A 53,285-nucleotide genomic window follows, 5' to 3' on the forward strand; every position below is an offset into this window, starting at 1 on the left:
GCGCAGGGTGGAGAGCCGGTCGGATTGGGCCAGCGCCACCACCTGCCATTCCAAAGGCCCAAGCGTGGCCGTTTCGGTCGTGTCCGGCATCGCTAGGCATGCGGATAGGGGCGCTCCAGCCATGGGCTGGGCGAAATCTATAAAAGCCATGTGTTACGTCCTCCCTGGACGGCACCAGTGATGAAAAGAGCGCAGCCGATCGCGCCGACCGGACACAAAGAGCGTCCGGCAGATGAGCGACGGCCGAAACCCACGCGCAGGTGCGCGGCGCTATCGAACGAGAATATCGGTGGGGGGTGCGACGCCCTGTTGGGCTACCGCTATAAGTCGGTCAGGGACCGCCTCTGATGATGGGGCAGCGCATAATTACCTCCCTGAAGCCTGTCGGCTCAGTGGTTCATTCCATACTTATCGGTATATAATGAGATGCTGCGCCGCGTCAATCGGAATAACATACCGATCGGTAACTATTTATCGCAGGTGAATGAGATGCCCGGGTGGGCGACCTATCCCCTATCGCCCCGGCCACATGGCAAGGGTGGTCTGCACCAGTCTTTCCAGCGTTTCGCGCGATGCGCCGCCCGATGCCTGGACAGCCATGCCCTGCATCACCGTCGAGAGATAACAGGACATCGCCTCCGGCTCGATCCCGTCGGGCAGGTCGCCCTCTTCCTTCGCCTGCACGAACCGCGCGAGCAAGGCGGCGTTCGACGAGGCGCGGCGCTTCAACACTTCGTCGCGGATGCAGTCTGCCTCGGTCACGCCAGCCACGGTGCTGATGACGCCCAGGCAACCCTGCGGCTCGCTGTCGCTACATTGCATGGCAAGCGAACCGCGCAACAATCGCTCGGCCACGCCGCGCGCCGTGGGGGCTTCCAACGCCGTCTTCACATAGCAGAGCTTCTCGGTCTCATAGAGGTCGAGCGCTTGCCGAAACAGGGCTTCCTTGTTGCCGAAACAGGCATAGAGGCTGGGACGCGTGATCCCCATCGCCTCGGTCAGTTCCGAAATCGACGCGCCTTCATAGCCACGCCGCCAGAAGACCTGCAGCGCCGCGGCCAAGGCCTGTGCCGGATCAAATTCACGCGGGCGACCGCGAGACGTGGTTGCAACCTGTTCCATACCGATCGGTATATAGTATGACGATGCCCAAAGGTCCAGAGAGCGGCTCTCCCGGTGCGCCTAGGTTTGACGCATAGCCTGGCGGACGCTACCGCCGCCGACGATGATCGCCCTCCTCTCCCCCGCCAAGACGCTCGACTTTGAGCGCCCCCTTCCGCCGATCGAGGCGTCCACGCCGCATTTTGCCGAGGAAGCGCAAAGCCTCGCACGCTCCGCCGCCAATCTGTCGCAAAAGCGGTTGTCGGAGCTGATGCACATCTCCCCGCGCCTCGCCAAGCTCAACGCCGACCGGTTCCGCGACTTTGCCGACCTGCCGGAACGACCGGCGCTGTTCGCCTTTGCCGGCGACGTCTATACCGGCTTTGAGGTGGACACGCTGGATGAGGCGGGCGTTGCGTTCGCGCAGGATCATCTGCGCCTGTTGTCAGGCCTCTATGGCCTGTTGCGACCGCTCGACGCGATCCGGCCCTATCGGCTGGAAATGGGCACGCGCTGGGCACCGCGTCACAAGGCGCTGACCGACTGGTGGGGCGATCGGATCGCGCAATTGCTGCTGACCCAGCTGGCGGAGGAAGGATCGGGCGTCATCCTCAACCTCGCCAGCCAGGAATATTTCGCGGCGGTGAAGGACAAGCTGCCGGGCGTGCGGGTGATCGACGTGGATTTTCGCGAGCCTGGTCCCAATGGTCCCCGGTTCATCAGTTTCAATGCGAAGCGTGCGCGCGGGATGATGGCGCGCTGGTTGTGCGAACATCATGTGACGGACGCGGATGCGATGCGCGGCTTCGACAGCGACGGCTATCGCTTCGATGCCGATGAAAGCGCGCCTGATCGCTGGCGCTTTACCCGATCATGAGCGGGGCTGGCAAAAGCGCCGCCGTCATCATCGGTGCGTCGGGCGGCATTGGCGGCGCGCTGGAAGCCGCGCTGATCGAGGAAGGCTTGTTCGACCTCGTGCATGGCTTCGCACGCTCGCGCAGCGGTGCCTATCATCTCGACCTGCTTGATGAGGCCAGCATCGCGGCGGCGGCCGCTTATGTCGCCCATGGCCCTGCGCCGAGCCTCGTCATCGTCGCGACCGGCCTGCTGCATCGGGGCGACCAGCAGCCCGAAAAGGCGCTGTCCGATCTCGACCCGGACTGGCTGGCGCAGCTTTATGCCGTCAACGCGATCGGCCCGACGATCGTCGCCAAGCATTTCCTGCCGATCATGCCGAAAGTCGGACGCACCGTCTTTGCGGCCCTGTCGGCGCGGGTGGGATCGATCGGCGACAATCGCCTCGGCGGGTGGCATGGCTATCGCGCGTCGAAGGCCGCGCTCAACATGCTGGTGCGCAACCTTGCGATCGAAGAGCGCCGCCGCAATGATCGCGCCATCGTCGTGACCTTGCATCCCGGCACCGTCGACACCGCATTGTCGCGCCCGTTCCAGAACAATGTTCCCAAGGGTCAACTCTCCGATCCAGAGCGTGCCGCGTTGCAATTGCTGGACGTGATCGAAGGGTTGAAGGTGCCCGACAGTGGAAAGCTGTTCGACTTCCAGGGTGAGGAAGTGCCGTTCTGACGGCGAAAAGCTGGGAAGCCGCCGGAAATTTGGCGGCGCAGTGGATCAGGACTGTTGCTGAACAGTAAACCGATGTGTCGATACTATTATTTCATCGTAATTTTCGCAATTAGCGATTTGATCCGATGACGGTGCATCGCTACTTGGACCGCAAGCCACTGGCGCGGCCCGTGACCCGGCGACATCGGGTTCACTGCGCCAGGGCAGAATTATAGACAAAAAACGTCATTAGGAGCTGAGCAGCGCCATCCAGGGTATCGCCATGGATGGCTTTATTATGCTCTTGATGATGCAGCGTGCCCTTGTGGTGTCGGCTGTGTTTTGGATCATGTTGTTACGCGGTGGGACATTCGAATATGGCGGCTCCGGTCGATGTGCGATTGCGCGACTTCTTTGCCTGGGCGGGACCGATCATCGGTCCTGACAAGGCTTTCATCAGACTGACACTGGTTTACGGTGTCGGCATTGGCCTGTTGTCGCTAGCCACGCCGATCTCGGTGCAGATGCTGATCAACTCCGTGGCGAATACGGCGTTGCCAGCGCCATTGTTCACGCTGGCGGCGATCCTGCTCGGATTGTTGCTGATATCGGCGCTGCTCGGCGCGTTCCGCATGCATTTGATGGAGATGTTCCGACGCCGTTTCTTCGCCCGGCTGGTCGCGGACATCACCTTGCGCGCGGTGTATGCGCAAAATCCCTTTTTCCAGGACGAACGACGCGGCGACCTGTTCAACCGGTTCTTCGAATTGATGACGGTGCAGAAGGCGATCCCGTCGCTGCTGATCGGGGGATTTTCGATCATCCTGCAAGCCAGCGTCGGTTTCGTCGTCACGGCATTTTACCACCCCTTCTTCCTGGCGTTCAATGTCGGCTTCATCTTCGCCGTCTGGCTGATCTGGCGCCTCTGGTATCGCGGTGCGATGCGGACGTCGGTGGCGCTGAGCTATCGCAAATATGAGGCCGCCCATTGGCTCGAAAGCGTGGGCGGATCGAACGGCTATTATAAATCGAGCCGCCATCTCCACTTCGCCATGGATCGGTCCGAAGAGGCCACCGCCGCCTATGTGAAGGAGCATAAGGCGCATTTCCGCTATGCCTTCCCGCAAAGCCTCGCGCTGCTGATCCTCTATGCGGTGGCCAGCGCCGGTTTGCTGGCGCTGGGCGGGTGGCTGGTGATCCAGGGGCAGTTGTCGATCGGCCAGCTGGTCGCGGCCGAACTGATCCTGTCGAGCATCTTCTATGGCGCCGCACAATTGGGACCGTATCTCGACAGCTTTTACGATCTGGTCGCAGGCGTCGAGGAACTCTCGCTGATCCTCGCCATTCCGCAGGAGCAAGTGCCCGAATTGAAGCCCGACGCCGCACGGCCTGCCCATGGCGCGCTCGTCCTCCATTCCGTGCGCGCGCCGATCGGGCGCGACGAAGCGGAGATCGACATCGTCATTCCGGGCGGCAGCCGATTGATCGGTGCGGCAGACCCGGACATGGACCGGCTGCTCTCCACGCTGCTCAAACGGCATATCCGGCCGACCAGCGGCATCATCACGCTGGGCGGCGCGGACATCACCTCGCTCGACATGTATCAGCTTCGCAGCGACGTAATCGTCCTCAACCGACCGACCATCGTGGAAAGTTCGATACGCGATTATCTCTCGCTCGCGCGGGCCGAGAATGATTCCGTCGGCATCATGGACGTGTTGCGCGCCGTGGGCCTGGACGAGCGGGTCGCCGCCCTGCCCGATGGCATGGACACGCGCCTGTCCTCCACCGGCTGGCCGTTGGCGCTGGTCGAGATCATGCAGTTGAAGCTGGCAAGCGCCCTGCTCGCCCAGCCGCGCATCCTTGTCCTGTCGGCGCTCTACGACATGGTGCCGGTCCATCATCTGGAGGCGGCTTTCGCCATGTTGAAGGGCAAGCCCGTGACCATCCTCTATTTCTCCAGCCGCCCACACGACATCACCCTGGATGGCTGGCTGTGGCTGGGTCGCAAAAAGCAGCAGCTGGTTGCCGACCGGGAGAGTTTCGACGCCCTGCGCGCTGGCGCTGGCAAGGAGGCTGGCGATGCCGTTTCGCGCTAATCATCTGTCGCATTTCAAGACGCTGGCGAGCATTCGTGCGCCGCGCGTTACCCGCGCGCTGGCATGGATGCTGGTGGCGACGATCGTCGGCTGCATCCTGTTCATGATCTTCGTGCCGTGGGTGCAGACCGCGCCTGGGACCGGCGCCGTCATCGCGCTCGACCCGCGCGACCGGGTGCAGAATATCACCGCGCTGGTCCCCGGCCGGATCGAACAATGGTATGTTACCGACGGCAGCCTGGTGAAGCGTGGCGATCCTATCGCGCGGATCAGCGACAATGATCCCAATCTGCTCGACCGCCTGCGCGCGGAACGCAACCAGGCCGACGTCGAGATCATGGCGGCGCAGCAGGCCATGCGGGTGGCGCAACTGGACGTGTCGCGCATGGAAACGCTGTACCGCGAAGGCTTGGCCCCCCGCCGCGACTATGAACTGGCCCAGATCAAGGTCAGCGATTATGCCGCCAAGGTCGCGCAGGCGCGGGCCGAGCGGACGCGCGTGGACGTCAGCCTCAACCGCCAGTCGGTCCAGATGATCCGTGCGCCGCGCGCTGGCCGCGTGCTACGCATCCAGGGCGGCGACAATGCGACCATGGTCAGCCCCGGCGACATCGTCGCGACCTTCGCGCCCGAACAGTCGCGGCGCGTGGTCGAGCTTTATGTCGATGGTCGCGATGTGCCGTTGATCCACCTTGGCCGACGGGTCCGGTTGGAATTCGAAGGCTGGCCCGCCATTCAGTTCAGCGGCTGGCCGTCCGTCGCGCAGGGCATGTTCGATGGCAAGGTGCGCGCGATCGACGTGTCGGCATCGGCCAACGGCCTGTTCCGCGTGATCGTCGAACCGGCATCGGACCGGCCAGCCTGGCCGCAAGAACCCTATGTCCGGCTGGGTGCCAAGGTGCGCGGCTGGGTGTTGATGGATACCGTCAGCGTCGGGTTTGAACTGTGGCGGCAACTCAACGACTTCCCGCTGCAATTCCAGCGTCCCGGCAATGTACCCGACGCTTCAGCGACGAATGCGACCGATGCCAATGCCAACAGCAATGCCAAGTAAGCGCCTGCTCATGGTCGCCGCGCTGATGGCGACGGTTGCGCCTGCGATCGCGCAGGATATCGCGCCCTTGCCGACGCGGGCGGCTGCGCCGTCGCTATCCGGCCCACTGCAATTGGCGGATGTGCTGGCGTCATCGCGCCAACATGCGCCGCAAGTGCTGGAAGCGCTGGCGCGGGTGCGCGGCGCGCAGGGCAAGCGCCTGTCGGCCGAGGGCGCGTTCGACACGGTCTTTTCCGCCGCCGCCGACAGCCGCCTGACCGGCTATTATGACAGCCGCTATGCCGAAACGAAGGTGACGCGGCCGCTCGAACAATGGGGCGGCAATGTCTATGGCGGCTATCGCATTTCCGACGGGCGCTTCCCCATCTATGAGGATAAAAGCTACACCAACCAGTTCGGCGAGATAAAGGCGGGCGTGGTGCTGGCACTGCTGCGCGACCGAGCGATCGACGACCGGCGGTTCAACCGGACGCAGGCCGAAGCCGATATCGCGCTCGCCGATGCCGACCGGCTGTTCGTCGCGATCGGGGTGCAGCGGCGGGCGCTGGACGCCTATAATCAATGGGTCGTCGCGGGCGAACGGCTGGAGATCGTGCGCAACCTGCTGGCGCTGGCGCAGGATCGCCAGACGGGGCTGGAGCGACAGGTTACGCTGGGGTTGCGCCCGCGCATCATCCTGACCGAGAATCAGCAGAATATCCTGCGGCGGCAGACATTGGTGGTACAGGCGGAACAGGCGCTCGCCAGTGCCGCCAACACGCTGTCGCTCTATTGGCGTGACGCGGATGGACGGCCGGTGATCCCGTCGCCTGCGCAACTGCCATCGGATCTGCCCAACCCCCTGCCCTTGCCGGTCGATCCCAAATCGGCGCTGTCGATGCGGCCGGACCTGCGCACCATCGACCTGCGGATGCAGGTCGCGCGCGATCGGCTGGCACTGGACCGCAATGCGCTGTTGCCGCGTCTCGATTTCAACGCCGAAGCGTCGCGCGACATCGGGCCGATCGGCGAAGGTGGACGATCGCGCGAAGGCACGGACACCCGCGTCGGACTGACCTTCACCCTGCCACTCCAGCGCCGCGCGGCGCAGGGCCGGATCATGCAGACCCAGGCGGAGATCGAGGCGGCAATGCTGCGTGGCCAGGGGCTGCGCGAGCAGATCATCGCGGAGATCGACACGATCGGCGTCGCGGTCGATGCAACCGAGCGGCTGCTGACGCTGGCAGGCGACGAACAGGCGCGCGCGCAGGACATGGCGCAGGCTGAGCGCCGCCGGTTCGAAATGGGCGCGAGCGATTTCTTCCTGGTCAACATTCGCGAGGAGGCGGCGGCCGATGCGGCCTTGCGCAAGCTGGATGCCGCCTATCGCCAATTGATCGCCCATGCGGACCTCGCCGCCGCCAGCGCCGACACCGACGCTTTGGGACTATGAGCGGATAATCGGCGCGCACTTCATACGGCCAACCGCGCCCGATTGATGCGCAGGGTCACGATCAGGCCGGTTTCCGCCCAGTCATAATCGATGGTGCCGCCAAGTTGGCCGCGCACGCTGCGCTGCACCAGCTTGCTGCCGAAGCCGCCCGCGCCGTCCGGCTCCTGCACCTTGGGTCCGCCATGTTCCAGCCAGGTGAGGATGACATCGTCGTCCTCCGCCATGCTGGAGACATCGAGCGTGCCGGCCTCATGCGACAAGGCGCCATATTTCATCGAGTTGGTCGCCAGTTCGTGAAGGACGAGGGCCAGCCCGGTCGCCGCATGTTCGCCCACGCCCATCCGCTCGACAGCGACTCTGATGCGGCCCTTGAACGCGCCGAGATCGTCATAGGGGGCGAGCAATACCGACAGAAGATCGCCCAGCAGTGCCGCGTTACCCTGTCCGTTGGGCAGCGGGCGGACCAGATCATGCGCCCGGCCCAAAGCCGATAGACGGTCGGTCAATTCCCCCGCCATATCCTCCTTACTGAGGGCGGAGCGCGAGGAAATGGCGGTCAGGCCTGATGCTATGGCCAGCAGATTCTTGACGCGGTGGCTCATTTCCCCGGCCAGAAGCTCATGCCCCTCTTCGGCCTGCTTGCGACCGGTCACATCCAGGAAGATGCCATACATGGTCCGCCCGACGATGCCGTCATCCTCGCCCTGACCCCGCGCGGCGATCCACCGCACTTCGTCGCCGATCAGGATACGAAAATCGGTTTCATAGGGGCCAAGGATCGCGCGCGTCGCGGAGAATGCGGATCGCACCCTGTCCCGGTCGGCGGGGTGAATGCGTGTGGATAGTTTTTCGAACGTGACCTGCTCACCCTGTGGCAGACCCCATAGTTTGAAGCCCAGCTCGTCCATGGTGAAGGCGTCGGTATCGACATTCCAGGCCCAGAGCGCGACCCCGGCGGCGACGATCGCGCGCTGCAACTGCGCGGGCTGCCACTCATGCGCTTTCGGCATTTCTTGAACCACTGTCATTCCCCGATCATGCCGTGCGTCCAGCCCCTATCACAATGGGCGGGCAGCAGGGGAATAATCCATCGGATGCCGCTTGGCGGTCAGGCTTCGGTCGGGTGGATGGTTTCGAGCCGGTCGGCCAGTTCGGCATTGCGGAAGGGCTTGGTCAGCCGCGGCAGATCGGGCGCTATCCCCTCCGCCTCGGCATAGCCGGACACGATCAGCACAGGCAGGTCGGGCATCCGGGTCCGCAGGCTGCGCGCTAGTTCCTCACCATTCATCCCCGGCATCAGATGGTCGGTGACCAATATGGTCGGCGCGACACCCGCTTCGATCAGGTGCAGGGCCTCCTCGGCCGATTTCGCCTCGACCACGTCATAGCCAAGGTCGTTGAGCATGTCGGCGGTGCTCATCCGCACCAGTTCCTCATCATCGACCAGCAAGGCCGTGCCGCGCGCGACGGATATGCGCGGCAGCACGCGAATCTGGTCGTCGCTGCCGATCGCGTCCGGGCTGACGGGGAGCCAGAGTTCGACCGTGGTCCCCTCACCCGGCGCGCTGATGATGGTCAGCCCGCCACCCAGTTGCGCGGCCAGGCCGTGCGCCATCGACAGGCCAAGGCCGGTGCCCTTGCCAATGCCCTTGGTCGAGAAGAAGGGCTCGATGGCGCGCGCCCGCGTCGCCTCGTCCATGCCGACGCCCGTGTCGGCGACCGAGAGGCGCACATAATGACCGACGCGCAGGCCCGCGGGATGACGCCCCCGCACGCTGGCGCGACTTGCCGAGATGGTCAGTTCGCCGCCCGCAGGCATGGCGTCGCGGGCGTTGACGCTCAAATTGAGGATCGCCATTTCCAACTGGTTGGCATCGGCCCGCGCCGGGGGCAAATCGTCGGCGATATTGACCTGCAGGTCGATTTTCGGGCCGATCGTGCTGCTCACCAGGCTCGCCATTCCTGTGACGAGGTCATCGAGCGCGACCGCCTTGGGCTGGAGCGGCTGTCGCCGGGCGAAGGCGAGCAGCCGTTGCACCAGCGTCTTGGCGCGTTCGGCCGATTGGAGCGCGCCGTCGATCAGGCGACGTTCGCGTTCGCTGCCCAGCCCACGGCGCATCAGCAGGTCGAGCGAGCCGATGATGGGGGTGAGCAGATTGTTGAAGTCGTGCGCAACGCCGCCGGTCAACTGACCCATCGATTCGAGCTTCTGCGACTGACGCAGCGCTTCCTGGGTTTGCAGCAATTCTTCTTCGCGCGCCTTGTCTTCGCTCAGGTCACGGCCGATCGCGATGAAATTCACCCCGTCCGGTTCGGGCGACACGGTCCAGCCGATCGGCGTCCAGCCGCCGTCGGCGGTGGCGATGCGATTTTGAAAGCGGGTGGGAAGGCCGGTGCGACTCATATCCTCAATGGCGGCGAGCGTCACCGCCGCATCGTCGGGATGCATGAAGTCGACATAGGGTGTCGCCAGCAGATGCGCCTCCGACCAGCCCAATACGCGGGTCCAGGCGGGATTGACTGCGGCCATGCGCCCGGCAAAGTCCGCGCGGGCGAGCATGTCTTCGGACAATATCCACAGCCGGTTGCGCTCGGACGCTTCGGCTTCGCGGCGCGTGCGCTCCGCCAATATCTGCTCGGTGGTTTCGACACAGGCGCAGAAGAGGCCATCGACCGTCCCGGCCGCGTCGCGAACTGGCGTGTAGGAGAAGGCGAAATGCGCTTCGCGCGGGCGGCCCGGACGATCGAGCATGAGTTCGATATCGTCCATGTGGACGGGTTCGCCAAAGGATACTTTAGCAAAGAGCGGTCCGATATCAGCGCGAACTTCAGGCCAGACCTCGAAAAAGGGGCACCCTAAAGCTGTGGGGTGCCGGTCGGCCAGCATTGGGGCATAGCGATCATTGTAAAGAAGGATATGGTCAGGCCCCCAGCCGATGAACATCGGTTGATCGGCCGACAGCATGAGCGCCACCAATGTCTTGAGCGGCTGAGGCCAGCTTTGCGGCGCGCCAAGCGGCGTTGCCGACCAGTCCTTTGACCGGACCAACTCGCCCATGACCCCGCCCCCCGACAGGAAATGCATGTCCTGGCCGAGATCCATGCTGGCTGCGCTATCATTCATAAAGGGGGTGATCCGTCGGTCCTATCCATCATCTGATCTTTGCGAACCGACGCCAGCCTTCACAGTTCCGTCCAATATGCAATATGCCCTTGTTTTTGCGAAAATCTTGTCCGTCATCTGCGCCGAAATGGTGCCAAAGGGTGGCGACTTTTCCCCAGCGATGCTAGGACGGGGCAAGGCAGAACCAGATATGATACTCGCTCCCCCACGGCCCGGCATCTATGTCAGGGGCACCGAAACCGTCGATCAGATCCTTAAGGCCGCGCTCGACGTGCTGATCGATGAAGGAGCCGACGCCTTCACCCTGCGCCGCATCGCCGCGCGGTGCGACATGAAGGTCGGCAATGTCAGCTATCATTTTCCGCGCAAGGAAATGCTGATCCAGGTGATGCTCGATGAACTGGTCGAGTCTTATGGCAGCGTGCTGGATCAGACGGTGCGCAAGCCGGGGCTGACCGCCGAAGAGCGGCTGAGACGGATCATCCTCCTATGTCTTGACGACATCCAGACCAAGCGCACGACCCATTTGTTCACGGAATTATGGGCGCTCGCCAATCATAGCGATTTCGTCGCGGATCGCGTCCGTGCCTTTTACCAGCGCGTCCATGATGCGATCGGCGAATATGTCGCGCAGCTCAATCCCGCCTTGTCCCCCGACGACGTGCATAGCGTGGCCCTGTTCATCAGCGCGTCGATGGAAGGATCGACGCCGTTCCTGGGCCATGGCAAGCCCTGGGCACACAAGATGCCGGCATTTACCGCGCTTGCCGCTACGTCATTCATCCACCTGGCCAAGACGGTGACCGCGCGCGATATTGCCGGGTTGGTCAGCGAAACGGCGTGATTTTGGTACTGCGCGCGCTTTGTTGCGGTGCAGAAATAAATTCGCGAACGCCCCCGTTAAGCGCTTGACCGATCCCGGACATCTGTCCAGACTTCATGCCAGCGCTGGGGGGGCGTGGACAGCGTGAGTCCGCAGGCCCGCCCGCCGCATCAAGGGGGATCAGGCCAGATGTCGAGGACCGCCACCAAGGCAATATTCGCTGCCGCCGCGCTAGGCTGGACGCTGTTCGCGACCGCCGCATGGGCTGCTCCCGCCGCCGAGACCGACGCCGTGCCGGAAGCGGAAACATCCGACGTGATGACCATCCCGCCGCCCAAGCCGACTTGGTTCTTCGTCGATGGCGGATGGGACATGGCGGGCACCAGCATCTTCGACGGCGAAACCGGCAAGATGAAGGGCATGGTCGAAACCCGCCGCCTCGCCGACTTCGCGATCGATCCTGCAGGCAAATTTTATTATGTCTCCGAAACCATCTGGTCGAAGGGCGATCGCGGCACGCGGCAGGACATGGTGTCGGTCTATGACAGCCAGACGCTCAACCTCGTCACCGAAATCCCCCTGCCCGGCCGCATCCTGATCGGTTCGCGCAAGAATAATTTCATCATCAGCGACGATGGCAAGACCGCCTATATCTATGATTTCAGCCCCGCCTCCGGGGTCAATGTCGTTGACCTGGCGAAGCGCAAATTCGTGACCGCGATCGAACTGCCGGGTTGTGCCAGCCTGATGCCCAATCCGGGCGTCGGCTTTTCTGCGCTCTGTTCGGACGGGTCGCTGGCCACCGTGGCGATCAAGGGGAGCAAGGCGGACATCACGCATAGCGCGCCTTTCTTCTCCGCCACCGACGATCCGATCTTCGACAATTTCACCTATGACAAGCGCAAGCAGGAAACGACCTTCCTCACCTATACCGGCCAGATCTTCCAAGCGAAGCTGGGCGCGACCCCGACCATTGCCGCGCCCTTTTCGATCCAGGCGGCAGCGGGCATTCGCCCCGGCGAAACCAAGCCGCTGGAATTGAACTGGTATCCGGGCGGTCGGCAACCAATGGCGTTGCATCGACCATCGGGCCATCTGTTCGTGCTGATGCATATGGGCGAATATTGGACGCACAAGGCATCGGGGACCGAAGTGTGGGAGGTCGATCTGGCCACCCAGAAGGTCGTCAAGCGCCGCGCGCTCAAGGAACCGATGAACAATATCGAGGTGTCGCAAACCGACAAACCGCTGCTGTTCATGAATGGCGAGGAGGCCAGCGCCATCGTCATCGACCTCGCCACCGGCGAGGAAAAGCATAAGATCGAGCGGGCCGGTGGCAGCACCATCACCGTCGCGGACCCGTCCTGACCATGGAACTGGGCCTTGCGATCATCGGCCTTGCGGCATCGATCGGCATTGGCCTGATCCTGCTGCTGTCGGGCGCTGAAAAGCTTCGGCATCGCGCGCTGCTGCCCGGCGTGATCGCCAATTACCGGCTGCTGCCCCCGGCTTTGGTCGCGCCTGCCGCACTGCTGCTGCCGGTGGCGGAACTGCTGATCGGTGGCGCGTTGGTGGCGTGGCTTGCGCCGCTGCCAGTCGTCTTGGCGATAGGGCTGCTGCTTATGTTCGCGCTGGCCATGGCGATCAACATCGCGCGGGGTCGCAGCCATATCGATTGCGGATGTGGCCGGTCGCAACTGCGGCATCGGATCGGCTTGCCGCTGGTCGGGCGCAACATGATCCTGGCGCTGCTGCTCGTGCCGCGCCTGTGGCCCGTGCCGCCCCTGTCCGCCATCGACATGGGCACCGCCATTGCGGGCGGTCTCGCCATCGCGCTCGCCTATCCGCTCTATACCGCCATCGCGGCTTTGATCGCGTCGCCCGCCGCCTACCGGAGATAAGCATCCATGCTGACATCGCTCATCATCTCGCAAATCCTCTCCTGGGTCGTCATCCTGGGGCTTGGCGTCGCGCTGCTCGCCCTCGCGCGTCAAGTGGGCGTGTTGCATATCCGCGTCGCGCCAGCGGGCGCGCTGACCACCAGCGGCGGCCCGGCGGTGGGCGACGCCACGATCAAGGTCGACGCGCGCTCCATAGACGGCGCGCCGGTCACGGTCGGCGGTCATGCCCATGGCGTGCCTTTGCGGCTGCTGATGTTCGTGTCGGCCCAGTGCCCGCTTTGCAAGGCCATCATTCCCATGGCCAAATCCTTTGCCCGCGACGAGCGCGTCGCGCTGACCTTCGTCGGCGATGACGATGTCGCCGCGCAGCGCGCCATGATCGCGCAGCATGGGCTGGAACCCTATATGTTCGTCAACGGTCCCGACGTGGGCCAGGCGTTCGGCGTCGCCAAGCTGCCCTTTGCGGTGCTGCTCGATGCCGAGGGCATGATCCTGTCCAAGGGGCTGGTAAACAGCCGCGAGCATCTCGAAAGCCTGGTCGTCGCCCATGAAATGGGGATCAAGACCGTGCAGGATTATATCGGATCGTTGAAGGCACAGGCGGCCTGAACGGCCAAAGGGGGGCAGTGACATGAAGAGGTTCAACGCCGACGCCATGGGCGAAAAACTGCTGCGGCGGCTCGCCGGGGGCAGCTCGCGCCGCTCCATGCTCTCGCGCCTGGGCGCGGCGCTGGTGGCTGCGCCCGTTTTCCCGCTGCTACCGGTCAGCCGCGCGGAAGCGGCCAAGCCCGATCGATCGCCCGAAGCGAAAACCGGCTTTGCCCGCAATGCCCAGACCAAGGATGATACCAAGTGCGACTATTGGCGCTACTGCGCCATCGATGGCGCGCTCTGCACCTGTTGCGGCGGTGGGCTGCATAGTTGCCCGCCCGGTGCCGAGCCGTCGCCCGTGTCCTGGGTCGGCACCTGCATCAACCCGGACGATGGCAAGGCCTATCTGATCGCCTATCGCGACTGTTGCGGCAAACCCGCCTGCGGCCAGTGCGGATGCGACAATACCGACCGCGAAACCCAGCTCTACATGCCCCAGCTCAACAATGACGTCATCTGGTGCTTTGGCACCAGCAGCATGGAATATCATTGTTCGACCGCGGTGATGGTGGGCGCGGCCAGCTGAGGGCAAGGGTTTGCGCAGGCTTTTGACGGGATCGCTGCTCCTGCTCGGCGTAGTCGGCATCGGCCGCGCCGCGTTGCCGCCGATGGGGCCGCTGCCCGACGCGATCAGCGACCCGGAACTTGCGCGCTCCGACTATGCCGAACATTGCGGCGGCTGCCATGGCATTCAGGGGAGCGCGGCCCCGGCGCAACTGCCCGAACTGCGCGGCCGGGTCGGCTGGTTCCTCTGCACGCCGCAATCGCGCGCCTATCTCATCCGCCTGCCCAACATCGCGCACAGCCGGATCAGCGATAACCAGCAATTGGCCGACCTGGTCAATTTCATGGTGTTTGGCCTCGGCGGTCCCAGCGTGCCGGCCGGTGCCAAGCCGTTCACGGCCGACGAGGTTGCGCACGAGCGGAAATTCGCCCTCTCCTCCGCCTCGCTCAAGGCCGAACGCGCCCGCTATGTGGAAGTCGCGATCAAGCAATGCGGCGCGCCCAGCGCCATGCGCCTGCTCTACCCCGGCCAGAAACCCTAAGACGCTCTCTAATAGCATCGCGCAATAAGGCTGACTCATGCGCGTCGTTCCCCGGCACAGGCCGGGGTCCAGTTCTGACCGCGGGACTGGACCCCGGCCTTCGCCGGGGAACGACAAGCTATAGGTTCCCGTCTATGCACCTTGGCATAAAATGATGCCGCCGGATCGCTGATCCGGCGGCATTATCATGCGGTGACGCTAACCGTCAGAATTTCTGCCCGAAGCGAATCCCGAAAAATTGCGGCTTGATCGTGAAGGTCCGCGCCGAGCCGGAACAGAAGTCGATCGAGCAGAAAGTGTTTTTCGTCAATTCGCCCCGCTTATCGAAGGCATTTTGCAGGAACAGCGTCAGGCTCCAGCTATCCTTCTTGATGCCACCGGAAAAATCGAAGCTGACAAAGCCCTTAGTATTGCCGAGCAGCGCATTGCTGGCGACGTTCAGATCCTGCGTCGCGCCGGTCTGATAGAGCGCTGCGCCCTGAATATAGGCGGCATAATCGCCCATATAGGTGTCGTAACGGATCGACGTCGTGCCCTTGAATTTGGGCTGGCGCGGCAGCCGGGTGCCATCGGCAGCGGCGACCTGGGGCGTGGGAGGGTCAGAGTCGGGCACGAATTCGCCCAACGTGCATGTCGACAATTGGGATATGCTCGATGTGTCGCGATCCAGCGCAAAGTTGCAGAAATTGCCCTTCAGCTTGCCGTCATTATACGCGCCGGAGGTCGAGAGCGTCACATTGCCGAGTTTCAAATCGGCATCATATTCGATGCCCTTCACCACGGCCTTGCCCGCATTGCCGGTCATGCCCGCGCCCTGCGCGCCGGATACGACAACGCCATATTGGATATTATTCCATTTTTCATAATAGACGGCGGCGTTGAAGCGGAAGATGTTGTTCCACGTCGTCTTGACGCCCAGCTCGAAATTGGTGAGCGTTTCGGACTTGAACGGGGCCACATCCACCGGGCCGAAATTGCGGATGCGCAGGGGTCGGTTGAAGCCGCCGGGGCGGAAACCGGTCGAGTAATTGGCATAGACCATCTTGTCGGGCTGGAACTGCCAGTCGAGCGCGATCTTGTGCGTCTCGCCATCCTCCTTGTAGCGCCCGGTCTGATCGGCTGCGCGGAAATTGGTATTGAGACATTGCAGGCGCTCGGCCGGAAGCGGCGTGGGGCAACCCATCTCGCCGGTCGGAACATAGACCGACGTAATGGTATTGGCCGCCGATCCCGCCACGCCCGCAAAGCCCTTCACCGCATAATCGGTCCAGAAATAGCGGATGCCGCCGGTGATCTTGAGCGTCGGGGTGATGTTGTAATGCCCCTCCGCAAAGATCGCGGTGTCATGGTAGAGCTGGTTCTGCTCGGTGATGTAGAAGCCGTCGCCCTTCACCGCCTGCGTCCCCAATATCATCGTGCCAAGCGGGTTGCCGTTGGCATTGATGACGTTGCTGGTATCGAAGAAGGGATTGCCGTCTTCGTCATAATCTATCCCATACATGCCTGGCACGCCGATCAGCCCGCCCGGCACATCGCCGCCACCGGTCTGGGTATAGCCCGTGATCGTATCCAGCCCGCGAATGGCATAATAGGTGTTCGTCTCGTTCTTCTGCCGCTGGTAGAAGGCACCGAACGTCACGTCGAAAGGCCATTCCTTGGGCGTCGAAATCCGCAATTCCTGCGTGAACTTGTTGCGATGCGTATCCGCATGATAATATTGCGTCGGGTCGATCAGCGAACATTGCTGTGCCGCGCCCGATCCGGTGCAATTGTCGAAAAACTGCAGATAGCTTTCATAGCCTGCGCCGAACCCGTCATAGGTGACGGTATAATAAGTATAATCGTTGAGCGTCCGGGTCCGGCGTTTGAAATAGCCGGTCGCCGATACGACGTCCCAGTCGCCGATATGGCCATGGATGCTCAGCGCTGCCTGATACCAGCGATCATCGTTGCGGGTCTTGTCATAATCATGGACTTCCAGATCGCCGACGCGCGGGTCGAAACCGAAATAGCCATTAGCGACCTGCTTTTGCGCCGTGATTTCCGGGGTAATCGCCCAGCCATCGACGGGCTCCCACAGCAATTGCAGGCGGCCGCCAAATTCCTTGATCGTGTTATAATCATCCTTGGCGATGTCGCTATTGTCGAGATTGAAGAAGGTCGCCGGGTTATTGTCGCCCAGCGTATAGACCGCCGGCGCGCCATTATTGAGCAGGCCGTTATTAGGTATATTATCGATATAGCCGCCATCGCGCCGATAATAGCCTATGGCGCGCACCGCCATCGTGTCGCTCAGCGGCACGTTGATATAGGATTCGAGCTGCCCGCCAAAATCGCCCTTGCCATATTTATTGGCCTCGACGTCATAGCCGAATTCGAACTTGTCGAGCTTAGGCTTGTTGGTGATCAGGCGGATCGTGCCCGCGAGCGACCCCGCGCCATAGAGCGTGCCCTGCGGCCCCGCCAGCGCCTCGACCCGCTCCAGGTCATAGGCATGAATGTCGGGAACTTCGGTGCCGGTGATTGGAATATCGTCCAGATAATAGCCGACCGATGCATAAGCGCCGCCCGCAGGCACGATGCCGCGGAAAAAGGCGGTATTGCGGCCTGGCCCAATGCCTTCGAACGAGACGGAGGGCAGCAGCGCGGCGAAATCGCTCAAGCCTTTCACCTGGCGCTCCGCCAGCGTCTCGGCACCCAGCGCCAGCATGGAGATCGGCACTTTCTGGATGCTCTGCGCGCTGCGCGTCGCGGTCACGACGATTTCGCTAAGGCCCGATGATGGATCGGCGGCGGCGGCCTCTGCCGGTGCTTCGGTCTGGGCAAAGGCTGGCGCCGCGAGCGCCAATTGCGTCAGGCATGTCGTAGCGCCCAGCGCGCACAAATTACGCACTCGTCGCGAGCCAAATCTGATGGCCATGGATAGTCCCCCCTTATACGCGTTGCGTCATGGCCTCTCCCGTTGCAGTGCCCGGCGACCGGGTCTTAACCTTGCAAATCATGACATGCGCCTGCCTTCACCGCGCCGAAGACACGCAAAACCCCCTGCCCGAAAGACGCATCTTTCGGGGTCGCGGCCGAATAACGACCACGCCGAACATGATATTTTTATGAGACAGTTCGCTCACGCAGCAATTCGAACGACTGTCCTAAATTGGATACTGCCACTCAGACGGGCGCTGTCAAGCGGGTGAAAACGCATTTTTTGAACTTTTATGACGCGCCCACTCGACGGCACGCTGCAATCGGCATAGCCTTTTGTGCAATCGCACAATTTTCGGGGTGCTATGGGAAACGCGTCTGCCGCTGCCGCAACAGGCACCATCGAATCTGCACTGGCGCAGATTGCCGGTCTGGTCGAAACGCGCCCCGATCTCGCGGTGACGCAGGCGCAAGCCCTCCTCGCCCGAACCGGTGGCCTGCCGCAGGCGGAACTGCTCGCCTGCCAGGCGTTGCGGCATCTGGGCCGACCCGAAGACGCCCTGCCCCGCCTTGCCGCTCTTGGCCGCATATATCCGCGCATCCCCGCCATCGGGTGGGAATTGGCCCAGGCCGCCGAAGCAGCAGGCGATACCGCCCAAGCCATCGCCGCACTGGAAGCGCTGACCCGCCAGCAGCCCTCAGTCGCGGGCGGCTGGTTCCTGCTCGCCCGGCTGTTGCGCATGGTAGGCCGCGAAACGGAGGCCTGGCGTGCCGACCTGTCGGGCATCCACGCCTCGTCGCGCGACCGCGACCTGCTGGAAGCCGCGATCGCGATGAACGAAGCCCGGTTGGACGATGCCGAAGCGATCCTTGTCACGCGGATCGACCGCCTGCCCGATGACGCCGCCGCCAGCCGCCTGCTGGGCGAAGTCTGCTGGCGGCGCGGCGACATGAGCCGGGCGCTGGCGCTGGTCGAGCGCGCCGTCGGGCTGGCCCCCGGCTTCGATCTGGCGCGCGATTTCCTGATCCGGCTGCTGCTCCAGAACAACCGCCTGCCCGACGCGCTGGCCCATGCCGAGATATTGGAGAGGTCGCCGCTCAAAAATCCCGGCTACGCGCTGATCAAGGCATCGGTGCTGGTGCGGCTGGGCGATCAGGATGGCGCGCGGGCCATTTACGAACGCCTACTCGCGGATCAGCCCGACCAGCCACAGGTCTGGCAGAATCTCGGCCACGCCTTGAAGACGCTCGGCAAACAGGCCGATGCCGTCCACGCCTATCGCCAGGCAGTTCGCTATCGCCCGACCATGGGCGAAGCCTGGTGGAGCCTCGCCAACCTCAAGACCGTCAGGTTCGACGCGCAGGACATTGCGGCGATGGAGCAGGCGCTTGCGTCGCTGGAGCCGGAGGCGGCGGACGGACAGGAGGATATTTTCCACCTCCATTTCTCGCTCGGCAAGGCGTTCGAGGATGCGGCCGATTATGCCGCCGCCTTCCGCCATTATGATGCGGGCAATCGCCTGCGCCGGACGATGGTGCGCCATGATGCCGACGAATTTTCCGCCGAAGTGCGCGCCGTCGCCACCACCTTCACCGCGCCTTTCATCGCCGCGCGGGGTGCTGGCGGTTGCCCCGCACCCGACCCGATCTTCATCGTCGGCCTGCCCCGCTCCGGCTCCACCCTGATCGAGCAGATCCTTTCCTGCCACAACCAGGTCGAAGGCACGATGGAACTGCCCGACATGATGGTGATCGCCAGCCGCCTGCAATCGCGCGTGGATGACAGCGAATTTCCTGATTTCGCCTCTATGGTCGCCGCGCTCACCCCCGCCGACCGGCTACGCCTGGGCGAGGAATATATCGAGGGCACGCGCGTCCATCGCCACAGTGCCAAGCCGCATTTCATCGACAAGATGCCCAATAATTGGCAGCATGTCGGCCTGATCCAATTGATCCTGCCCAACGCGAAAATCATCGACGCGCGTCGCCATCCGATGGGCTGCTGTCTGTCAGGCTGGAAGCAGCATTTCGCGCGCGGCCAGGCCTTCACCTATGATCTGACCGACATCGGCCGCTATTATCGCGACTATGTGGCGCTGATGACCGCTTATGACGCAGCCGCACCGGGGCGCGTCCATCGGCTGATCTACGAACAGATGGTCGCCGACATGCCGGGCGAGGTCGATCGGCTGCTGACCTATCTCAGCCTGCCGTTCGAAGCGCCATGCCTGGACTTCTGGCGCAGCGACCGCGCGGTGCGCACCGCCAGTTCCGAACAGGTGCGCCAGCCCATCTATGCCGATGGCGTCGATCATTGGCGGCGCTTCGAACCCTGGCTTGGCCCCTTGGCCGATGCGCTGGGGCCGCTGGTCACGACCTATCGCGATCCACCGCCGCTATAGTATCCGCGCGAAGCCCGCGACGCCCTGAGCCGTCATGCCTTTATCCGCCACCGACGGCAGTGGGGGGAGCAGCCTCTCGGCCGTGCCATCGCCCGCGAATATCGCCTCGATCGTGCGGACGCACAGCGCCACGCCATCGTCGGCAAGCATGTACCAGACCTGCTTGGCCTCCTTGCGGTTCTGCACCAGGTCGGCGCGGCGCAGTTCGGCCAGTTGCTGGCTGAGCGCGGGCTGGCCGATGCCGGTGATCTCGGCGATCTCGCCGACATTGCGTTCGCCGCGCAGCAGGCAGGACAGGATCATCAACCGCTGCGGCTGGGCGAAGACCTTGATCTTTTCAGCGGCCAACGCCGCGGCATCGCGATCGACATAGAGCGCGCTCATGTGGATGCCTCGAACCGGCAGAACCAGTCGGGTGCCGCATCGCTCCCGTCGGCGGCGGGCAGCAATAGCGGCTGACCGTCCGTCCAGCCTTCGGGCGTCAGGTGGCTTGCGCCATCGACCCGCTGCAGCGCGCGCAACAGGCGCAGCATCTCGTCCACCGAGCGACCGACATTATGCGGATAGCAGGTCGTTGCGCGGATGACCCCCTGCGGATCGATGAAGAAGGTAGAGCGCATGGCCACGCTGTCGACGGCGGCGTCATCAATCATGCCATAGGCGCGGCCTACCGCCATGCTCGGGTCTTCGATGATGGGAAAGTCGATTCCCACGTCGAACAGATCGCGCAACGCACGAACCCAGGCGATATGGGCGTAGAGGCTGTCCACCGACAGGCCCACCAGCCTGCAATCGAGCGCGTCGAAATCCGCCTGCCGCCGCGCCAGCGCGGCGAATTCGGTGCTGCATACCGGCGTGAAATCGGCGGGGTGCGAAAAGAAGATCACCCATTGGCCACGCAACGCCGAGAGTTGAAAATCGCCCTTGGTCGATCGGGCGCGGAAATCGGGGGCCATGTCGCCGATCCGCACCGGCCGCCGTCCATCTGTCATCACTTCGCTCATGCTGCCGTCCTGCAATTCTGGCTATCCCAAGGCAACCCCTTGACGACCTCTATCTAGACATATACATTATTCATGTAAATATGAAACTAAAGGAGAGTCGCATGTCCGACCCCGCACTGACCAGAGCCCAGACGCAGATCCTCGCCGCTCGCGAAGGCGTGCCCGTGATCAAGGCCTTTTTCGATCCGCCGACCTTCACCGTGACCTATGTCGTGCATGATGCGCAGACGCGCCGCGCCGCCGTGATCGACAGCGTGATGACCTATGACCCCGCCTCCGGCCGCACGAATGTCGCGTCCGCCGATCCGGTGATCGCCTATGTCGAGGCCGAAGGACTGACCGTCGATTGGCATCTGGAAACCCATGCCCATGCCGACCATCTCTCGGCCGCCCCCTATCTCCAGCAGAAGCTGGGCGGGAAGATCGCGATCGGCGCGCATATCTGCGAAGTGCAGCATATGTTCGGCAAGCTGTTCAACGTCGGCGCGGAATTTCCGCGCGACGGATCGGACTTCGACCATCTGTGGGCCGATGGCGACAGTTTCGCGATCGGCACCCTGTCGGTCACGGTGCTGCATGTGCCGGGCCACACCCCGGCCTGCGTTGCCTATGTGATCGGCGATGCGGTGTTCGTGGGCGATACCATGTTCATGCCCGATTATGGCACCGCCCGCGCCGACTTCCCCGGCGGCGACGCCCGCACCTTGTTCCGCTCGATGCGCCGATTGCTGGAACTGCCGCCCGAAACCCGGCTCTTCCTGTGCCACGACTATCTGCCCGAAGGCCGCGACCATTATGTCTGGGAAACGACCGTGGCGGACCAGCGCCGGGCCAATATCCACGCCCATGACGGCATAACCGAAGACGAATTCGTCGCGATGCGTGAAGCGCGCGACCGCACGCTGGACATGCCGCGCCTCATCCTGCCCTCGGTGCAGGTCAATATGCGCGCGGGCCACCTGCCGGTCGCCGAGGATAATGGCGTTGCCTATCTCAAGATCCCGGTGAACCAGCTATGATCCCCGGCTTTCCCGATGCGCAGCCGGTGGCGGGAATCATCGGCGGGCTGATGATCGGCGTGGCGGCGGCGATCATGCTGCTCGGCCTCGGCCGGATCGCGGGCGTCAGCGGGCTTGCGGCGCGGGCCGTTGGCTTCACGCAGGGCGGCGCACCGCGCAGCGTCGCCATCGCCTTCATCCTTGGCCTGCCATTGGGTGCGCTGGTCGTGGCGCTGCTGTCAGGCGGCGTCCCGGCCAGCTACCCCGCGCCCGGCCTGCTGATCTTTGCCGGCCTGATCGTCGGGTATGGCACGCGGCTCGGATCAGGCTGCACCAGCGGCCATGGCGTATGCGGCGTATCGCGCCTGTCGCGCCGCTCGCTCACCGCCACCGCTTTGTTCATGGGCAGCGGCTTTGCCACCGTGGCGATCCTCCGTTTGGCGGGGCTTTTGTGATGCGGATCATCCTTGCGCTACTGTCCGGTTCGCTGTTCGGCGCAGGCCTTGTTCTGTCGGGCATGGCCGATCCGATGCGGGTGCGCGCCTTTCTCGACCTGTTGGGACCATGGGATCCGACGCTGGCCTTCGTCATGGGCGGCGCGATGATCCCGATGGCGCTCGCCTGGATGGTGCAGAAGCGGATCGAGCGCCCCATCGCCGATCAGCAGTTCAACCTGCCCGAAACACGCGGGATCGACGGGAAGCTCGCGCTCGGCGCGATCCTGTTCGGCATCGGCTGGGGCATAGGCGGCCTATGCCCCGGCCCCGCCCTCGCCAGCCTGGCGCTCGCCCCGGCGGCGGTCGCTCCGTTCGTGCTGGCCATGCTGGGCGGCATGGCGCTGCACCGCGTCACGTCAAGACCATAACCGGCACGCCGGACCAAGGAGGATCATCATGGATATCAAGCGGCTGACCCCGGCCTTTGCCACCGCCCCGCAACTGACGCCGCACGATGTCGAACAGGCCGCGCGCGATGGCTTTCGCGCGATCATCTGCAACCGCCCCGATGGCGAGGAGGATGGCCAGCCGACCGCTGCGGACATCGGTGCGGTTGCCACAGCCGCTGGCCTCGCCTTCGCGCACATCCCCGTAACCCCCGGCGCGATGACCGATGCCGATGCGCAGGCGATGCGCCACGCGCTCGACACCCTCCCCGGCCCAGTGCTGGGCTATTGCCGGTCGGGCGCCCGCGCCGAAAAGCTGGCAGCGATGGCGGACGCACTGGTCGCCGGACAGGACGCCGCCTCTTATGATATCCTGATCATCGGCGGCGGCAGCGCCGGGATCGCCACGGCCGCCAGCATCCTCAAGCGCCGCCGGGGCATCCGCCTCGCCATCGTCGAACCGAGCGACGATCATTATTATCAGCCCGGCTGGACGATGGTGGGCGCGGGCGTGTTCGACAGCGGCATTACCCGGCGTAGCGAGGCGCACCTGATTCCGAGCGGCGCGACCTGGATCAAGGGATCGGCCAATAGCTTCCTGCCCGATGACAAACAGGTGCTGCTCGATGACGGGCGGCGGATCGGCTATGGCGTGTTGATCGTCTGCCCCGGCATCAAGCTCGACTGGAACGCCATTCCGGGCCTCGCCGATGCGCTCGGCCATGATGGCGTCACGTCCAATTATCGCTACGATCTGGCCCCCTATACCCATCGCCTGGCCAAGGCGTTCAAGGGCGGACGCGCGCTCTTCACCCAGCCACCCATGCCGATCAAATGCGCGGGCGCCCCGCAAAAGGCGATGTATCTGTCCTGCCACCGCTGGGAAAAGGCGGGCGTGCTGGCGCAAAGCGACGTGCAGTTCCATACCGCCGGGCCAGCCTTGTTCGGGGTCGCCGCCTATGTTCCGGCGCTCATGGACTATGTCGAACGCTACGGCATTCACCTTAACTTCGGGTCGAAGCTGGTGGAGATTGATGGCCCGGCCAAGACCGCCATTTTCGAGCAGGCGGACGGCGATGGCGTCAGGCGCGTGGCGGAACGCTATGACATGATCCATGTCGTCCCCCCGCAGGTCGCGCCCGACTTCATCCGCAACAGTCTGCTCGCCGCCCCATCCGGCTTCATCGCGGTGGACGAGGCGACGCTGCGCCACCCGCTCTACCCCGATATCTTCGCGCTGGGCGATGCCTGCTCCGCATCCAATGCCAAGACGATGGCCGCCGCGCGCAAGCAGGCACCGGTGGTCGCGGTGAACGCGCTGGCCGCGCTTGATGGCCATCCCCCGGTCGCCGCCTATGACGGCTATGGCAGTTGCCCGCTGACCGTCGAGGCCGGCAAGATCGTGCTGGCCGAGTTCGGCTATGGCGGCAAATTGATGCCCAGCTTCCCCAACTGGCTGATCGACGGCACCCGCCCGTCGCGCCTGTCCTGGCTGCTCAAGGATACCATCCTGCCGCCAGTCTATTGGCATGGAATGCTCAAGGGCCGCGAGTGGATGGTCAAGCCCCAGCCGATCGAGTCGCAGTCATGATGGACCTGACCCAATATCTGCTGGGTGGCCTGTCGGGCAGCCTGGTCGGCTTCGTGCTGGGCCTGGTTGGCGGCGGCGGGTCCATCCTGGCCGTGCCGCTGATGGTCTATCTGGTCGGCGTGCCCAACCCGCATGTCGCCATCGGCACCAGCGCGCTCGCCGTTGCCATCAATGCCGCGACGGGCCTGGCCAGCCATGCCCGCGCCCATCATGTCAAATGGCGCTGCGGCGGCATCTATGCCGCAGCGGGCATCGTCGGTGCGCTCGCCGGATCGACCTTTGGCAAGATGGTGGATGGCGACAAATTGCTGGCCCTGTTCGCGCTCGTCATGCTGCTGGTCGGCGTGCTGATGCTCAAGGGGCGCGGCAATGCGGGTAATCCTGGCGCGGAATGCAATCGCGAAAAAGCGCCCAAGGTGGTGGGCTATGGCCTTGGGTCGGGCTTGTTTTCTGGCTTTTTCGGCATTGGCGGCGGCTTCCTGATCGTGCCGGGTCTGGTCGCGTCGACCGGTATGCCGATGTTGATGGCGGTCGGCACCTCGCTCGTCGCCGTCACGGCGTTCGGCCTCACCACGGCGGCCAACTATGCCTTTTCCGGTCTGATCGACTGGCCGCTCGCGGCGGTGTTCGTGGCAGGCGGGGTCGTCGGCAGCGTCGGCGGCACGCGGCTGGCCGAGCGGCTGGGGGCCAAGACCGGGCGGCTGACCACCGTCTTTGCGATCCTGATCTTCGTCGTCGCCCTCTACATGCTCTGGCGCAGCGCGGCTGCCTTCGTGCCTGGCCTCTGACAATCTGACCTATCTCTTTATCCCTGCCCATCTGGTACAAGATCGGGCGAAAGGACATTTCCAATGTTCGACTCCTTAGACGCCCTGATCCTCGCCCGCGCCCAGTTCGCCTTCACGGTGAGCTTCCATTTTCTCTTCCCGGCCTTTTCGATCGGCCTCGCCAGTTTCCTGATGGTGCTGGAGGGGCTGTGGCTCGCCACCGGCAAGGGCGTCTATGCCAATCTCTTCCGCTACTGGCTCAAAATCTTCGCCGTCGTCTTCGCCATGGGCGTCGTGTCGGGCATCGTCATGTCCTATCAGTTCGGCACCAACTGGTCGGTCTTCTCCGACAAGGCGGGGCCGGTCATCGGGCCGCTCATGGCCTATGAAGTGCTGACCGCCTTCTTCCTGGAGGCCGGGTTCCTGGGTGTCATGCTGTTCGGCATCAACAAGGTCGGGCGCAAGCTGCATTTCACCGCCACCTGCGCGGTCGCCATCGGCACCTTCATCTCCGCCTTCTGGATATTGTCGGTCAATAGCTGGATGCAGACGCCGACCGGTTACGAGATCGGCACCAACGGCCAGTTCCTGCCCGGTCCCAGCTGGATGGCGATCATCTTCAACCCCAGCTTCCCCTATCGGCTGGTCCACACCGTCCTGGCCGCCTATCTGACCACGGCCTTTGCGGTCGGCGGCGTGGGGGCCTGGCATCTGCTCAAGGACCGGACCAACCCCGGCGCGCGGACCATGTTCTCCATGGCGATGTGGATGGCGGCGATCGTCGCGCCGATCCAGATTTTCGCGGGCGACATGCACGGTCTCAACACGCTGGAGCATCAGCCGGTCAAGGTGATGGCGATGGAAGGCCATTATGACAGCCATCCCGATGGCGCGCCGCTGATCCTGTTCGGCATCCCCGACAGCGCCAACAAGCGGGTCGATTATGCTGTCTCCATTCCCAAGGCATCGTCGCTGATCCTCAAGCATGATCTCAATGCGCCGATGAAGGGGCTCGACACCGTGCCGGAAGCCGATCAGCCGCCGGTCGGGATCGTCTTCTGGGCGTTTCGCGTCATGGTCGGCATCGGCTTTGCGATGCTGGGGCTGGGCCTGTGGAGCCTGATCGCGCGCTGGCGCGGCAAGCTGCATGACTGGCCGTGGCTGCATCGCGCTGCGCTATTGCTGGGGCCTTCCGGGTTCGTCGCCGTGCTGGCGGGATGGATCGTGACCGAAGTCGGGCGGCAGCCTTTCACCGTCTATGGCCTGCTCCGCACCGCGCAAAGCGCCTCGCCACTGGATGCGCCCGCCGTCGCGGCATCGCTGCTGGCCTTCGTCATCGTCTATTTCAGCGTCTTCGGCATGGGCATCTGGTATCTGCTGCACTTGATGAAGAAGCCGCCCGAAGCGCATGAAAGCACGCTGGACGGTGCGCCGATCCGCACCGCCGGCATAACCCCCGCACCCGCCATCGAAGGAGGCGACGCATGATCGACCTGACCGTCATCTGGGCTGCCATCATCGGCTTTGCGATCATCGCCTATGTCGTGATGGACGGGTTCGACCTCGGCATCGGCCTGCTCTTCCCGCTGTTCAAGGTGGGCAAGGATCGCGACACTGCGATGAACAGCATCGCGCCGGTGTGGGATGGCAATGAAACCTGGCTGGTGCTGGGCGGCGGCGGGCTGCTCGCGGCCTTTCCGCTGGCCTATGCCATCATCCTGCCCGCCCTTTATGCGCCGTTAATCGCCATGCTGCTCGGCCTCGTGCTGCGCGGCGTCGCGTTCGAGTTTCGCTGGCGCGATCCGGCGCACCGCGCCTGGTGGGACCGCGCCTTCACCGGCGGGTCCGCCGTCGCCACCTTTGCCCAAGGGATTGCATTGGGTGCCTTGCTGCAGGGCATCAGTGTCGAAGGCCGCGCTTATTCGGGCGGCTGGTGGGAATGGCTCTCGCCCTTCTCGCTGCTCACCGGCCTTGGCCTGATGGTCGGCTATGCGCTGCTGGGCGCCTGCTGGCTCAACTGGAAGACCGAGGGCGGCTTGCAGCGTCAGGCCGTGACCTATGCCGGGCGGCTGGGCATCGTCATGCTGGTCGTGATCGGCGCGGTCAGCCTGGCCACGCTGACGCTGGAGGGCAGCTACCAAAGCCGCTGGCTGGCATGGCCCGGCGTGCTGGCCACCGCGCAAGTGCCGCTGGCGACGATCATCGTCACCGCGCTCTTCTACCGCAGCCTTTCCCAACGCAAGGATGCGCAGCCCTTCCTCTGGGCGCTCGCCCTGTTCGGCCTGTGCCTGCTCGGCCTTGGCATCTCGATCTGGCCCTATGTCATCCCGGAACGCGTCACCATCTGGGAAGCCGCCGCCCCCTATCGCAGCCAGCTCTTCATGCTGGTCGGCGGCGCGGTACTCGTCCCGATCATCCTCGCCTACACCGCCTGGGCCTATTGGGTGTTCCGCGGCAAGGTCGGCAGCGATGGCTATCACTGATGCGTAAACAGCTACGCCAAATCGGCTGGTTCATCGGCATCTGGGCCGCAAGCATCGCAGCCCTTGGGCTGCTGTCCTTAGCCCTGCGCCACTGGCTGCTCTGATCGGGCGACCGAGTCGCGCTCCAGTGCGCAAGAGTGCTGCTGGCTTTGAATACCGGCCTGAGATTTCGCGCTGGCGACCGCCTCACCGATCAGCAGCAAAGTCGGATCATCATCGCTGATCGTCTGGACCAGGAAGGCCAGCATGGACAGCCTGCCCCGGATCAGCCTTTCGCTGGGCAGCGAAACATTCACCGCCACCATCACCGGCGTTTCCGGGTCGCGCCCCGCCGCGATCAATGATCGGGCAATCTCGCCCGCCGCCGCCCGGCCCATATAGATGCCGATCGTTCCGCCCGGCTGCGCCAGCGCGGCCCAGTCGAGCTTCAACGGTTCGCCTGCCTTCAAATGCGCCGTCACCAGCGTCAGCCCGCGCGCCTTGCCGCGCAAGGTGAGCGAGGCATGGCCGCTCGCCGCCGCCGCGCTCGCCGTCGTGATGCCGGGGCAGATCCGCACCCGCACGCCGCCTTCGCCCAGATGCGCCATCTCCTCCGCCGACCGGCCGAAGATCGACGGGTCGCCGCCTTTCAGCCGCACGACACGCTTGCCCGCGCGGGCTGCGGCCAGCAGCAGGTCGTTGATGCTCTCCTGTTGCTTACTGTGCCGCCCGGAACGCTTGCCGACGCTAACGCGCTCGACCCCAGCGGGGATCATGTCCAGCACGCCCGGCCCCACCAGCGCATCGTAAAAAACGATGTCCGCCGCGCCGATCAGCTTTTCCGCCTTGCGCGTCAGCAGGTCCGGGTCGCCCGGCCCGGCGCCCACCAGCCAGACGTCACCCGGCGCGATCAGGTCATTCGGCTGCATGCAACGTCTCCTGCGAAGTCTGGACGAGAATATTGGCCAGCGCGGGACGGCATGACCCGCAATTGGTCCCCGCGCCGATCGCCGCGCCGATCGCGGGCACATCGACCAGACGCTGGTCGCGGATCGCCGCGACGATCTGGTTGAGGCCGATGTCGAAGCAGACGCACACCACCGCGCCCTTGTCGGGCTGACTGCCCGGCCCGCGTGCCGCCAGCACGGACGCGCCCACGCCCTCGACCGCGAGTTGCCCGATCAGCCAGTCGCGGGTCGGCAACAGGCCGCTGCGCGTCACGATCAGCACGCCCGCGAGTTTCCCTTCGCGGATGATCGCGACGCGGCGGGTGCCGCGCGTCTGGTCGATCGCCTCGACCCTTTCGCCTTTGGGCAGGCAGGCTTCCAGCCGCGCCGGATCGCCATTGCCCGCCACTTCATAGAGCGCGCCGCCCGGCACCGTGATCCGCGTGGCCCACAGGCATGGCACGCGCACGGGTTCGGCCCCGCGCAGGATGAGAAAGCCTTTCCATTCGGTCGCTTGCCTTTCGACCCGGACGGGGGTGGATTTGAACCCCGGCTGGCCAGAATGGGGATCGACCAGCGGGCGCGGCAACAAGCCGGTGCGGCCGCCGCTCGATTGCTGATCGGTCCAGTGGATCGGGGTGAAGACTTCACCGGGGCGCTGCCCGTCGCTGATCCGCGCGCGGAACAGGCTCTCCCCCTGCGCCGTCGATACCCGCGCCAAATCGCCATCCGCGATACTCAACGCCGTCGCGTCGCGCGGATGCAGTTCGACCAAAGGCTCCTCGCGATGCCGCGCCAGTTTCGGCGACAGGCCGGTGCGCGTCATCGTATGCCATTGGTCGCGATAGCGGCCGGTGTTGAGCGTCATCGGCCAGCCGCGCAGCGGTCCCTGCAACGCCATCTGCGTCACCGGCACCAGCCGCGCCTTGCCATCGGGTGTTGGAAACCGCCCGTCTGCAAAAGGCATCCCGCCCCAGCGGAAAGGTGCCATCGCTGCATAGGCGTCATTGCCGATCGTCGCCTGCGCACGCAGGTTGAGCAGCCGTGCGCCATCATTCTGATAAGCGGTCAGCCGCGCATGTTCGCGCCAGATGTCGGCGGGCCGGTCATAGGCGAAGGCGTTGCGCCACCCCATCCGCCGCGCGACCTGCGTGACGATCCACCAGTCGGGCTTGGCCTCGCCGGGCAACGGCAGCAGCGCGCGTTGGCGGCTGATCGTGCGGTCGGAGTTGGTGACGGTCCCGTCCTTCTCGCCCCAGGCGGCGGCGGGCAGGCGGACATGGGCGTGAACGGCGGTATCGGTAGTCGCTATCACATCCGACACGACCACGAACGGGCAGGCTTCCAGCGCCGCGCGCACACGCCCCGCATCCGGCATCGAGACGGCGGGGTTGGTGGCCATCACCCACAGCGCCTTGATCCGCCCCTCGTCGATCGCGCGAAACAGGTCGACGGCCTTCAGCCCCGGCTTGGTCGCCACGTTCGGCGCGGCCCAGAAACGCCCGACCCGGGCGACATTGTCGGGCGCGAAATCCATATGCGCCGCCAGCGTCGTCGCCAGCCCGCCGACCTCACGCCCACCCATGGCATTGGGCTGGCCCGTGATCGAGAAAGGCGCGGCACCGGGCTTGCCGATGCGGCCGGTGGCGAGGTGGACGTTGATGATCGCATTGACCTGATCCGTGCCCCGGATCGACTGGTTGATCCCCTGGCTGAACAGCGTGACAGTGCGCGGGGTCGCGGCGAACATCTCGTAAAATTGCTGCAATTCGGCAGGCAGCAGGTCGCACGCCTTGGCCGTCGTCCACAAATCATGGCCCGCGCGGATCGCTTCCCAGAAGCCATCAGGCGCAGCAACGCGATCGCGCAGAAAGTCCCCATCCAGCAACCCGGCCTGATCCATCCAGGCCAGCAACCCGTTCATCAGCGCCACGTCGCTGCCGGGCTTCAAGGCAAGATGCAGGTCCGCCCCTTCGCAGCTTTCGGTGCGACGCGGGTCGATCACCACCAGCTTGGTGCCACGCGCGGCGCGCGCCGCCTGTATCCGCTGATAGACGACCGGATGGCACCAGGCGGTGTTGGAGCCAACGAGGACGATCAAGTCCGCCTCGTCCAGATCGTCATAGCTGGCAGGCACGACATCTTCGCCAAACGCGCGCATGTGCCCCGCCACGGCGCTCGACATGCACAGGCGGCTATTGGTGTCGATATTGGCCGACCCGAAAAACCCCTTCATCAGCTTGTTGGCGACATAATAATCTTCGGTCAGCAACTGGCCGGAGACGTAGAAGGCGACGCTGTCCGGGCCATGCTTGGCGATCGTCTCGCGAAAGCGCTTCGCCACAAGGTCCAGCGCCTTGTCCCAGCTTGCCCGCTTGTCGCCGATCATCGGATGAAGCAGCCGCCCCTCCAGCCCGACCGTCTCGCCCAGATGCGTGCCCTTGGAACAAAGCTTGCCGCCATTGGCCGGATGCGCCGCATCCCCCGCAATCGTTACGGCACGCGGCCCGGTCGGCGTCGCGGAGATACCGCAACCGACACCGCAATAGGCGCAGGTGGTGCGGATAGGGTTGGTCATTATAGCCCCTCCCCTTCAGGGGAGGGGTTGGGGTGGGGGCCTGCCCCAAGCATCAGGCCAAGACGATAGCCCCCACCCCCGGCCCCTCCCATGAAAGGGAGGGGTGATTTCAGTTCGACCTTCACGCCGCGCGCTTCCCGATGACGGCATCGCGCAACAGGAAGATGCGCCCGGCATCGACCTTGAGCGGGATCACCGGCACGCATCCCTTATCCTCGCCCAACGCCTCGCCAGTCTTGAGTGAGATGTTCCAATTGTGCAGCGGGCAAGTGACGACCCCGCCATGCACGATCCCCTGGCTGAGCGGCCCCTGCTTATGCGGGCAGCGATTGACGAGGGCATGGAAATCGCCGCTGGTGGTGCGGAAGATCGCAATCTCCTCGCCGCCCAGCACTGGCAGGGTGCGGGCATTGCCCGGCGTGATCTGATCCACCGAGCCGATATCGAGCCAGTCTCCGGTCATTATACGGTCTCCAACGGGCGCACTTGCGCAATATGCTGATGCAGTTCGGCATGTTCGCCCGCGACGCGCTCCGCCCAGGGATCGTCCTGCATGAACTGCTGCGAGAAAAGGAAGCGCGCGCGCAGCGCCTCGCGGCCTGCGTCATCCTCGACGATCCGCGCCTTCACATAATCGACCCCGACCCGCTCGATCCATGGCGCGGTGCGCTCCAGATAGCGGGCTTCCTCGCGATAGAGCTGCGTGAAGGCGGCGCAATAATCGAGCGCTTCCTGCTCGGTCGATACCTTGCACAGCAGGTCGGTGACACGGACATGGATGCCGCCATTGCCGCCGACATGCAGTTCATAGCCGCTGTCGACGCAGACGATGCCGAAATCCTTGATCGTGGCTTCGGCGCAATTGCGCGGGCAACCCGACACCGCGATCTTGAACTTGTGCGGCATCCACGATCCCCAGGTCATCCGCTCGGCCTTGACGCCAAGCCCCGTGCTGTCCTGCGTACCGAAGCGGCACCATTCGGACCCGACGCAGGTCTTCACCGTGCGCAGCGACTTGCCATAGGCATGGCCCGATACCATCCCCGCTGCATTGAGGTCCGCCCAGACAGCGGGCAGATCCTCCTTCTTGATCCCGAAAATATCGAGCCGCTGGCCGCCGGTGACCTTGACCATAGGCGCGTTGAACTTTTCAACGACGTCGGCGATCGCGCGCAATTCACGCGGGTTGGTCAGCCCGCCCCACATGCGCGGCACCACCGAATAGGTGCCATCCTTCTGGATATTGGCGTGCATCCGTTCATTGACGAAGCGGCTCTGCTGGTCATCGACATAGGCACCAGGCAGCGCGCAGAGCAGATAGTAATTGAGCGCGGGACGGCAGGAGGAACAGCCATCGGGCGTTGACCAATGCAGCTTCTGCATCACTTCGGGGATCGACGTCATGCCCTGCGCCACGATTTCGCGGCGCACATCGTCATGGCCGAAACTGGTGCATTTGCACATCGTCTTCGGCCCGGACTGGACATCCTCCCCCAGCGTCAATGCCAGGATAGTTTCGACCAGCCCGGTGCAGGAACCGCAGCTCGCCGACGCCTTGCACCCGGCCCGAACCGCGTCCAGGCTGCATGCGCCTGCGTTGATGCAGGCGACGACCTGACCCTTGGACACGCCGTTGCAGCCGCAAATCTCGGCATCGTCCGAGAGCGCTGCAACGGCCGCCTTAGGGTCCAGCGCGCCTCCTCCAGAGGCGAAGGCTTGGCCAAAGATCAGCAGGTCGCGAATGTCGGCGACATTTTCGCCGCGCTTGAGCAAATCGAAATACCAGCCGCCATCGGCCGTATCGCCATAGAGCACCGCGCCGATGACGCGATCCTCCTTCACCACGACCCGTTTATACACGCCGCGCGACGCATCGCGCAGGACGATGTCTTCGCACCCTTCGCCGCCCGAAAAGTCACCGGCGGAGAAGACGTCCAACCCGGCCACCTTCAGCTTGGTAGATGTGACGCTGCCCTTATAGCCCGTATGCCGGTCGGTCAGGCCATCGGCCAGGCTGCGGCACATGTCCCACAGCGGCGCGACCAGGCCATAGACATTGCCGTCATGCTCGACACATTCGCCGACCGCCAGCACGTCCGGGTCGCTGGTGACCATATGGTCGTCCACCTTGATCCCGCGCCCGATGTCCAGTCCCGCCGCCCGCGCCAGCACGACGCAAGGACGAATGCCCACCGCCATCACCACCAGGCTGGCGGGGATCAGCGTGCCGTCCTTCAACCGCACGCCCTCGACCTTGCCATCGCCGCAGATTTCCGCCGTGTCGGCCCCGGTCAAGATGGTCTGGCCCCGCGCTTCAAGCGCGCTCTTGAGCAGCCAGCCGGCCGCCTCGTCCAATTGCCGTTCCATCAGCGTCGGCATGATGTGCAGCACCGTGACCTTCATGCCGCGCAGCGTCAGGCCCTGCGCCGCTTCCAGCCCCAGCAGCCCGCCACCGATCACCACCGCGTCCCCGCCCCGATTGGCGGCGTCCAGCATCGCGTCGACATCCTTCATGTCGCGGAAGCTGATGACGCCCGGCAGATCCTTGCCCGGCACCGGGATGATGAACGGGTCGGAGCCGGTCGCGATCAACAGCTTGTCATAGGCGACGGTGCGGCCCGACTGGCTGGTGACGGTCTTGGCCGTCCGGTCGATCGCGATCACCGGATCGGCGACGATCAGGTCGATGCGATTGTCCGCATACCAGGTGCGGTCATTGATGATGATCTCATCGAACGTCTTTTCGCCCGCCAGCACCGGCGACAGCATGATGCGGTTATAGTTCACATGCGGTTCCGCGCCGAAGATGGTGACGCGATAGCGCCCCGCATCGCGCGCCAGCAGTTCCTCGACCGCGCGGCACCCGGCCATGCCGTTGCCGATCACGACCAGATGCTCGCGCGCATCGTTGGACGGGACGAAGATCGCCGCCTCGCTGCCCGCCATCGGCTCCGTTCCGATCTGAAATTCCATATTCGTGACTCCAGAAAACAAAAAAGCCGCCATCCTGACCCCCGGTGAGAACCGGAAGTCAGGATGGCGGCTTTGCCATCATATGCGCCTGGTCGATCCGTCCCTGGATCGCTTCGGCTATGGTTGGAAGGACAGCTTTGTCCTCTTCCACTGCACCATAACAGAATCGCCCGATGCCTCAAGCGATTCCTGTTCGTCGCCCGATCAATAGGCCCAGTCGGCCTGAACCCATAATTTCTGCGTATCGGTCGCCATCCTGTCCGCATCATAGCGGGCATAGCGAACCGACAGCGCGGTCGTCTTGACCTTGGCCGAAGCGATCAGGTTGATCTCATCACCATAATGCTGGTCCAGCCGGTCGCTGTCGAATCGATGCCACACCGCCTGCACCGACACGCCGCTGAGCGGCCCCACCTGTTTCCAGCCATAGCCGCCGCCGACATAGAGGTCGCGAATGCCGTTGGCAGGCGTCGTCAGGAATTTGTCGGCCCAGCCCTGAAATTTGAAATTGGTACCAAGCGGCGTCTGGAAACTCGTCAGCGGCGTGCCGCTAGTCGCGCCCAGCACCTCATAGCCTGCATTGAGCTTCCAGCCCTTCACGTCCAACGTCAGGTCCGCCAGCCAATAATCCGCGCTATAGCTGTTGGGATTGCGGTGATAGTCCGACTGGCGCGCATAGCTGAGCTGGTAGCTGAGCTTCGCCGCCTTGGACAAAGGCCGCGCCGCCGCCAGCCGCACGCCATAGGTCTGGCTCGACAGCCGATAGCCCTGCATCGCCGCCTCATCCTGATCGACCAGATAGGCAAAGCCCGTCAGCGCACCGACCGGCGTGGCATAGGACAGGTTGGCGAGGATCGTGTCGCCGCCCACCGCCTGCTGCCGCGGCCCACGCCCCTGAAAGCCCCAGATCGTCCGCACGCTCCACACATAGGAGAGGTCGAGCTTCAGGCCCTTGGCCGGGGTCAGCTCGGCGCGCACAGCATCGAACGTCTGGCCATTATCGCGAAAGGCGACATTGCCGACGAACCGCTCGTCATCGAGCAAGATCTTCTGCCGCCCGCCGGTCAGCGTCACCGCCTTGGTCCTATACTGAAGCTGGGCGATATAGAGCGCGATATTTTCGGGATCAGCGATGATCGGCCGGGTCGCGGCCCCGTTCAGCCCGTCATAATAATCGTCGATGGCAGCCAGCGTCCCCTGCCCCACAACCATCGCGGAAAAGCCCCCGCTGCTCGCCGACAGCCCGGCCCGCGCGCGGATGGTCAGCGCGTCGGATGTCTCGGTCGCCAGCCCCGCCTGATCGGCATGTTCATAGCGCAACCGCGCTTCGGCGATCGGCTTGAGCGTCACTTCCTGGGCACAAGCGGTCCCTGCGACGGCCAGAGAGGCCGCCGTTGCGAATAGATACTGCATGGAAATCTGTCCCCCTCGGACTTCGCGATAACGACTGGGGGCGGCCTGGCTATGCCGGTCCGCCCCCGCCCCTCCAAAGTCAGATGCGTGCGCCGCTGGTCCAGGTCGCCCGCCACCGCGCCTTGACCAGCGCGACGCCGATGAAGGCGACGATGGCAAGGCCCGCGAAGATCAGGAAGCCGGCCGAAAAGCTGCCGGTCAGTTGCTTGGCAAAGCCGAGCGAACTGGCGAGGTAGAAGCCGCCAATCCCGCCTGCCATGCCGACAAGGCCGGTCATCACGCCGATTTCCGCCTGGAACCGCTGCGGCACCAGCTGGAATACCGACCCATTGCCCGTGCCCAGCGCCAGCATGGCGAGGACGAAAAGGCCAAGCGCCGTCACCAGCGTCGTGGCAAAGGCGACTCCTGCGAGCGCAATCGCGGCGATCAGATAGACGATCATCAGCGTTCTTACGCCGCCGATCTTGTCAGCGAGCGCCCCGCCGATCGGGCGAACTAGCGACCCGGCGAATACGCAGCCTGCGGTGCAATAGCCCGCCATCACCGGCGTCAGGCCGAACTGGTCGGTGAAGTAGATCGGCAGGCTGGCGGCAAGGCCAACGAAACCGCCGAAGGTCACCGCATAGAAAGCCATCAGCAACCAGGCATCCGCCTGTTTCAGCGGCTGGAAGTAGTCGATCATCTTCTTGGGCGGCGGCGCGTTGGGCGCGTCCTTCGCCATGATCATATAGATGACGAACACGATGGTCAGCGGAATGCAGGCGAGGCCCAGCACCGCGTTCCAGCCGAATAATTTGGCCAGCCCCGGCGCGAACAAAGCCGCCAGCACGGTGCCCGAATTGCCCATGCCCGCCAGCCCCATCGCCTTGCCCTGATGCTCAGGCGGATACCAGCGGCTCGCCAGCGGCAACGCAATCGCGAAACTGGCACCCGCAAAGCCCAGCACGACACCCAGCGCCAGCGTGCCTTCAAAACTGCTGACCCCCATCAGCCAGGCCACAAACAGTCCGGCAATCACGATCAACTGGCTGATCGCGCCTGACATTTTCGGCCCGATCCGGTCGACCAGCAGGCCGTTCACGACGCGCAGCAACGCGCCCATCAATGTCGGCGTGGCGACCATCAGGCCTTTTTCGGCCGGGGTCAGCGACAATGTCTGTGCGATCATCGGCGCAAGCGGGCCGAGCAGCACCCACACCATGAAGGCGAGGTCGAAATAGAGAAAGGCGGCAATGAGCGTCGGCGTGTGGCCGGCCTTCCAGAAGCTGATCGCGGTGGCGGGCTGTTCACCCTCCTTGTCGCGATCCCAATAAACGGTAGCCATGATACGTCCCCCAATAAACGGAAATGGACACGAAAAAAGCCGCAGGCCGGACGCACGCACGAAGGGCGTAGTCCGGTCAGCGGCTTTGCTGCGATGTGGATGGGGATGGCGGTCCCGTCCTTGGGAGAGCGCATCCGGGTATAGGCGCGCTTCATCGCGCGACGCCTATACTATCTCCCGATTCGCATCATGTTGCAAGGCACAATTTTGCGCCTGCTTTCAACGCGGCGGCGCGAAGCTCGCGAGAAACTCGTCGATCCGTTCGGGGTCGAACACCCGCCCGTCGAAGAATCGGTCCGGCCCCAGCGTCAGCTCGCCCCGGCGCGATCCGACCGCCAGCGGCATGCCCACTGCCCCCTCCAGCTTCATGCTCGCGCCCGGCATTGGCACATCGCTGTCGGCCAGCGCGCGGCGGAAGATATCGGGCCGGAACACCGCCGCCGCCTTCGTTACTGTCGCGGGATCATGATCGACCATGCCCCAGCGTACCAGTTGCGAATAGATCCACAACGCCTGGCTGCGCCACGGAAAGGGCGTCGCCTCACGCGCGAACAGCATGAAATCGGGGCTGGCGATCGGCGCCTCTCCCGCCCGCGCGACGATCTGCCCCGACAAAGCGCGCGCGATCAGATCGGCGGGTTGATCAACATAGGCAGGCGCCGCCAGCAACCCGGCCAGATCGGCATGATTGGCGGTATCATCGCACCAGGCCGCCGCCCGCACCAGCGCGCGCAACAATCGATCGACCGTATCGGGATTTTCCTCCGCCCACGCCTCCCGAAAGGCCAATACCTTCTCGACACCCCGCCGCCATATCCGCTCGCCGATCGCCACGGCTTCGGCAAGGCCCGCCTCGACCGCCGCGCTACCCCAGGGTTCGCCCGCGATGAAGCCATCAATCTCGCCCGCCTGCATCGCCTCGACCGTCAGCGACGGCGGCAGCACGCGCAGCACCACGTCGCGATCCGGGTCCACGCCCGCGCTCGCCAGCCAATAGCGCAGCATGATCGCATGGCTGGAAAAACGATGGACGACGCCGATCACCGGCTTGCGCCGCCACAGCCCGATCGCGGCGGCGAAATCATGCGCCGTCCCCAGCGGATCGGCCAGCCGCGCCGCCACATCGGGTTCCAGCGCAGCGGCGAAATCGCACGTCATCACCAGCATATTGCCGTTGACGTTGAGCTTGTAGGGCGCGGCCAATGCGGCAGGCTGCTGGCTCAGCCCCAGGGTCACCGCGACTGCCAGCGGGGCCAGCATATGCGCCGCCTGCACCTGGCCATAGACCAGCCGGTCGCGCAGCGTCGCCCAGCTGGTGGTCCGCACCAGGTCGAGCGCAATGCCCTCGGCCTCTGCAAAACCCCGCTCGCGCGCCGCGACCAGCACGGCCGCATCGGTCAGCGGCAGGAAGGCGATCCGCAGGCTCGTCGTCATAATCCCCCTCCCAACAACTCGCTGGCGGTGATCAGCGCTTGTGCCACCTCCACAATCTTCTTGCCCTGGTTCATCGCCGCCGACCGCAGCAACGCATAGGCATCCTGCTCGCTCAGTGACCGCTGGTTCATCAGGATTGACTTGGCGCGGTCGATGATCTTGCGATCCGACAGCGCCGTGCGCGCCTCGTCCAACTCGCTCTGCATCTTGGCAAAGGCATTGAAACGCCGCACTGCCAGTTCCAGCACCGGCTTGACCCGCTCCTTGCGCAACCCATCGACGACATAGGCCGACACCCCGGCATCGATCGCCGCGCCGATCATCGCATCGTCGGACTGGTCCACGAACATCGCGATCGGCTTGGCCAGCGCCCGGCTGACGATGAGCATTTCCTCCAGCGTATCGCGGCTGGGGCTGCCCAGATCCATCAGCACGACGTCGGGCGCCATGCGTTCGAGCCGCGCGACGAAAGCGCCGCGCGGTGGCACGATATGAATATCGTCATAGCCCGCCTCGCGCAGCCCCTCCTCCAGAACCGTCGCGCGCAGGCCGCTGTCGTCGATGATGACGATTCGCATCAATCCAAAGCCTCTTCGCCCCTGAGTGACGACAATGCTGCACCGCGTCAATCAGGCGGGGGATGGTGCCTCTATCGCCTCACCGGAGCGCCCGCCTATTTAGGTCATCTGCGTCCTTATGGTGCGCGCGCTATAGACTTCCACCCCCTGCCAGGCATCGGCCTCAAACCGGATCCGGATCTTCGACTGCCCCCGCCCCGTGTCGGCGGGCAGCGCATAGGTCTGGACATTGCGGGCGGACGTGACGTCGCCTGTCAGCCGTTCGCGCGCCAATTGTTTGCCATCCACCAGGATGCGGAAATCCTTGTCGCGCTGGCCACCGCTATAGACGACTTGCAGCGCCAGCGGCCCCGGCGCGACGGCCAGGTCGAACGCGAAAAAGCCCTTGTTCACGATCCGGCTGCGGTCGGCGACGTGCGAAACCGCCTCCGATCCGCCACTGTCGGCAAAGCCGTGATCGACCTCCGGCTGTTGTTCGCCCAGGCGGATGACGTCGATCGTGCGCGCGGCCAGGTCCGCCCGCGCCTTGGCTGCGCTCTCCCACGCCACCCGTTCGGTCTGCCATTCGGCGGTATCGAAGCGGCGGAAATAGACGGCGGTGCGGTTGTCATGCTGCGCAAAGAAGGGCCTCAGCGTCAGGTCACCCGGCTTACCTTGTGCGCCCAGCCGATAATGGTGCAGGCCGCCCGCCGCCACCAGGGCCGGCGCGCTCTGGTCGGTGACAAGGGCCGGGTCCACGCCCTCCCACGACCGTTCGCGCGGCCCCATGTCGCCCGCCAGCACCAAGGGGCCACTCAGGAAGGCAATCAGCTTGGCATCGTCGGGCATCGCTTCGACCCGCACGGACATGGGCAGCGACAATATAATCTGGTCGCCCGCCTTCAAGCCCGTCAGCATCAGATAGCCGTCTTCGCGGACCCCCGCCGTTTTGCCGTTCACCTGCAACACAGGGGTAGCGCACCAGCCGGGCACGCGCAGCGCCAGCTTTTTCGGTGCTTTCGTCACCGCGATCCGCACCTTGTCGTCCAGCGGAAAGGCGGTATCCATGTCGAGTTGCGCGTCGGGCGCATTCAACGTCGAAGCATAATAAAGGTTGATCGCGATCGCGTCGTCGCGCTTCCAATAGATGCTCTCGCCATGTTTGGAATGGCTTTCCATGCCCGATCCGACGCAGCACCAGAAATCCTCGGTCGGGTTCGAATGGACGCGCGCCATCCCCGATGCCAACCCCGTGAAATAGGTGAACATGCCCGTCTTGGGGTCTTGCTGGCTCATGATGTGATTGAGGTGCGACCGCTCGTAGAAATCGAAATAGCGCGCGTCGCCGTTCCACCCGTACAAATGCCGTGTCAGCCGCAGCATATTATAGCTGTTGCACGCCTCGCAGGTCTGCTGGTCAAGCCGCTGGGCCAATTGCCGCGGCAGGCCGAAATGCTCATGATCCGAATTGCCGCCGATGACATAGCTGTGATCGTTGGTGACGGTGGCCCAGAAGAATTGCGCCACCTTCGCCTGGTCGGCATTGCCGGTCAGTTCATGCAGCCGCGCTTCGCCGACGATCTTGGGGATCTGCGTATTGGCATGCTTGCCCGCCAGTTCGTCGCGCCCGGCCAGGAGCGGATCGACGATCGCATGATGCCGCATCCGTTCGGACAGGGTCAGCCAGCGGCGATTGCCCGTGCGTTTATACAATTCGGCATAGGATTCGGTCAGCCCGCCATGCTCGGTGCGCAGAATATCCTGCACCTGGGCATCGCTTAGTCCTTCCACGATCGTACCGAGATAATCGCCAAGGCCGATCGCCACGGACAGGCCATCCTTGATGCCCGCATGGTGATGCGCATCCAGCGCACCGGCGATGACCTTATGATAGGTGTAAAGCGGCACCCATCCTTCGTTCAGGCTGAACCCGGTCGATCGGATGTCGCTCTTGCGCAGTTCTTCATAGACGATCTTGCCATCGACCGTCTTGCCGTCGCGCTCGACGGTGGTGCCGCCCGCATAACCGTCGCCCTGCTTCGCCTGGATCGCCTTGAGTTCGCGCACGATATAGGCGGCGCGGTCGCGAAACGGCGCATCGCCCGTCTGCGCGTAGATCAGCGACAGCGCGCTCAGATAATGGCCCAGCGAGTGCCCGGCGATGCCGCGCGATTCCCACCCGCCATAGACATCGCCTTTGGTCGGCAGCCCTGCTCCGGAATGGAAATTATGCAGCAACCGGTCGGGATCCAGCGACAGAAGATAGCGCTGGTTCGCCTGTACCGACGTCAGGAAAATCGACGGCTTCAACCGCACTTGCGACAAGGGAAAGGGCGTCGCCCGCGATGATGCGCCACGCGCCGCCCAGGCAAAGGACGGCATTGTGCCGAGCGCAACCCCTGCCCCCAACATAGCGCGGCGCGTCCAATCCATGTCACTCTCCTGATCCAGTCGTTGGGCCGACCCTATCTCCTCTTTTTGTATGAGTAAATGCCAAGGTGGAAGACCACCGCCAGCATCCAGCAGGAGCCATATCGCTTCGACAATTCAAGAAAACGCAAGGGAAAAGGGGCGACCTGCAAGCCGGCGATGTCTCTGCCCTCCTCGCACATGCCCCTTGCACCCCCTGCCGCACCCCGCCTATCAGCAGCGCAAAGGGATAAAGAGGATTGCGGGCCGATGAGCTATTATGATGTTCTGATCGTGGGTGCGGGCCATGCCGGGGCGCAGGCGGCAATTTCGCTGCGCCAGCATGGGTTTGAGGGCAGCGTCGCGATGATCGGCGACGAGAAAGACCCGCCCTATGAACGCCCGCCCTTGTCCAAGGAATATTTTGCAGGCGACAAAAGTTTCGACCGCATCCTGATCCGTCCGGCCACCTTCTGGGGTGAGCGCAATATCGACATGCTGCTGGGCCGCCGGGTCAAGAGCGTCGATCCGGTCGGCAAGTTCGTGACGGTGGGTGGCGAGGAAATCGGCTATGGCAAGCTGATCTGGTGTACCGGCGGCAGCCCGCGGATGCTGACCTGCAACGGCGCGGATGCGTCCAACGTCCATGCCGTGCGTCGCCGCGACGATGTCGATGCGATGATGGCGAAGCTCGACAGCATCAGCCACGTCACCATCATCGGTGGCGGCTATATCGGCCTGGAAGCCGCCGCCGTGCTGACCAAATTCGGCAAGACCGTCGTGCTGCTCGAAGCGCTCGACCGCGTGCTGGCGCGGGTCGCGGGCGAACAATTGTCGCGCTTCTACGAAGCCGAACATCGCGCCCATGGCGTCGACCTGCGCACCGGCGCGCGGATGGATTGCATCGAAGTGGTCGATGGCAAAGCGACCGCCGTGCTGATGGAAGATGGCGAGCGGATCGAGACCGATATGGTGATCGTCGGCATCGGCATCATCCCCGAAACCGGCCCGCTGATCGCGGCGGGCGCGGCGGGCGGCAATGGCGTCGATGTCGATGAATATTGCCGCACCAGCCTGCCCGACATCTATGCCGTGGGCGATTGCGCCGCCCATGCCAACCGCTTCGCTGGTGGCGCGCAGATGCGGCTGGAGTCGGTGCAGAACGCCAATGATCAGGCCAAGGTCGCGGTAGCGCACATATTGGGCAAGGAAGAAGCCTATAATGCCGTGCCCTGGTTCTGGTCGAACCAATATGATCTCAAGCTCCAGACCGTGGGCCTATCCACCGGCTTCGATCAGGCGATCACCCGCGGCGACCCGGCGACGCGCAGCTTCTCCGTCGTCTATCTGAAAGGCGGCAAAGTCATCGCGCTCGACTGCGTCAACATGGTCAAGGATTATGTCCAGGGCCGCGCCCATGTCCTATCCGGCGCAGCGCTTGACCTTACACAACTCGCCGATGCCAGCGTGCCGTTGAAGGAAGTCGGGCTGGCATAAAGTAAAAATCCGTTCGGCCCCGGACTTGATCCGGGGCTGTCGAAGCCCTTTTCTTCTACTTAAGAAGAGCGGCCCTTCGACAGGCTCAGGGCGAACGGAAACATATACCTACCCCCGAAAACTCGCCTTCATCGCCAATTCCCACGGCCCCCCGCGATAATGCCACGCCGCCAGCCCGGCGATCGCAAACGGGCGTGGCACAAATCCCGCACGCAACTGCTCTGCCAGCGCTTTCGCCTCGGCGGGCGCAACCTTGTTCTGCACCGTCACATGCAGCCGGGGCCGCGCCTGGTCCTGCGGCGTCAACAGGCCCGTAAACGCCTCCGCCAGTTCGTCGCGCATCGCCGCCAGTTCCGGGCTGTCGATACGATAGGCCACCCCCCGCCCCAGCATCATGACCTCGCTCAACCGCGCAGCCGGAGCCGGTCCGCGACACAAGCCCTTGAGTCGATCACCCACCTCCCCCAGCACCGAAGGCGGCAGATGGTGGAACAGCGTGATATGCGCTGCCAAAACATTGCGCTCAGGCGGAAAATGCGCCCGGCGCAGCCCGTCCGCCCAAGCGAAGTCCGCCGCCCCCATCAGCGCGCTGACGATGATGGGGGCCGGTGGGGCAGCCTCAACCAGCCGGATGCGCCTTCAACCATTCCAGCACGGGTTCGGGCTGGGTCTCGCCATAGGGGTCTTCATCATCGCCATTGTCATTGATCCCCGGTTCCTCGAACCAGGCGACGATCTTGCCGTCTTCCACGACCATGGCGTAGCGCCAACTGCGATCGCCAAAGCCCAGATGATTCTTCTTGATCAACATACCCATCCGCCGGGTGAAATCCCCCGACCCATCGGGCAACAGCTTCACATGGTTGAGGCCCAATTGCTTGCCCCACTGGAACATGACGAAAGCGTCGTTGACCGATATGCAATAGACATCATCGACCCCGACCGCCTTGAAATCATCGTAAGAACGCTCGAACGCCGGGCATTGTTCGGTCGAACAGGTCGGCGTGAAAGCGCCGGGCAGCGAAAACACGACGACGCGCTTGCCCGCGAACAAGTCGCCGGTCTGCACATCCTGCCAGCGATAGGGGTTTGGCCCCTCGACGCTTTCATCGCGCACGCGCGTCTTGAGCGTCACATTCGGTACGGTTCTTCCCAGCATCAGTGCGTCTCCCAATCAGGGCCGCCTTGTCGCACAGGCGGCAACCATCTTTATGGGGATTAGGAAGCCGGACGGCAATCGCGCCCGGCATGCAATCCACGCGCGCGCCTCAAAGCTCGCCGCGCGACCGCCGGATTTCGAACCATTTGCGCACATTCTCATTATGCTGCTGATAGGTGTCGGCAAAAATGTGGCCGCCCTTCCCGTCCGCAACAAAATAGAGCGCCTTGGTTTCGGCCGGATGCAGCACGGCGAGGATCGACAACCGCCCCGGATTGGCGATCGGTCCCTTGGGCAGGCCGACCATCGCATACGTATTATAGTCGTTGACGTCGGCAATCTCCGACTTGCGGATGCGCCGACCCAACGGCTTGCCGCGCGTGATCGGGTAGATGATCGTCGGGTCGGCCTGCAACATCATATTGGTGCGCAGGCGATTGCTATAGACGCCCGCGACCGTCGGCCGTTCGGACGCGACGGCGGTTTCCTTCTCGACGATGCTGGCCAGGATGATCGCCTCTTTGGGTGTCTTGGCGACCGTATTGGGCGCGCGTTCGGCCCATAATTTGGCCAGCGCCTCATCCATCGCCTTCTGCATGCGCTTCAACACGGCCGCACGCGCCTCGCCTTTGTCAAAGGCATAGCTGTCGGGCAGCACGCTCCCCTCTTCCGGCACCGGAATGTCGCCGGTCAGCTGGTCGTTCGCCATCAACCGCTCATGCACCAGGATGGAGGGCATGCCTTCGGGAATGGTGATCAGGCGGGTCAGCGTCTTGCCGCCCTGCAGGATGGACAAGATGTCGCTGTTGCTGGCCCCGGCGGGAATTACGAATTCCCCTGCCTTGATCGGCGTGCCCGCCCCGAAAATCTTGGCCCGCGTCAGGAATGCGTCGGCCGACCGCACCGCACCCGCCTGTTTCAGCAGCACGGCCGCATCGGACAGCGTCGCCCCGTCGCGCACGACGATGCTGACATCTTGGGCAGCCGGCCCCTGTTCGGTCCAGCCAGCCACGAAGCGAAAGGCGATGAAGGCCGCAACGGCCAGACCGATCAGCAGGACGATACAGCCCAGTCGTTGCTTCGAATTCCGGTTCGATCGTCTTGCCATCATCACCATCGCCCCAGAGGAATATCCACGACCGCCAAATCTTCCCCTGATCCTCTCCTGTAAGGTTCGGCAGAGGCACGTGACTCTGCCGAAGGGGACCGCCGAAGGCGGTGGAGGCGTGTCACCCTCTCGAGAGCATGACACCCCTCCGTCAGGGCTACGCCCTACCACCTCCCCTTATAGAGGATTGTTGCGAAATTCATCACCCACAGGTTTTTCCGTCATCCCCGCGAAGGCGGGGATCCATCTCCGGACCTAAAATCAAGACGATAAGGTGGGAGATGGGTTCCCGCCTTCGCGGGAATGACGATGCTTCGTGAGCAATCCGCATTTCGCAACGATCCCCTACATGGGGAGAAATTTCGTCCTCAAATCGCCTTCATGATGAGCGACGCATTGGTGCCGCCAAAGCCGAACGAATTGTTCAACACCGCGCGCACCTTGCGCTCCTTGGCGACATGCGGGACCAAATCGACACCCTTGCAGCTTTCGCTCGGTTCATCGAGGTTGAGCGTCGGCGGCACGATCTGGTCGCGCATGGCAAGGATGCAGAAGATGCTTTCGACCGCGCCCGCACCACCCAGCAAATGGCCGATCGCCGACTTGGTCGAACTCATCGACATCGCACCAATCTGATCACCGAACAGGCGGCGTACCGCGCCCAGTTCCAGCTCGTCGCCCATCGGCGTCGATGTGCCATGCGCGTTCACATAGTCGATATCTTCCAGGCTAAGGCCCGACTTTTTGAGCGCCATCTGCATCGAACGGAACGCGCCGGAGCCTTCCGGATGCGGCGCGGTGACATGATAGGCGTCACCCGACAGGCCATAGCCCAGCACTTCGGCATAGATTTTCGCGCCGCGTGCCTTGGCCCGCTCATATTCTTCCAGAACGACGACGCCCGCGCCTTCGCCCATGACGAAGCCATCACGGTTGACGTCATAGGGGCGGCTGGCGCGCGTCGGATCGTCGTTGAAATTGGTCGAGAGCGCCCGCGCCTGCGAGAAACCGGCGATGCCGATTGGGCAGATTGCGCTTTCCGCGCCACCCGCCAGCATGACGTCGGCATCGTCCATCGCGATCATGCGCGCGGCGTCGCCGATCGAATGGGCACCGGTCGAACAGGCAGTGACGACCGCATGGTTCGGCCCCATCAGGCCATATTTGATGCTGACCTGGCCAGAGATCAGGTTGATCAGGCGGCCATGGACGAAATGCGGGCTGACCCGGCTCGGCCCCTTGGCGGCCAGTACCAGCGATTCGCTTTCGATGCCTGGCAAACCGCCGATGCCCGAACCGATCGAGCAACCGGCGCGGAACCGTTCCTCTTCGGTCATGTTCAGCAGGCCCGCGTCGCGCAGCGCCTCGCTCGCGGCGGCGATGCCGAAGACGATGAACAGGTCGACCTGGCGCTGGATTTTGTGATCCACCTCCAAATAGGGGTCGAACCCATATTCATGCTCTTTGGGCTTCACTTCGCACGCGATGCGGCACTTATAGTCGGTCGGGTCGAACCGCGTGATCGTCGCCGCGCCGGATTTGGACGCGATGATGTTCTTCCATGTGGTTTCCACATCCCCGCCAAGCGGGCTGACCATGCCAAGGCCGGTTACGACGACGCGACGCATATATTTGCTCCGAAATAGTCTCTTTGACGCAATGTAGGTCTGGCCGATCCGGCCTGCAAACGCTGCATCAGATACGAAAAAGCTCCCCGCGCTCCGGGGTTACCGGACAGGAGGAGCCATTTCCTAACACGAAAGGCGGCCCGCTTATTGCGGGCCGCGAAACGCCTTACTGCTTGCTGTCGATATAATCGATGGCATCCTTGACGGTGGCGATCTTCTCGGCCGCATCGTCGGGGATTTCGACGCCGAATTCTTCTTCGAACGCCATGACCAGCTCAACGATGTCGAGGCTGTCAGCGCCCAGATCGTCGATGAAGCTGGCATCCTCGGTCACCTTTTCGGCTTCAACGCCCAGATGCTCGACGACGATTTTCTTTACGCGATCCGCGGTCTCACTCATGAGTGGTCCTTCTTGACTGGTATCGTTGGTGGTTGTGAATAACCGTTAAGGCAATGCCCTAGAGCCATGCGCCGATAGAGGCAAGAGGCAAGGCCGCCAAGTCCTTTTCAATGTGCCGATCGACGATTTCCCGATCATCCGGCCCTTATTGCCGCATTTACCAAAATTTCAGCCGCATCTGCAAGGGTGGACGCATGCCCGCCCTCTCCCCAACCGATCGGCTTGTCACGCGCGCGCGCATGCGGCTGGTGGCGCGCTGCATGCTGGTGGCCACCATCATCGGCCTGATCATCCTGTTTGCGGGCGCGCATGGCACGGTGGATTCGCTCGGACGGCCGCTGGGCACGGACTTCTCCAATGTCTGGACCGCCGGATGGATGGCCGATCATGGCCGCGCGGCGGAGGCATGGGACTGGGCGATCCAGCATGACGTGCAGCGGCAGGTCCATCATAACCCGGCCATTCCCTTCTATGGCTGGCATTATCCGCCCCCCTTCCTGATCATCGCCACGCTGCTGGCGCAACTGCCCTATGTGGCGGCATTGCTGCTCTGGCAGGGCATGACGCTCTCGCTCACCCTGCTGCTGGTCAAGCGGATACTCCCCGCTGAACGCGATGCATGGCTGCTGGCGCTGGGCGCGCCTGTCGTGCTGATCTGCCTTGGCCATGGCCAAAATGCCTTCCTGACGGCCAGCCTGCTGGGCGGCGGGATGCTGCTGCTGGATACGCGCCCCTGGATGGCGGGAATCCTGTTGGGCGCGCTCGTCTACAAACCGCAATTCGCCGTGCTGATCCCCGTCCTCATCCTGGCGCGTGGCAATCTGCGCGCCTTCATCGCGGCGGGCCTGACCGTCGTCGCGCTATGCCTGCTGACATGGGCGATATGGGGTTGGGCAGTGTGGCAGGCGTTCATCGATTCCCTGCCGCTGACCCGCCATATCATCATCGAAGCAGGCGCGACCGGCTGGGAAAAAATCCAAAGCCCCTTCGCCGCGATCCGCCAATGGGGCGGATCGATCCCCGTCGCCTATGGCGTGCAGGCGGTGGTCACGATCGGCGCGATCGTTACGGCGGGGCTGGTCGCGCGCCGGGGCAGCATGGCCTTGCGCGGCGCGGCCGCCCTCAGCGCGGCCCTGCTTTGCACGCCTTATGTGCTGGACTATGACCATGTATTGCTCGGCGTCGCCATAGCCTTTGTCACAGCCGACATACTGGAACGCAGCACGTTGCGCTGGGAGCCGACATGGCTCGCCTATGCCTGGCTCGCGCCGCTCTTCGGCCGGACGGTGTCGGACCTGACGCTGATCCCCGTCAACCTGATCGCGGCCATCGCCATCCTCGCCATCACCGCCCGCCGCGCAGCGCAGTTCGACGCGCTGACCTTGCCATGGCCCCCGCGCCTGAGTGCCTATCGGCAATAGCCTTCCTGCCCGGCCACGACGATCAGGCAGTCGGTCTTGTCGGCGAGATATTTGAACCCCGTTTCCGCCCCGGTGCCCGGCCGGATCGTCAGTTCCTTCCCATCGCGCGTGAAACGGATCATCGCCCCCTCGGCCATGCCGGCATAATCACCCTGCCGGTCGAGAGTATCCTTGTTGGTCAACGCATAGCTGCCGGGCTTCCCATCGGGCGCGGGCTGAATGTCGAGGAACAGCCCCTCCGGCCCGGTCCAGCGGCCGATCCAGTCGTCGGTCGGCAAGCGCCCCGCCGGGCCATCCACGCTATTGATCGCATCGCTATCTTCGATCGTCTCGACCGTCGGCGCATTGACCGTAGCATTGGCGACATTGTCCGTCTCGGCACCAGGACCACATCCGGTCAGCAGCGCGCCAGCCAGCAGCAACGGCAGCGTGAAGCGGGACGAAAGGCGGCAGGTCATCGGTCGATCTCCTTGGCTATCGGGACGAACAAGTCGCGAAACGGCACATTCGATCCCTCTGCGCCTAAGACGTCGCCTTGCCAGCGCCGCCGTCTATCGCCAAACACGCAGATCGGGGGACGATATGACGAACAGCATGATGCAACGACCCAGGGCGAAATTCGTGCGCGAAACCCCCGACGTCCGGCGTCAGGCCCTGATCGAGGCGACAGCCCGCTGCCTCGCGGAAAAGGGCGTCGGCGGAACCTCCGTCCGCGCGATCTGCGCGCAAGCAGGCGTGTCCTCCGGACTGCTCACCCATTATTTCGAGGGCGTCAACGCGCTCATCCTTGCCACCTATGTCGATGTCGGCGCGACCGTCTCCGCCGCGCTGGACCAGGCGGTGGAGGAGGCCGGCGATGATCCGCGCGACCGGCTGCGCGCCTGTCTCCAGGCCAATTTCCGCGCGCCCATCCTCGACCCGGACCTGCTCGCCACCTGGATCGCCTTCTGGAGCCTCGTCAAAAGCGATCCCGCCATCGCCGCCGTCCATGCGCAAGTCTATGCCGCCACCCGCGCCCAGCTTGAAACCCTGCTCCTCGCCGCCGTGCCGGAAATGCCGCCCGCCCGCGCCCGGCTCGCCGCGATCAGCCTGACCGCGCTGGTCGATGGCCTGTGGCTCGAACTCTGCCTCGATCCCTCGACCTTTTCGGCAGAGGAGGCACAGGCCATGGTCGAACGCGCTATGATGCTGGCGCTTGGCCAATGGCGCGGTGAGTGGGTCGATCAATCCGATCGGCTGTGATCGCTTTTCTCACTCACCCCATCCGAGAAAACCAATTTCCCTCGACTCGCCTGCGTCCCTACATGGGTCAGGCAACAGCAACCCACATAAGGAACTGGACAGCCCATGGCTCTCATCAACACCACCATCAAGCCGTTCGCAGCGACCGCCTACAAGGAAGGCAAGTTCGTCGACGTCACCGATGCCGACGTGAAGGGCAAGTGGGCGATCTTCTTCTTCTACCCCGCCGACTTCACCTTCGTCTGCCCCACCGAACTGGAAGACCTCGCCGGCATCTACCCGACCCTCCAGTCGCTGAACGTCGAAGTCTATTCGGTCTCGACCGACACGCATTTCAGCCACAAGGCTTGGCACGACACCTCGCCCGCCATCGGCAAGATCAACTATTACATGCTGGGTGACCAGTCGGGCCAGATCACCAACAATTTCGACGTGATGCGTCCGGGCGTCGGCCTGGCCGACCGCGCGACCTTCCTGGTCGATCCCGAAGGCGTGATCCAGTTCATGGAAATCACCTCGGAAGGCGTCGGCCGCAACGCGACCGAACTGCTCCGCAAGGTGAAGGCGGCTCAGTATGTCGCCGCCCATCCCGGTGAAGTCTGCCCCGCCAAGTGGGAAGAAGGTGAAACCACCCTCGCCCCTTCGCTCGACCTCGTCGGCAAGATCTAAAAACGACCCGCAGCGCGGCCCCCTTGGTCGCGCTGCCCAGAACGGCCGCCGGGTTGCCCCAAAGGGCACGGAACCCGGCGGACCCTTCAACGCTATCTAAACCGTCATTCTATTCTCATCGGGGTCTTTGGGTCGCACCATCCCCCGAAGGGCCGCCGCACGCCCCCCTCCCTCAATATGCGGCGGCGGCCCGCTTTCATGCAACGGAGCAAGGCACGATGTTGGACGCAAATCTCAAAGGACAGCTGAAAGGCTATCTGGCGAACATCACTCAGCCGATCGAGCTGGTGGCTTCGCTGGATGAAGGCGAAAAGTCGCGCGAACTGGGCGAATTGCTGGGCGACATCGCCGAACTGTCGGACAAGGTGACCGTTGTCACCGGCATCGACAAGCGCGTCCCCAGCTTCATGATCCGCCGCGCAGGCACCGATATCGGCGTGCGCTTCGCGGGCCTGCCGATGGGCCATGAATTCACCTCGCTGGTCCTGGCGCTACTGCAGGTCGGCGGCCACCCGTCAAAGGCGGCGCAGGACTTGATCCAGCAGATCAAGGATATCGACGGCGATTTCGCCTTCGAAACCTATTTCTCGCTCTCCTGCCAGAACTGCCCCGACGTGGTCCAGGCGCTCAACCTCATGAGCGTCCTTAACCCCCGCATCAGCCACGTCGCCATCGACGGCGCGCTGTTCAAGGAGGAGGTCGACAGCCGCAAGGTCATGGCCGTCCCCACCGTCTTCCTCAACGGCGAACCCTTCGCCAGCGGCCGGATGGAACTGGAACAGATCGTCGCCAAGATCGACAGCGGCGCCGCCACCCGCGCCGCCGAAAAGATCAAGGCCCAGGAACCCTTCGAAGTCCTCATCGTCGGCGGCGGTCCCGCTGGCGCAGCGGCGGCCATCTATACCGCGCGCAAGGGCATCCGCACCGGCGTCGCCGCCGAACGCTTCGGCGGCCAGGTGCTCGACACGATGGATATCGAAAATTTCATCTCCGTCTCGCGCACCGAAGGGCCAAAGCTCGCCTCCGCCATGGAAGCGCACGTCAAGGACTATGACGTCGAGATCATGAACCTGCAAAAGGCGGCGAAGCTGATCCCGGCCCGCACCGAAGGCGGCTATCATGAGGTCGTGCTGGAAAATGGCGCCTCGCTGAAGGGCCGCACCCTCATCCTCTCCACCGGCGCGCGCTGGCGGCAGATGGGCGTGCCCGGCGAAGAGGAATATCGCAACAAGGGCGTCGCCTATTGCCCGCATTGCGATGGTCCGCTCTACAAGGGCAAGCGCGTCGCAGTGATCGGCGGCGGCAATAGCGGCGTCGAAGCCGCGATCGACCTCGCCGGTATCGTCGCCCATGTGACGCTGATCGAGTTTGACAGCCAGCTCCGCGCCGACGCGGTGCTGCAACGCAAGCTCGCCAGCCTGCCCAACGTCAAGATCATCACCTCGGCGCTCACGTCGAAGGTGGATGGCGATGGCGACCGCGTCACCGGCCTGTCCTACAGGGACCGCAACAGCGGCATCGAACATGACGTCGCGCTGGAAGGCATCTTCGTCCAGATTGGCCTGGTCCCCAACACCGAATGGTTGAAGGACGCGGTCGCCCTGTCCCCCCGCGGCGAAATCGAAATCGACGCCCGCGGCGAAACCAGCGTCCCCGGCGTGTTTGCCGCAGGCGACTGCACGACGGTCCCCTACAAGCAGATCGTCATCGCCATGGGCGCAGGCTCAACGGCAGGACTGTCGGCCTTCGATTACCTGATCCGCTTGCCTGCGAGCGAAGAGGCCGCGCAAGCGGCGTGATGCCAGGCGCCTTGCACGGGGTTTGAAAGAACGGCCGATCCGGCGACGGGTCGGCCGTTTTTTATGGGTGCTGGGCAATGGCCGGAGTGCGCCCATTCCAGATGTAAGATAAATCAAACGTGGTTCTCGAAATTACCACATCTTCACTCTCCCTGAACCGCCTCTACGAGTTCCCGTACATAGGTCACAAGAGGATGTAAAAATTCGGGATTATTAGCAATGATTAGCTTCACTATCTCAATGCCATCCGAAGTCTTATCGTACTCTATTCGTGCGTCACTAAGAGTAGTAAACAGTTTGGCCAAAAGCTTGGCTGCGTCAACTTGCCGGAGCCACTGCGTATCATTCAAGGCCGGATCCGTCCCTGAAATCGCCAGCGATCGTTCAGCAGCTAACTCCATGAGTTTTGCATGCACCGTATCCGCGTCCACCGCGCTTTCAGGATCCTTAACGCGTATTCTCGCTGCTACCGCTGCAGGATCAAGTAGGTAGCACTCTAGTGGATTGATTCCAACACTTGGTGCCCGCGCCGCACAGCGGCGATAATGTCGACTGGATCGGCCTTCCAGACGAAGGGGCGCGGGTCCTGATTATGTTCTTTGATGAAGCGATTGATGGCCGCCTGTAGATCGACGACGGAATGAAAGACGCCATTCTTCAGGCGCCGCCTTGTGAGCTTGGCGAAGAAGCCCTCGACGGCGTTGAGCCACGAGCAGGATGTCGGAACAAAGTGAAAGGTCCAGCGCGGATGTCTGGCCAACCAGGCACGGACCTTAGCCCGGATTATTCGTGACGTTGTTCGCTTCGGCGGTCCGCGTTTTTCGGTGCCAGCCTGTATGTGATCAGGACGAGGGATTTCGCTGCGTCTATTTCACCGCGGATATTTGATAGGCTTGCGAGTTGG

48 protein-coding genes and 1 pseudogene (1 of these 49 running past the window's edge) are annotated in these 53,285 nt (G+C 63.7%); 25 read left to right on the plus strand and 24 right to left on the minus strand.

What is annotated here, in order from left to right; genetic code table 11:
• Positions 1 to 150, minus strand: the 5' portion of a protein-coding gene (locus SxD43FB_RS01545) for a hypothetical protein (RefSeq protein ID WP_255245566.1). 111 nt of this gene lie to the left of the window's left edge; only the first 150 of its 261 coding nucleotides appear in the window; its start codon is at positions 148 to 150; the stop codon falls past the left edge of the window.
• A 363-nt stretch (positions 151 to 513) separates the two neighbouring features.
• Positions 514 to 1,122 carry a TetR/AcrR family transcriptional regulator gene (locus SxD43FB_RS01550; RefSeq protein ID WP_096060689.1) on the minus strand — a complete coding sequence of 203 codons (609 nt, stop codon included), beginning with the start codon at positions 1,120 to 1,122 and terminating at the stop codon, positions 514 to 516.
• Positions 1,123 to 1,225: 103 nt separating this feature from the next.
• On the opposite strand from SxD43FB_RS01550, the gene yaaA reads away from it, so the two are divergent.
• From yaaA to SxD43FB_RS01575, 5 genes are all read left to right on the plus strand, one after another.
• Complete coding sequence (yaaA, locus tag SxD43FB_RS01555) at positions 1,226 to 1,978, plus strand: peroxide stress protein YaaA (protein ID WP_096060690.1); 753 nt, start codon at positions 1,226 to 1,228, stop codon at positions 1,976 to 1,978.
• On the plus strand, positions 1,975 to 2,685 hold the full coding sequence (locus SxD43FB_RS01560; protein ID WP_096060691.1) for an SDR family NAD(P)-dependent oxidoreductase: 711 nt from the start codon (positions 1,975 to 1,977) through the stop codon (positions 2,683 to 2,685). Before yaaA ends, SxD43FB_RS01560 begins: the two co-directional genes overlap by 4 nt.
• A gap of 356 nt (positions 2,686 to 3,041) precedes the next feature.
• On the plus strand, positions 3,042 to 4,763 hold the full coding sequence (locus SxD43FB_RS01565) for an ABC transporter ATP-binding protein (RefSeq protein ID WP_096060692.1): 1,722 nt from the start codon (positions 3,042 to 3,044) through the stop codon (positions 4,761 to 4,763).
• The gene (locus SxD43FB_RS01570) at positions 4,747 to 5,817 is read left to right on the plus strand and encodes a biotin/lipoyl-binding protein (protein WP_096060693.1); all 1,071 of its coding nucleotides are present in this window, start codon (positions 4,747 to 4,749) and stop codon (positions 5,815 to 5,817) included. Before SxD43FB_RS01565 ends, SxD43FB_RS01570 begins: the two co-directional genes overlap by 17 nt.
• Entirely contained in the window at positions 5,807 to 7,249 is a 1,443-nt protein-coding gene (locus tag SxD43FB_RS01575; protein WP_255245567.1) for a TolC family protein, read from the plus strand. The genes SxD43FB_RS01570 and SxD43FB_RS01575 overlap by 11 nt, the downstream gene beginning before the upstream one ends.
• A 20-nt stretch (positions 7,250 to 7,269) precedes the next feature.
• Here SxD43FB_RS01575 and SxD43FB_RS01580 read toward each other — a convergent pair whose 3' ends face one another.
• Both SxD43FB_RS01580 and SxD43FB_RS01585 read right to left on the minus strand, forming a co-directional pair.
• Positions 7,270 to 8,277, minus strand: a complete 1,008-nt coding sequence (locus SxD43FB_RS01580; RefSeq protein WP_217988768.1) for a sensor histidine kinase — start codon at positions 8,275 to 8,277, stop codon at positions 7,270 to 7,272.
• An 80-nt stretch (positions 8,278 to 8,357) separates the two neighbouring features.
• Positions 8,358 to 10,373: a PAS domain-containing sensor histidine kinase gene (locus SxD43FB_RS01585; RefSeq protein ID WP_176482644.1), complete on the minus strand. Its 2,016-nt coding sequence runs from the start codon at positions 10,371 to 10,373 to the stop codon at positions 8,358 to 8,360.
• A gap of 190 nt (positions 10,374 to 10,563) precedes the next feature.
• Here SxD43FB_RS01585 and SxD43FB_RS01590 point away from each other — a divergent pair, with 190 nt between their 5' ends.
• The 6 genes from SxD43FB_RS01590 to SxD43FB_RS01615 all read left to right on the plus strand — a co-directional run bounded on the left by SxD43FB_RS01590 (position 10,564) and on the right by SxD43FB_RS01615 (position 14,794).
• The gene (locus tag SxD43FB_RS01590; protein WP_069067073.1) at positions 10,564 to 11,217 is read left to right on the plus strand and encodes a TetR/AcrR family transcriptional regulator; all 654 of its coding nucleotides are present in this window, start codon (positions 10,564 to 10,566) and stop codon (positions 11,215 to 11,217) included.
• A 168-nt stretch (positions 11,218 to 11,385) separates the two neighbouring features.
• The gene (locus SxD43FB_RS01595; protein ID WP_176482645.1) at positions 11,386 to 12,564 is read left to right on the plus strand and encodes an amine dehydrogenase large subunit; all 1,179 of its coding nucleotides are present in this window, start codon (positions 11,386 to 11,388) and stop codon (positions 12,562 to 12,564) included.
• Between the two features lie 2 nt (positions 12,565 to 12,566).
• Positions 12,567 to 13,097, plus strand: coding sequence for a MauE/DoxX family redox-associated membrane protein (locus SxD43FB_RS01600; protein WP_096060694.1), 531 nt, complete (start codon positions 12,567 to 12,569; stop codon positions 13,095 to 13,097).
• 6 nt (positions 13,098 to 13,103) lie between these two features.
• A complete protein-coding gene (locus tag SxD43FB_RS01605; protein WP_096060695.1) occupies positions 13,104 to 13,706 on the plus strand; it encodes a methylamine utilization protein MauD in 603 nt (200 codons plus the stop codon).
• A 22-nt stretch (positions 13,707 to 13,728) separates the two neighbouring features.
• A complete protein-coding gene (gene mauA / locus SxD43FB_RS01610; RefSeq protein ID WP_069066561.1) occupies positions 13,729 to 14,274 on the plus strand; it encodes a methylamine dehydrogenase (amicyanin) small subunit in 546 nt (181 codons plus the stop codon).
• A 10-nt stretch (positions 14,275 to 14,284) separates the two neighbouring features.
• Positions 14,285 to 14,794: a cytochrome C gene (locus tag SxD43FB_RS01615; RefSeq protein WP_096060696.1), complete on the plus strand. Its 510-nt coding sequence runs from the start codon at positions 14,285 to 14,287 to the stop codon at positions 14,792 to 14,794.
• Positions 14,795 to 14,999: 205 nt separating this feature from the next.
• Here SxD43FB_RS01615 and SxD43FB_RS01620 read toward each other — a convergent pair whose 3' ends face one another.
• Positions 15,000 to 17,714, minus strand: coding sequence for a TonB-dependent receptor (locus tag SxD43FB_RS01620; protein ID WP_255245568.1), 2,715 nt, complete (start codon positions 17,712 to 17,714; stop codon positions 15,000 to 15,002).
• 367 nt (positions 17,715 to 18,081) lie between these two features.
• Here SxD43FB_RS01620 and SxD43FB_RS01625 point away from each other — a divergent pair, with 367 nt between their 5' ends.
• Entirely contained in the window at positions 18,082 to 20,118 is a 2,037-nt protein-coding gene (locus SxD43FB_RS01625) for a tetratricopeptide repeat-containing sulfotransferase family protein (RefSeq protein WP_096060697.1), read from the plus strand.
• Here the strand turns inward: SxD43FB_RS01625 and SxD43FB_RS01630 are convergent.
• Entirely contained in the window at positions 20,113 to 20,502 is a 390-nt protein-coding gene (locus tag SxD43FB_RS01630; protein WP_096060698.1) for a metalloregulator ArsR/SmtB family transcription factor, read from the minus strand. The two genes, SxD43FB_RS01625 and SxD43FB_RS01630, sit on opposite strands and share 6 nt — an antisense overlap.
• Positions 20,499 to 21,122 (minus strand): peroxiredoxin, encoded by a 624-nt coding sequence (locus tag SxD43FB_RS01635; protein WP_096060699.1) that lies wholly within the window; start codon positions 21,120 to 21,122, stop codon positions 20,499 to 20,501. Before SxD43FB_RS01635 ends, SxD43FB_RS01630 begins: the two co-directional genes overlap by 4 nt.
• 101 nt (positions 21,123 to 21,223) lie before the next feature.
• Here SxD43FB_RS01635 and SxD43FB_RS01640 point away from each other — a divergent pair, with 101 nt between their 5' ends.
• The 8 genes from SxD43FB_RS01640 to SxD43FB_RS24580 all read left to right on the plus strand — a co-directional run bounded on the left by SxD43FB_RS01640 (position 21,224) and on the right by SxD43FB_RS24580 (position 27,948).
• Complete coding sequence (locus SxD43FB_RS01640; protein ID WP_096060700.1) at positions 21,224 to 22,141, plus strand: MBL fold metallo-hydrolase; 918 nt, start codon at positions 21,224 to 21,226, stop codon at positions 22,139 to 22,141.
• A complete protein-coding gene (locus SxD43FB_RS01645; RefSeq protein ID WP_096060701.1) occupies positions 22,138 to 22,575 on the plus strand; it encodes a YeeE/YedE thiosulfate transporter family protein in 438 nt (145 codons plus the stop codon). The genes SxD43FB_RS01640 and SxD43FB_RS01645 overlap by 4 nt, the downstream gene beginning before the upstream one ends.
• Complete coding sequence (locus SxD43FB_RS01650) at positions 22,575 to 22,985, plus strand: DUF6691 family protein (protein WP_176482646.1); 411 nt, start codon at positions 22,575 to 22,577, stop codon at positions 22,983 to 22,985. The genes SxD43FB_RS01645 and SxD43FB_RS01650 overlap by 1 nt, the downstream gene beginning before the upstream one ends.
• Positions 22,986 to 23,013: 28 nt before the next feature.
• Positions 23,014 to 24,594, plus strand: a complete 1,581-nt coding sequence (locus SxD43FB_RS01655; RefSeq protein WP_096060703.1) for a bifunctional protein tyrosine phosphatase family protein/NAD(P)/FAD-dependent oxidoreductase — start codon at positions 23,014 to 23,016, stop codon at positions 24,592 to 24,594.
• Positions 24,591 to 25,382 carry a sulfite exporter TauE/SafE family protein gene (locus SxD43FB_RS01660; protein ID WP_096060704.1) on the plus strand — a complete coding sequence of 264 codons (792 nt, stop codon included), beginning with the start codon at positions 24,591 to 24,593 and terminating at the stop codon, positions 25,380 to 25,382. Before SxD43FB_RS01655 ends, SxD43FB_RS01660 begins: the two co-directional genes overlap by 4 nt.
• Positions 25,383 to 25,445: 63 nt before the next feature.
• Positions 25,446 to 26,849 carry a cytochrome ubiquinol oxidase subunit I gene (locus SxD43FB_RS01665; protein WP_096060705.1) on the plus strand — a complete coding sequence of 468 codons (1,404 nt, stop codon included), beginning with the start codon at positions 25,446 to 25,448 and terminating at the stop codon, positions 26,847 to 26,849.
• Positions 26,846 to 27,844: a cytochrome d ubiquinol oxidase subunit II gene (gene cydB / locus SxD43FB_RS01670; protein WP_096060706.1), complete on the plus strand. Its 999-nt coding sequence runs from the start codon at positions 26,846 to 26,848 to the stop codon at positions 27,842 to 27,844. Before SxD43FB_RS01665 ends, cydB begins: the two co-directional genes overlap by 4 nt.
• Positions 27,844 to 27,948 carry a DUF2474 family protein gene (locus SxD43FB_RS24580; RefSeq protein ID WP_141249440.1) on the plus strand — a complete coding sequence of 35 codons (105 nt, stop codon included), beginning with the start codon at positions 27,844 to 27,846 and terminating at the stop codon, positions 27,946 to 27,948. The genes cydB and SxD43FB_RS24580 overlap by 1 nt, the downstream gene beginning before the upstream one ends.
• On the opposite strand, the gene cobA is transcribed toward SxD43FB_RS24580, so the two are convergent.
• The 9 genes from cobA to SxD43FB_RS01715 form a co-directional block, all read right to left on the minus strand.
• Positions 27,922 to 28,752: a uroporphyrinogen-III C-methyltransferase gene (gene cobA, locus SxD43FB_RS01675; protein ID WP_096060707.1), complete on the minus strand. Its 831-nt coding sequence runs from the start codon at positions 28,750 to 28,752 to the stop codon at positions 27,922 to 27,924. The two genes, SxD43FB_RS24580 and cobA, sit on opposite strands and share 27 nt — an antisense overlap.
• The gene (locus SxD43FB_RS01680) at positions 28,739 to 31,348 is read right to left on the minus strand and encodes a nitrate reductase (RefSeq protein ID WP_096060708.1); all 2,610 of its coding nucleotides are present in this window, start codon (positions 31,346 to 31,348) and stop codon (positions 28,739 to 28,741) included. Before SxD43FB_RS01680 ends, cobA begins: the two co-directional genes overlap by 14 nt.
• Before the next feature lie 121 nt (positions 31,349 to 31,469).
• Complete coding sequence (gene nirD, locus SxD43FB_RS01685; protein ID WP_096060709.1) at positions 31,470 to 31,811, minus strand: nitrite reductase small subunit NirD; 342 nt, start codon at positions 31,809 to 31,811, stop codon at positions 31,470 to 31,472.
• Complete coding sequence (nirB, locus tag SxD43FB_RS01690) at positions 31,811 to 34,321, minus strand: nitrite reductase large subunit NirB (protein WP_096060710.1); 2,511 nt, start codon at positions 34,319 to 34,321, stop codon at positions 31,811 to 31,813. Before nirB ends, nirD begins: the two co-directional genes overlap by 1 nt.
• Positions 34,322 to 34,525: 204 nt before the next feature.
• Positions 34,526 to 35,734 (minus strand): hypothetical protein, encoded by a 1,209-nt coding sequence (locus SxD43FB_RS01695; protein ID WP_096060711.1) that lies wholly within the window; start codon positions 35,732 to 35,734, stop codon positions 34,526 to 34,528.
• Between the two features lie 79 nt (positions 35,735 to 35,813).
• Positions 35,814 to 37,058, minus strand: a complete 1,245-nt coding sequence (locus SxD43FB_RS01700; protein ID WP_096060712.1) for a nitrate/nitrite transporter — start codon at positions 37,056 to 37,058, stop codon at positions 35,814 to 35,816.
• Positions 37,059 to 37,277: 219 nt separating this feature from the next.
• Entirely contained in the window at positions 37,278 to 38,492 is a 1,215-nt protein-coding gene (locus SxD43FB_RS01705; protein WP_096060713.1) for a CmpA/NrtA family ABC transporter substrate-binding protein, read from the minus strand.
• Positions 38,489 to 39,070 (minus strand): ANTAR domain-containing protein, encoded by a 582-nt coding sequence (locus tag SxD43FB_RS01710; protein ID WP_096060714.1) that lies wholly within the window; start codon positions 39,068 to 39,070, stop codon positions 38,489 to 38,491. The genes SxD43FB_RS01705 and SxD43FB_RS01710 overlap by 4 nt, the downstream gene beginning before the upstream one ends.
• A 99-nt stretch (positions 39,071 to 39,169) precedes the next feature.
• Positions 39,170 to 41,482 carry a beta-L-arabinofuranosidase domain-containing protein gene (locus SxD43FB_RS01715; protein WP_096060715.1) on the minus strand — a complete coding sequence of 771 codons (2,313 nt, stop codon included), beginning with the start codon at positions 41,480 to 41,482 and terminating at the stop codon, positions 39,170 to 39,172.
• 246 nt (positions 41,483 to 41,728) lie between these two features.
• On the opposite strand from SxD43FB_RS01715, the gene SxD43FB_RS01720 reads away from it, so the two are divergent.
• Entirely contained in the window at positions 41,729 to 42,955 is a 1,227-nt protein-coding gene (locus SxD43FB_RS01720; RefSeq protein WP_096060716.1) for an FAD/NAD(P)-binding oxidoreductase, read from the plus strand.
• Positions 42,956 to 43,063: 108 nt separating this feature from the next.
• Here SxD43FB_RS01720 and SxD43FB_RS01725 read toward each other — a convergent pair whose 3' ends face one another.
• The 5 genes from SxD43FB_RS01725 to SxD43FB_RS01745 all read right to left on the minus strand — a co-directional run bounded on the left by SxD43FB_RS01725 (position 43,064) and on the right by SxD43FB_RS01745 (position 47,250).
• The gene (locus SxD43FB_RS01725; protein ID WP_096060717.1) at positions 43,064 to 43,537 is read right to left on the minus strand and encodes a 2'-5' RNA ligase family protein; all 474 of its coding nucleotides are present in this window, start codon (positions 43,535 to 43,537) and stop codon (positions 43,064 to 43,066) included.
• A 37-nt stretch (positions 43,538 to 43,574) separates the two neighbouring features.
• Positions 43,575 to 44,114 carry a peroxiredoxin gene (locus SxD43FB_RS01730; protein ID WP_096060718.1) on the minus strand — a complete coding sequence of 180 codons (540 nt, stop codon included), beginning with the start codon at positions 44,112 to 44,114 and terminating at the stop codon, positions 43,575 to 43,577.
• Positions 44,115 to 44,223: 109 nt separating this feature from the next.
• On the minus strand, positions 44,224 to 45,225 hold the full coding sequence (gene mltG, locus SxD43FB_RS01735; protein WP_096060757.1) for an endolytic transglycosylase MltG: 1,002 nt from the start codon (positions 45,223 to 45,225) through the stop codon (positions 44,224 to 44,226).
• 365 nt (positions 45,226 to 45,590) lie between these two features.
• Positions 45,591 to 46,850, minus strand: a complete 1,260-nt coding sequence (gene fabF / locus SxD43FB_RS01740; RefSeq protein WP_096060719.1) for a beta-ketoacyl-ACP synthase II — start codon at positions 46,848 to 46,850, stop codon at positions 45,591 to 45,593.
• 166 nt (positions 46,851 to 47,016) lie between these two features.
• Entirely contained in the window at positions 47,017 to 47,250 is a 234-nt protein-coding gene (locus SxD43FB_RS01745; protein WP_007689016.1) for an acyl carrier protein, read from the minus strand.
• Positions 47,251 to 47,444: 194 nt separating this feature from the next.
• Here SxD43FB_RS01745 and SxD43FB_RS01750 point away from each other — a divergent pair, with 194 nt between their 5' ends.
• Positions 47,445 to 48,671 (plus strand): glycosyltransferase family 87 protein, encoded by a 1,227-nt coding sequence (locus SxD43FB_RS01750; RefSeq protein ID WP_096060720.1) that lies wholly within the window; start codon positions 47,445 to 47,447, stop codon positions 48,669 to 48,671.
• Here the strand turns inward: SxD43FB_RS01750 and SxD43FB_RS01755 are convergent.
• The gene (locus SxD43FB_RS01755; protein WP_096060721.1) at positions 48,659 to 49,129 is read right to left on the minus strand and encodes a hypothetical protein; all 471 of its coding nucleotides are present in this window, start codon (positions 49,127 to 49,129) and stop codon (positions 48,659 to 48,661) included. The two genes, SxD43FB_RS01750 and SxD43FB_RS01755, sit on opposite strands and share 13 nt — an antisense overlap.
• 136 nt (positions 49,130 to 49,265) lie before the next feature.
• On the opposite strand from SxD43FB_RS01755, the gene betI reads away from it, so the two are divergent.
• From betI to ahpF, 3 genes are all read left to right on the plus strand, one after another.
• Positions 49,266 to 49,913, plus strand: coding sequence for a transcriptional regulator BetI (gene betI, locus SxD43FB_RS01760; RefSeq protein WP_255245569.1), 648 nt, complete (start codon positions 49,266 to 49,268; stop codon positions 49,911 to 49,913).
• 105 nt (positions 49,914 to 50,018) lie between these two features.
• On the plus strand, positions 50,019 to 50,582 hold the full coding sequence (gene ahpC, locus SxD43FB_RS01765) for an alkyl hydroperoxide reductase subunit C (RefSeq protein WP_069066515.1): 564 nt from the start codon (positions 50,019 to 50,021) through the stop codon (positions 50,580 to 50,582).
• 218 nt (positions 50,583 to 50,800) lie between these two features.
• On the plus strand, positions 50,801 to 52,381 hold the full coding sequence (gene ahpF / locus SxD43FB_RS01770; protein ID WP_096060723.1) for an alkyl hydroperoxide reductase subunit F: 1,581 nt from the start codon (positions 50,801 to 50,803) through the stop codon (positions 52,379 to 52,381).
• Positions 52,382 to 52,524: 143 nt separating this feature from the next.
• On the opposite strand, the gene SxD43FB_RS01775 is transcribed toward ahpF, so the two are convergent.
• Both SxD43FB_RS01775 and SxD43FB_RS01780 read right to left on the minus strand, forming a co-directional pair.
• Positions 52,525 to 52,812: a hypothetical protein gene (locus SxD43FB_RS01775; RefSeq protein ID WP_141249441.1), complete on the minus strand. Its 288-nt coding sequence runs from the start codon at positions 52,810 to 52,812 to the stop codon at positions 52,525 to 52,527.
• A gap of 65 nt (positions 52,813 to 52,877) precedes the next feature.
• Positions 52,878 to 53,156: pseudogene (locus tag SxD43FB_RS01780) on the minus strand (IS630 family transposase); the annotation flags it as partial.
• Positions 53,157 to 53,285 lie beyond the last annotated feature (129 nt).

Source organism: Sphingobium sp. D43FB (assembly GCF_002312805.1).
In the GTDB taxonomy this organism is placed as follows: domain Bacteria; phylum Pseudomonadota; class Alphaproteobacteria; order Sphingomonadales; family Sphingomonadaceae; genus Sphingobium.

Bases quoted from the DNA above. Each gene is read 5' to 3' on its own strand.
- SxD43FB_RS01560 (WP_096060691.1), top strand. From the start codon at position 1,975: ATGAGCGGGGCTGGCAAAAGCGCCGCCGTCATCATCGGTGCGTCGGGC.
- SxD43FB_RS01580 (WP_217988768.1), bottom strand. From the start codon at position 8,277: ATGACAGTGGTTCAAGAAATGCCGAAAGCGCATGAGTGGCAGCCCGCG.
- SxD43FB_RS01710 (WP_096060714.1), bottom strand. From the start codon at position 39,070: ATGCGAATCGTCATCATCGACGACAGCGGCCTGCGCGCGACGGTTCTG.
- SxD43FB_RS01585 (WP_176482644.1), bottom strand. From the start codon at position 10,373: ATGAATGATAGCGCAGCCAGCATGGATCTCGGCCAGGACATGCATTTC.
- SxD43FB_RS24580 (WP_141249440.1), top strand. From the start codon at position 27,844: ATGCGTAAACAGCTACGCCAAATCGGCTGGTTCATCGGCATCTGGGCC.
- SxD43FB_RS01565 (WP_096060692.1), top strand. From the start codon at position 3,042: ATGGCGGCTCCGGTCGATGTGCGATTGCGCGACTTCTTTGCCTGGGCG.
- SxD43FB_RS01730 (WP_096060718.1), bottom strand. From the start codon at position 44,114: ATGCTGGGAAGAACCGTACCGAATGTGACGCTCAAGACGCGCGTGCGC.
- SxD43FB_RS01625 (WP_096060697.1), top strand. From the start codon at position 18,082: ATGGGAAACGCGTCTGCCGCTGCCGCAACAGGCACCATCGAATCTGCA.
- SxD43FB_RS01660 (WP_096060704.1), top strand. From the start codon at position 24,591: ATGATGGACCTGACCCAATATCTGCTGGGTGGCCTGTCGGGCAGCCTG.
- SxD43FB_RS01665 (WP_096060705.1), top strand. From the start codon at position 25,446: ATGTTCGACTCCTTAGACGCCCTGATCCTCGCCCGCGCCCAGTTCGCC.
- SxD43FB_RS01715 (WP_096060715.1), bottom strand. From the start codon at position 41,482: ATGGATTGGACGCGCCGCGCTATGTTGGGGGCAGGGGTTGCGCTCGGC.
- SxD43FB_RS01630 (WP_096060698.1), bottom strand. From the start codon at position 20,502: ATGAGCGCGCTCTATGTCGATCGCGATGCCGCGGCGTTGGCCGCTGAA.
- cobA (WP_096060707.1), bottom strand. From the start codon at position 28,752: ATGCAGCCGAATGACCTGATCGCGCCGGGTGACGTCTGGCTGGTGGGC.
- SxD43FB_RS01640 (WP_096060700.1), top strand. From the start codon at position 21,224: ATGTCCGACCCCGCACTGACCAGAGCCCAGACGCAGATCCTCGCCGCT.
- SxD43FB_RS01635 (WP_096060699.1), bottom strand. From the start codon at position 21,122: ATGAGCGAAGTGATGACAGATGGACGGCGGCCGGTGCGGATCGGCGAC.
- ahpC (WP_069066515.1), top strand. From the start codon at position 50,019: ATGGCTCTCATCAACACCACCATCAAGCCGTTCGCAGCGACCGCCTAC.
- SxD43FB_RS01680 (WP_096060708.1), bottom strand. From the start codon at position 31,348: ATGACCAACCCTATCCGCACCACCTGCGCCTATTGCGGTGTCGGTTGC.
- fabF (WP_096060719.1), bottom strand. From the start codon at position 46,850: ATGCGTCGCGTCGTCGTAACCGGCCTTGGCATGGTCAGCCCGCTTGGC.
- SxD43FB_RS01720 (WP_096060716.1), top strand. From the start codon at position 41,729: ATGAGCTATTATGATGTTCTGATCGTGGGTGCGGGCCATGCCGGGGCG.
- SxD43FB_RS01600 (WP_096060694.1), top strand. From the start codon at position 12,567: ATGGAACTGGGCCTTGCGATCATCGGCCTTGCGGCATCGATCGGCATT.
- cydB (WP_096060706.1), top strand. From the start codon at position 26,846: ATGATCGACCTGACCGTCATCTGGGCTGCCATCATCGGCTTTGCGATC.
- nirB (WP_096060710.1), bottom strand. From the start codon at position 34,321: ATGGAATTTCAGATCGGAACGGAGCCGATGGCGGGCAGCGAGGCGGCG.
- SxD43FB_RS01590 (WP_069067073.1), top strand. From the start codon at position 10,564: ATGATACTCGCTCCCCCACGGCCCGGCATCTATGTCAGGGGCACCGAA.
- SxD43FB_RS01755 (WP_096060721.1), bottom strand. From the start codon at position 49,129: ATGACCTGCCGCCTTTCGTCCCGCTTCACGCTGCCGTTGCTGCTGGCT.
- SxD43FB_RS01570 (WP_096060693.1), top strand. From the start codon at position 4,747: ATGCCGTTTCGCGCTAATCATCTGTCGCATTTCAAGACGCTGGCGAGC.
- SxD43FB_RS01620 (WP_255245568.1), bottom strand. From the start codon at position 17,714: ATGGCCATCAGATTTGGCTCGCGACGAGTGCGTAATTTGTGCGCGCTG.
- SxD43FB_RS01695 (WP_096060711.1), bottom strand. From the start codon at position 35,734: ATGCAGTATCTATTCGCAACGGCGGCCTCTCTGGCCGTCGCAGGGACC.
- SxD43FB_RS01605 (WP_096060695.1), top strand. From the start codon at position 13,104: ATGCTGACATCGCTCATCATCTCGCAAATCCTCTCCTGGGTCGTCATC.
- SxD43FB_RS01750 (WP_096060720.1), top strand. From the start codon at position 47,445: ATGCCCGCCCTCTCCCCAACCGATCGGCTTGTCACGCGCGCGCGCATG.
- yaaA (WP_096060690.1), top strand. From the start codon at position 1,226: ATGATCGCCCTCCTCTCCCCCGCCAAGACGCTCGACTTTGAGCGCCCC.
- mauA (WP_069066561.1), top strand. From the start codon at position 13,729: ATGAAGAGGTTCAACGCCGACGCCATGGGCGAAAAACTGCTGCGGCGG.
- SxD43FB_RS01745 (WP_007689016.1), bottom strand. From the start codon at position 47,250: ATGAGTGAGACCGCGGATCGCGTAAAGAAAATCGTCGTCGAGCATCTG.
- SxD43FB_RS01655 (WP_096060703.1), top strand. From the start codon at position 23,014: ATGGATATCAAGCGGCTGACCCCGGCCTTTGCCACCGCCCCGCAACTG.
- SxD43FB_RS01705 (WP_096060713.1), bottom strand. From the start codon at position 38,492: ATGACGACGAGCCTGCGGATCGCCTTCCTGCCGCTGACCGATGCGGCC.
- SxD43FB_RS01595 (WP_176482645.1), top strand. From the start codon at position 11,386: ATGTCGAGGACCGCCACCAAGGCAATATTCGCTGCCGCCGCGCTAGGC.
- SxD43FB_RS01575 (WP_255245567.1), top strand. From the start codon at position 5,807: ATGCCAAGTAAGCGCCTGCTCATGGTCGCCGCGCTGATGGCGACGGTT.
- SxD43FB_RS01550 (WP_096060689.1), bottom strand. From the start codon at position 1,122: ATGGAACAGGTTGCAACCACGTCTCGCGGTCGCCCGCGTGAATTTGAT.
- SxD43FB_RS01650 (WP_176482646.1), top strand. From the start codon at position 22,575: ATGCGGATCATCCTTGCGCTACTGTCCGGTTCGCTGTTCGGCGCAGGC.
- SxD43FB_RS01725 (WP_096060717.1), bottom strand. From the start codon at position 43,537: ATGGGGGCGGCGGACTTCGCTTGGGCGGACGGGCTGCGCCGGGCGCAT.
- ahpF (WP_096060723.1), top strand. From the start codon at position 50,801: ATGTTGGACGCAAATCTCAAAGGACAGCTGAAAGGCTATCTGGCGAAC.
- SxD43FB_RS01700 (WP_096060712.1), bottom strand. From the start codon at position 37,058: ATGGCTACCGTTTATTGGGATCGCGACAAGGAGGGTGAACAGCCCGCC.
- nirD (WP_096060709.1), bottom strand. From the start codon at position 31,811: ATGACCGGAGACTGGCTCGATATCGGCTCGGTGGATCAGATCACGCCG.
- SxD43FB_RS01645 (WP_096060701.1), top strand. From the start codon at position 22,138: ATGATCCCCGGCTTTCCCGATGCGCAGCCGGTGGCGGGAATCATCGGC.
- betI (WP_255245569.1), top strand. From the start codon at position 49,266: ATGATGCAACGACCCAGGGCGAAATTCGTGCGCGAAACCCCCGACGTC.
- mltG (WP_096060757.1), bottom strand. From the start codon at position 45,225: ATGATGGCAAGACGATCGAACCGGAATTCGAAGCAACGACTGGGCTGT.